At 67.5% G+C, this 56,592-nt stretch carries 53 protein-coding genes and 17 pseudogenes (1 of these 70 only partly in view); 56 read left to right on the top strand and 14 right to left on the bottom strand.

The genetic code is table 11. The features are described from left to right. Positions 1–62: 62 nt before the first annotated feature. The 10 genes and pseudogenes from ruvA to GNX96_RS36930 form a co-directional block, all read left to right on the top strand. Positions 63–341: pseudogene (gene ruvA / locus GNX96_RS65805) on the top strand (Holliday junction branch migration protein RuvA); the annotation flags it as partial. A gap of 217 nt (positions 342–558) precedes the next feature. After that, a pseudogene (gene ruvB / locus GNX96_RS36900) lies at positions 559–1,546 on the top strand (Holliday junction branch migration DNA helicase RuvB). 173 nt (positions 1,547–1,719) lie between these two features. After that, positions 1,720–2,214, top strand: a complete 495-nt coding sequence (yajC, locus tag GNX96_RS36905; protein ID WP_163572431.1) for a preprotein translocase subunit YajC — start codon at positions 1,720–1,722, stop codon at positions 2,212–2,214. Between the two features lie 386 nt (positions 2,215–2,600). Further along, on the top strand, positions 2,601–3,308 hold the full coding sequence (locus GNX96_RS65810; protein ID WP_390624239.1) for a hypothetical protein: 708 nt from the start codon (positions 2,601–2,603) through the stop codon (positions 3,306–3,308). Further along, positions 3,229–3,654, top strand: a pseudogene (locus GNX96_RS65815) (SecDF P1 head subdomain-containing protein); the annotation flags it as partial. The gene GNX96_RS65810 and the pseudogene GNX96_RS65815, both read left to right, overlap by 80 nt. 127 nt (positions 3,655–3,781) lie before the next feature. Continuing rightward, a complete protein-coding gene (locus tag GNX96_RS36915; protein ID WP_390624238.1) occupies positions 3,782–4,309 on the top strand; it encodes an MMPL family transporter in 528 nt (175 codons plus the stop codon). A gap of 1 nt (position 4,310) precedes the next feature. Beyond that, positions 4,311–4,829, top strand: a pseudogene (locus tag GNX96_RS58020) (protein translocase subunit SecF); the annotation flags it as partial. 233 nt (positions 4,830–5,062) lie between these two features. Next, a pseudogene (locus GNX96_RS65820) lies at positions 5,063–5,185 on the top strand (protein translocase subunit SecF); the annotation flags it as partial. A 396-nt stretch (positions 5,186–5,581) separates the two neighbouring features. Continuing rightward, a pseudogene (locus GNX96_RS36925) lies at positions 5,582–6,113 on the top strand (adenine phosphoribosyltransferase). Between the two features lie 238 nt (positions 6,114–6,351). After that, a pseudogene (locus GNX96_RS36930) lies at positions 6,352–8,661 on the top strand (RelA/SpoT family protein). A 526-nt stretch (positions 8,662–9,187) separates the two neighbouring features. On the opposite strand, the gene GNX96_RS36935 reads toward GNX96_RS36930, so the two are convergent. From GNX96_RS36935 to GNX96_RS36945, 3 genes are all read right to left on the bottom strand, one after another. After that, positions 9,188–9,823 carry a hypothetical protein gene (locus tag GNX96_RS36935; protein ID WP_279582441.1) on the bottom strand — a complete coding sequence of 212 codons (636 nt, stop codon included), beginning with the start codon at positions 9,821–9,823 and terminating at the stop codon, positions 9,188–9,190. Positions 9,824–9,889: 66 nt separating this feature from the next. Continuing rightward, positions 9,890–10,489 carry a peptidylprolyl isomerase gene (locus GNX96_RS36940; protein ID WP_279582442.1) on the bottom strand — a complete coding sequence of 200 codons (600 nt, stop codon included), beginning with the start codon at positions 10,487–10,489 and terminating at the stop codon, positions 9,890–9,892. Continuing rightward, on the bottom strand, positions 10,390–10,860 hold the full coding sequence (locus GNX96_RS36945; RefSeq protein WP_163572435.1) for a hypothetical protein: 471 nt from the start codon (positions 10,858–10,860) through the stop codon (positions 10,390–10,392). The genes GNX96_RS36940 and GNX96_RS36945 overlap by 100 nt, the downstream gene beginning before the upstream one ends. A gap of 16 nt (positions 10,861–10,876) precedes the next feature. On the opposite strand from GNX96_RS36945, the gene GNX96_RS36950 reads away from it, so the two are divergent. From GNX96_RS36950 to GNX96_RS36965, 4 genes are all read left to right on the top strand, one after another. Further along, complete coding sequence (locus GNX96_RS36950; RefSeq protein ID WP_163572436.1) at positions 10,877–11,578, top strand: MBL fold metallo-hydrolase; 702 nt, start codon at positions 10,877–10,879, stop codon at positions 11,576–11,578. A gap of 52 nt (positions 11,579–11,630) precedes the next feature. Continuing rightward, on the top strand, positions 11,631–12,974 hold the full coding sequence (gene hisS, locus GNX96_RS36955; protein WP_163572437.1) for a histidine--tRNA ligase: 1,344 nt from the start codon (positions 11,631–11,633) through the stop codon (positions 12,972–12,974). Between the two features lie 130 nt (positions 12,975–13,104). Further along, positions 13,105–13,662 (top strand): SigE family RNA polymerase sigma factor, encoded by a 558-nt coding sequence (locus GNX96_RS36960; protein WP_163572438.1) that lies wholly within the window; start codon positions 13,105–13,107, stop codon positions 13,660–13,662. Beyond that, positions 13,655–14,497, top strand: a complete 843-nt coding sequence (locus GNX96_RS36965) for a hypothetical protein (protein WP_163572439.1) — start codon at positions 13,655–13,657, stop codon at positions 14,495–14,497. The genes GNX96_RS36960 and GNX96_RS36965 overlap by 8 nt, the downstream gene beginning before the upstream one ends. A 6-nt stretch (positions 14,498–14,503) precedes the next feature. On the opposite strand, the gene GNX96_RS36970 is transcribed toward GNX96_RS36965, so the two are convergent. Next, positions 14,504–14,983, bottom strand: a complete 480-nt coding sequence (locus tag GNX96_RS36970; RefSeq protein ID WP_163572440.1) for a hypothetical protein — start codon at positions 14,981–14,983, stop codon at positions 14,504–14,506. A gap of 45 nt (positions 14,984–15,028) precedes the next feature. On the opposite strand from GNX96_RS36970, the gene GNX96_RS36975 reads away from it, so the two are divergent. The 14 genes and pseudogenes from GNX96_RS36975 (at position 15,029) to GNX96_RS58030 (ending at position 24,930) form a co-directional block, all read left to right on the top strand. Continuing rightward, complete coding sequence (locus GNX96_RS36975) at positions 15,029–15,427, top strand: sigma factor-like helix-turn-helix DNA-binding protein (RefSeq protein ID WP_163572441.1); 399 nt, start codon at positions 15,029–15,031, stop codon at positions 15,425–15,427. Beyond that, the gene (locus tag GNX96_RS36980) at positions 15,424–15,636 is read left to right on the top strand and encodes a hypothetical protein (protein ID WP_163572442.1); all 213 of its coding nucleotides are present in this window, start codon (positions 15,424–15,426) and stop codon (positions 15,634–15,636) included. The genes GNX96_RS36975 and GNX96_RS36980 overlap by 4 nt, the downstream gene beginning before the upstream one ends. A gap of 40 nt (positions 15,637–15,676) precedes the next feature. Beyond that, a complete protein-coding gene (locus GNX96_RS36985; RefSeq protein WP_163572443.1) occupies positions 15,677–16,648 on the top strand; it encodes a sialidase family protein in 972 nt (323 codons plus the stop codon). A gap of 242 nt (positions 16,649–16,890) precedes the next feature. Continuing rightward, the gene (locus GNX96_RS36990; RefSeq protein WP_163572444.1) at positions 16,891–17,361 is read left to right on the top strand and encodes a sigma-70 family RNA polymerase sigma factor; all 471 of its coding nucleotides are present in this window, start codon (positions 16,891–16,893) and stop codon (positions 17,359–17,361) included. 180 nt (positions 17,362–17,541) lie between these two features. Further along, positions 17,542–18,144 (top strand): RNA polymerase sigma factor, encoded by a 603-nt coding sequence (locus GNX96_RS36995; protein ID WP_163572445.1) that lies wholly within the window; start codon positions 17,542–17,544, stop codon positions 18,142–18,144. Next, positions 18,141–18,500 (top strand): hypothetical protein, encoded by a 360-nt coding sequence (locus GNX96_RS37000; RefSeq protein ID WP_163572446.1) that lies wholly within the window; start codon positions 18,141–18,143, stop codon positions 18,498–18,500. The genes GNX96_RS36995 and GNX96_RS37000 overlap by 4 nt, the downstream gene beginning before the upstream one ends. Continuing rightward, the gene (locus GNX96_RS37005; RefSeq protein WP_163572447.1) at positions 18,497–19,024 is read left to right on the top strand and encodes a hypothetical protein; all 528 of its coding nucleotides are present in this window, start codon (positions 18,497–18,499) and stop codon (positions 19,022–19,024) included. Before GNX96_RS37000 ends, GNX96_RS37005 begins: the two co-directional genes overlap by 4 nt. Continuing rightward, the gene (locus GNX96_RS37010) at positions 19,008–19,355 is read left to right on the top strand and encodes a hypothetical protein (protein WP_163572448.1); all 348 of its coding nucleotides are present in this window, start codon (positions 19,008–19,010) and stop codon (positions 19,353–19,355) included. Before GNX96_RS37005 ends, GNX96_RS37010 begins: the two co-directional genes overlap by 17 nt. 103 nt (positions 19,356–19,458) lie before the next feature. Continuing rightward, the gene (locus GNX96_RS37015) at positions 19,459–20,025 is read left to right on the top strand and encodes an RNA polymerase sigma factor (RefSeq protein WP_279582443.1); all 567 of its coding nucleotides are present in this window, start codon (positions 19,459–19,461) and stop codon (positions 20,023–20,025) included. After that, a complete protein-coding gene (locus tag GNX96_RS37020) occupies positions 20,022–20,537 on the top strand; it encodes a hypothetical protein (protein WP_163572450.1) in 516 nt (171 codons plus the stop codon). Before GNX96_RS37015 ends, GNX96_RS37020 begins: the two co-directional genes overlap by 4 nt. Then, positions 20,501–21,397 (top strand): sialidase family protein, encoded by an 897-nt coding sequence (locus GNX96_RS37025; RefSeq protein WP_163572451.1) that lies wholly within the window; start codon positions 20,501–20,503, stop codon positions 21,395–21,397. The genes GNX96_RS37020 and GNX96_RS37025 overlap by 37 nt, the downstream gene beginning before the upstream one ends. Positions 21,398–21,543: 146 nt before the next feature. Continuing rightward, positions 21,544–23,318: pseudogene (gene aspS, locus GNX96_RS37030) on the top strand (aspartate--tRNA ligase). A gap of 131 nt (positions 23,319–23,449) precedes the next feature. Further along, on the top strand, positions 23,450–24,442 hold the full coding sequence (locus GNX96_RS37035; RefSeq protein ID WP_279582444.1) for an ABC transporter substrate-binding protein: 993 nt from the start codon (positions 23,450–23,452) through the stop codon (positions 24,440–24,442). Positions 24,443–24,576: 134 nt separating this feature from the next. Beyond that, positions 24,577–24,930: a hypothetical protein gene (locus GNX96_RS58030; RefSeq protein ID WP_279582445.1), complete on the top strand. Its 354-nt coding sequence runs from the start codon at positions 24,577–24,579 to the stop codon at positions 24,928–24,930. A 176-nt stretch (positions 24,931–25,106) separates the two neighbouring features. Here the strand turns inward: GNX96_RS58030 and GNX96_RS58035 are convergent, their stop codons facing one another. Next, positions 25,107–25,391: a hypothetical protein gene (locus tag GNX96_RS58035; protein ID WP_279582446.1), complete on the bottom strand. Its 285-nt coding sequence runs from the start codon at positions 25,389–25,391 to the stop codon at positions 25,107–25,109. A 74-nt stretch (positions 25,392–25,465) separates the two neighbouring features. Here GNX96_RS58035 and GNX96_RS58040 point away from each other — a divergent pair, with 74 nt between their 5' ends. The 11 genes and pseudogenes from GNX96_RS58040 to GNX96_RS37085 all read left to right on the top strand — a co-directional run bounded on the left by GNX96_RS58040 (position 25,466) and on the right by GNX96_RS37085 (position 36,164). Beyond that, complete coding sequence (locus GNX96_RS58040; protein WP_279582447.1) at positions 25,466–26,530, top strand: N-acetylmuramoyl-L-alanine amidase; 1,065 nt, start codon at positions 25,466–25,468, stop codon at positions 26,528–26,530. A 1,004-nt stretch (positions 26,531–27,534) separates the two neighbouring features. Next, entirely contained in the window at positions 27,535–27,735 is a 201-nt protein-coding gene (locus tag GNX96_RS58045; RefSeq protein WP_279582448.1) for a VOC family protein, read from the top strand. Next, the gene (locus GNX96_RS58050) at positions 27,704–27,919 is read left to right on the top strand and encodes a VOC family protein (RefSeq protein WP_279582459.1); all 216 of its coding nucleotides are present in this window, start codon (positions 27,704–27,706) and stop codon (positions 27,917–27,919) included. Before GNX96_RS58045 ends, GNX96_RS58050 begins: the two co-directional genes overlap by 32 nt. A gap of 9 nt (positions 27,920–27,928) precedes the next feature. Beyond that, positions 27,929–29,268: pseudogene (locus GNX96_RS37050) on the top strand (replication-associated recombination protein A). Between the two features lie 123 nt (positions 29,269–29,391). Next, positions 29,392–29,850, top strand: coding sequence for a DUF948 domain-containing protein (locus GNX96_RS37055; protein ID WP_279582449.1), 459 nt, complete (start codon positions 29,392–29,394; stop codon positions 29,848–29,850). Between the two features lie 35 nt (positions 29,851–29,885). Next, positions 29,886–30,164, top strand: a complete 279-nt coding sequence (locus GNX96_RS37060) for a hypothetical protein (RefSeq protein ID WP_163572453.1) — start codon at positions 29,886–29,888, stop codon at positions 30,162–30,164. Next, positions 30,164–32,840, top strand: a pseudogene (alaS, locus tag GNX96_RS65825) (alanine--tRNA ligase). Before GNX96_RS37060 ends, alaS begins: the two are co-directional and overlap by 1 nt. A gap of 40 nt (positions 32,841–32,880) precedes the next feature. Continuing rightward, positions 32,881–33,390: a Holliday junction resolvase RuvX gene (gene ruvX, locus GNX96_RS37070; RefSeq protein ID WP_279582450.1), complete on the top strand. Its 510-nt coding sequence runs from the start codon at positions 32,881–32,883 to the stop codon at positions 33,388–33,390. Continuing rightward, complete coding sequence (mltG, locus tag GNX96_RS37075) at positions 33,387–34,556, top strand: endolytic transglycosylase MltG (protein ID WP_163572454.1); 1,170 nt, start codon at positions 33,387–33,389, stop codon at positions 34,554–34,556. The genes ruvX and mltG overlap by 4 nt, the downstream gene beginning before the upstream one ends. Then, positions 34,557–35,363 carry a shikimate dehydrogenase gene (locus GNX96_RS37080; protein WP_163572455.1) on the top strand — a complete coding sequence of 269 codons (807 nt, stop codon included), beginning with the start codon at positions 34,557–34,559 and terminating at the stop codon, positions 35,361–35,363. A 186-nt stretch (positions 35,364–35,549) separates the two neighbouring features. Beyond that, entirely contained in the window at positions 35,550–36,164 is a 615-nt protein-coding gene (locus GNX96_RS37085) for a prepilin peptidase (protein ID WP_163572456.1), read from the top strand. Between the two features lie 544 nt (positions 36,165–36,708). Here GNX96_RS37085 and GNX96_RS37090 read toward each other — a convergent pair. The 5 genes and pseudogenes from GNX96_RS37090 to GNX96_RS37105 form a co-directional block, all read right to left on the bottom strand. Beyond that, entirely contained in the window at positions 36,709–38,136 is a 1,428-nt protein-coding gene (locus GNX96_RS37090; protein WP_163572457.1) for a type I glutamate--ammonia ligase, read from the bottom strand. A gap of 16 nt (positions 38,137–38,152) precedes the next feature. Continuing rightward, on the bottom strand, positions 38,153–38,635 hold the full coding sequence (locus tag GNX96_RS58055) for a peptidase dimerization domain-containing protein (protein WP_279582451.1): 483 nt from the start codon (positions 38,633–38,635) through the stop codon (positions 38,153–38,155). 124 nt (positions 38,636–38,759) lie between these two features. Further along, positions 38,760–39,326: pseudogene (locus tag GNX96_RS65830) on the bottom strand (M20/M25/M40 family metallo-hydrolase); the annotation flags it as partial. Then, positions 39,323–39,973 carry an amidohydrolase family protein gene (locus GNX96_RS58065; protein WP_279582453.1) on the bottom strand — a complete coding sequence of 217 codons (651 nt, stop codon included), beginning with the start codon at positions 39,971–39,973 and terminating at the stop codon, positions 39,323–39,325. The pseudogene GNX96_RS65830 and the gene GNX96_RS58065, both read right to left, overlap by 4 nt. Positions 39,974–40,581: 608 nt before the next feature. Beyond that, positions 40,582–41,420: pseudogene (locus GNX96_RS37105) on the bottom strand (phosphoribosylaminoimidazolesuccinocarboxamide synthase). A gap of 80 nt (positions 41,421–41,500) precedes the next feature. On the opposite strand from GNX96_RS37105, the pseudogene aroC reads away from it, so the two are divergent. The 6 genes and pseudogenes from aroC to GNX96_RS37125 all read left to right on the top strand — a co-directional run bounded on the left by aroC (position 41,501) and on the right by GNX96_RS37125 (position 46,602). Continuing rightward, positions 41,501–42,680, top strand: a pseudogene (gene aroC / locus GNX96_RS37110) (chorismate synthase). 29 nt (positions 42,681–42,709) lie between these two features. Further along, positions 42,710–43,108: pseudogene (locus GNX96_RS58070) on the top strand (shikimate kinase); the annotation flags it as partial. A 54-nt stretch (positions 43,109–43,162) separates the two neighbouring features. Continuing rightward, a pseudogene (gene aroB, locus GNX96_RS37115) lies at positions 43,163–44,249 on the top strand (3-dehydroquinate synthase). A 77-nt stretch (positions 44,250–44,326) separates the two neighbouring features. Continuing rightward, positions 44,327–45,049, top strand: coding sequence for a proline iminopeptidase-family hydrolase (locus tag GNX96_RS37120; RefSeq protein ID WP_279582454.1), 723 nt, complete (start codon positions 44,327–44,329; stop codon positions 45,047–45,049). Further along, complete coding sequence (locus tag GNX96_RS58075) at positions 45,034–45,216, top strand: alpha/beta fold hydrolase (RefSeq protein ID WP_279582455.1); 183 nt, start codon at positions 45,034–45,036, stop codon at positions 45,214–45,216. The genes GNX96_RS37120 and GNX96_RS58075 overlap by 16 nt, the downstream gene beginning before the upstream one ends. 297 nt (positions 45,217–45,513) lie before the next feature. After that, positions 45,514–46,602, top strand: coding sequence for an APC family permease (locus GNX96_RS37125; RefSeq protein WP_279582456.1), 1,089 nt, complete (start codon positions 45,514–45,516; stop codon positions 46,600–46,602). Here GNX96_RS37125 and GNX96_RS37130 read toward each other — a convergent pair. Next, a complete protein-coding gene (locus tag GNX96_RS37130) occupies positions 46,599–47,147 on the bottom strand; it encodes a hypothetical protein (protein ID WP_163572458.1) in 549 nt (182 codons plus the stop codon). The two genes, GNX96_RS37125 and GNX96_RS37130, sit on opposite strands and share 4 nt — an antisense overlap. A gap of 230 nt (positions 47,148–47,377) precedes the next feature. On the opposite strand from GNX96_RS37130, the pseudogene GNX96_RS65835 reads away from it, so the two are divergent. Next, a pseudogene (locus GNX96_RS65835) lies at positions 47,378–48,017 on the top strand (class I SAM-dependent methyltransferase). Positions 48,018–48,019: 2 nt separating this feature from the next. Here the strand turns inward: GNX96_RS65835 and GNX96_RS37140 are convergent. Then, entirely contained in the window at positions 48,020–48,847 is an 828-nt protein-coding gene (locus GNX96_RS37140) for an oxygenase MpaB family protein (RefSeq protein WP_163572459.1), read from the bottom strand. Between the two features lie 159 nt (positions 48,848–49,006). On the opposite strand from GNX96_RS37140, the gene GNX96_RS37145 reads away from it, so the two are divergent. From GNX96_RS37145 to GNX96_RS37160, 4 genes are read left to right on the top strand one after another with little or no spacing between them, the layout of a single operon-like run. Next, positions 49,007–49,543, top strand: coding sequence for a TetR/AcrR family transcriptional regulator (locus GNX96_RS37145; protein WP_279582461.1), 537 nt, complete (start codon positions 49,007–49,009; stop codon positions 49,541–49,543). A gap of 4 nt (positions 49,544–49,547) precedes the next feature. Next, entirely contained in the window at positions 49,548–49,979 is a 432-nt protein-coding gene (gene aroQ, locus GNX96_RS37150; protein WP_163572460.1) for a type II 3-dehydroquinate dehydratase, read from the top strand. After that, positions 49,976–50,485 carry a GNAT family N-acetyltransferase gene (locus GNX96_RS37155; RefSeq protein ID WP_163572461.1) on the top strand — a complete coding sequence of 170 codons (510 nt, stop codon included), beginning with the start codon at positions 49,976–49,978 and terminating at the stop codon, positions 50,483–50,485. Before aroQ ends, GNX96_RS37155 begins: the two co-directional genes overlap by 4 nt. Continuing rightward, positions 50,486–50,995 (top strand): GNAT family N-acetyltransferase, encoded by a 510-nt coding sequence (locus GNX96_RS37160; protein ID WP_163572462.1) that lies wholly within the window; start codon positions 50,486–50,488, stop codon positions 50,993–50,995. A 75-nt stretch (positions 50,996–51,070) separates the two neighbouring features. On the opposite strand, the gene GNX96_RS65840 is transcribed toward GNX96_RS37160, so the two are convergent. Further along, the gene (locus GNX96_RS65840) at positions 51,071–51,637 is read right to left on the bottom strand and encodes a CGNR zinc finger domain-containing protein (protein WP_452124499.1); all 567 of its coding nucleotides are present in this window, start codon (positions 51,635–51,637) and stop codon (positions 51,071–51,073) included. Between the two features lie 174 nt (positions 51,638–51,811). On the opposite strand from GNX96_RS65840, the gene GNX96_RS37170 reads away from it, so the two are divergent. The 3 genes from GNX96_RS37170 (at position 51,812) to nusB (ending at position 53,703) form a co-directional block, all read left to right on the top strand. Next, positions 51,812–52,549 carry a pyridoxamine 5'-phosphate oxidase family protein gene (locus GNX96_RS37170; RefSeq protein ID WP_279582457.1) on the top strand — a complete coding sequence of 246 codons (738 nt, stop codon included), beginning with the start codon at positions 51,812–51,814 and terminating at the stop codon, positions 52,547–52,549. Positions 52,550–52,691: 142 nt separating this feature from the next. Further along, on the top strand, positions 52,692–53,255 hold the full coding sequence (efp, locus tag GNX96_RS37175; RefSeq protein WP_163572464.1) for an elongation factor P: 564 nt from the start codon (positions 52,692–52,694) through the stop codon (positions 53,253–53,255). 40 nt (positions 53,256–53,295) lie between these two features. Next, positions 53,296–53,703 (top strand): transcription antitermination factor NusB, encoded by a 408-nt coding sequence (gene nusB / locus GNX96_RS37180; protein ID WP_163572473.1) that lies wholly within the window; start codon positions 53,296–53,298, stop codon positions 53,701–53,703. 79 nt (positions 53,704–53,782) lie between these two features. On the opposite strand, the gene bldD is transcribed toward nusB, so the two are convergent. Next, positions 53,783–54,265 (bottom strand): transcriptional regulator BldD, encoded by a 483-nt coding sequence (bldD, locus tag GNX96_RS37185; RefSeq protein WP_163572465.1) that lies wholly within the window; start codon positions 54,263–54,265, stop codon positions 53,783–53,785. Positions 54,266–54,681: 416 nt separating this feature from the next. On the opposite strand from bldD, the gene pyrR reads away from it, so the two are divergent. The 3 genes and pseudogenes from pyrR to GNX96_RS37200 form a co-directional block, all read left to right on the top strand. After that, a complete protein-coding gene (gene pyrR, locus GNX96_RS37190; RefSeq protein ID WP_163572466.1) occupies positions 54,682–55,245 on the top strand; it encodes a bifunctional pyr operon transcriptional regulator/uracil phosphoribosyltransferase PyrR in 564 nt (187 codons plus the stop codon). Continuing rightward, positions 55,242–56,156: an aspartate carbamoyltransferase catalytic subunit gene (locus GNX96_RS37195; protein WP_163572467.1), complete on the top strand. Its 915-nt coding sequence runs from the start codon at positions 55,242–55,244 to the stop codon at positions 56,154–56,156. The genes pyrR and GNX96_RS37195 overlap by 4 nt, the downstream gene beginning before the upstream one ends. After that, positions 56,153–56,592, top strand: a pseudogene (locus GNX96_RS37200) (dihydroorotase); it runs 834 nt beyond the window's last position. Before GNX96_RS37195 ends, GNX96_RS37200 begins: the two are co-directional and overlap by 4 nt.

The following is a 56,592-nucleotide window of genomic DNA, read 5'->3' on the forward strand; positions in this document are numbered from 1 at the left end:
GGCGGATGCGCTCGCGCTGGCGATCTGCCACTGGCTGGCGAACACCCATCATGCAGACCAAGATGCAGGAGCAATCGCGCTGGCCCAGCCGCCCAGGTAGTGAAGCGATTATCACGTCGGTGTCCGGGACGGTGGCCCGGATAGGGGTCGACCACGCGGTGGTCGAGGTGGGCGGAGTGGGCCTCGCGGTCCTGTGTACGCCACACGCGCTGGCCAACCTCCGGACCGGCAGCCCCGGCCGGCTCGCTACCAGCCTGATCGTCCGCGAGGACTCGCTGACGTTGTACGGCTTCGCGGACGACGAGGAGCGTGACCTCTTCGAGCTGCTGCAGACCGCGAACGGCGTCGGACCGAAGGTCGCCCGCGCGATCCTCGCCGTGCTCAGCCCCGACGAGATCCGCCCGCGCGGTGTCCACCGGCGACCACAAGACCCTCACCCGAGCGCCTGGACTGGGACCCAAGGGCGCCGAAAAACTCGTCGTCGAGCTGCGCGACCGGATCTTGGGCGCAAATGACGGATCCCTTCGACGGCGAGGAGCCGCAGCCCGCCGAGCGGAGATGGAAGCGAGCCTGCGGCCGCGGCAGCTCACCGAGTTCATCGGCCAGCCGCGGGTGCGCGAACAGCTGGACCTGCTGCTGAAGTCCGCTCAGCTGCGGCAGAAACCGCCGGATCACATCCTGCTGTCCGGGCCGCCCGGGCTGGGCAAGACCTCGCTGGCGATGATCGTGGCCGCCGAGCTCGGCGTGTCGATCCGGATCACCAGCGGCCCGGCGATCGAGCGGTCCGGTGACCTCGCGGCCATCCTGACCGGCCTGGAGCGGGGGGAGGTGCTCTTCGTCGACGAGATCCACCGGATCGCCCGGCCGGCGGAGGAACTGCTCTACTCGGCGATGGAGGACTTCCGGGTCGATGTGATTGTCGGCAAAGGGCCCCGGCGCGACCGCGATCCCGCTGGACGTCGAACCGTTCACGCTGGTTGGTGCCACCACCCGGTCCGGCCTGCTGACCTCACCGCTGCGCGACCGCTTCGGGTTCGTCGGGCACATGGACTTCTACGACCCGGATGAGCTGGAGATAGTGCTGCACCGCTCGGCCGGCATTCTGGGCGTACGGCTGCATGACGACGGCGCCGCCGAGATCGCCGGCCGGTCCCGCGGCACCCCGCGGATCGCCAACCGGCTGTTGCGTCGGGTGCGTGACTACGCCGAAGTGCGGGCGGCCGGCAGCATCGACCGCACGGTCGCCCGGGCAGCGTTGCGGGTGTACGAGGTCGACGAGCTGGGGCTGGACCGGCTGGACCGGGCGGTGCTGCACGCGTTGGTGCTGTCTTTCCACGGCGGCCCGGTCGGCCTGTCCACGCTCGCGGTCGCTGTCGGTGAGCAGCCGGAGACGGTGGAGGAGGTCGCTGAGCCGTTTCTGGTGCGTGCCGGCCTGCTGACGCGTACTCCCCGTGGCCGAGTTGCGACTCCGGCCGCCTGGCATCACCTCGGCCGGGTACCCTCGGCAGGAGACGGCACGCTCGATCTGTTTGGCGGGCGGCCGTAACTCAGCAACACCTGCGGTTGATCAGAGTTATATAAGGCCCGTCGTCCGGCGGGCTGCAATACACGGCGTGACCGAGTGAGTCCGTTTGCGGCTAACGGCGGTCCGCTGATTTCCGTCTCGCGCGGCTGACTAGACTTCGCGCGATCAGGGCGGAATTCGACGAAAGGTTCCACGTGGTTATCGCGGCCGCTAGCACGTCCTCTTCAGCGAGCACCTTGTTCCCACTGCTTATCGTGGTGGCTTTGTTCGCCTTGATGTATTTCTTCATGATTCGTCCGCAGTCCAAGCGCCGCAAAGAGATGCAGCAGATGCAGCACACGCTCGGCATCGGCTCGGACGTGGTCACCATCGGCGGCCTGTACGGCACGGTGGTCGATTCCGACGACGAGTCGGTCACCCTGGAGATCGACGAGGGCGTGACCGCGCGGTATACCCGACAGGCGGTCGCCCGGATCCTCACCCCGGGCGACGCCGAGGCCGTCGACGACGCCGCGGATGAAGACGCTGCGGACGACGACGTGGCGACCAGCGCGGACGCGGCTGGCGAGGTGCCCGAGGCCGAGCGCATCCAGCTCGACACCGATCTCAGCAAGGAAGACCCCAAGGCCGACGTGCTGTCGGCGGCCGGCGACGGCACCCAGGCCCCGAAGCTGTCCAAAGACAGCTAGAGGCCCCAGACCCGGACCCGTTCCGGTAACCGAGCCGGCCTCACGGCGTTCCCCGCCGCGGGCCGGCTCGCTGCCGGACAGCAACCGACCGAGGAGACAGGACTGTCGTGGCACCAACTGGCCAGCTTCGCGTGGGGCGGTACTTCATCGCGTTGGTCGTCATCGTGGCGGCTCTTTACGCGGGAGTGTTCTTCCTTCCGGGCGCAGACTCCAAGCATCGCCCGCAGCCGTTCCCGCAGCTCGGTCTCGACCTGGTCGGTGGGACGACCGAGACGCTGACCGCCACCACGCAGGACGGGAAGGCGCCGTCCCAGGAGAGCCTCGCGCTGGCCCGGAGCATCATCGACCAGCGGGTGAACGCGCTCGGCGTGGCCGAGCCCGACGTGGTGACCGAGGGCGACCGCAACATCGTGGTCACCGTCGCCGGCGTCGGTGCCGACCAGTTGGCCAGCGTTGGGCAGACCGCCCAGCTGCGGTTCCGCCAGGTGATCAGCACAGTCGCCGACATCCCGGCGGTGACGCCCAAGCCGTCCACGAGCGCGTCCCCGAAGCCGTCCGGCAGCGCGTCTCCCAAGCCCGGCGCTTCGCCGTCGGCCAAGACGTCCGGCGCCGCCGTGAACCCCGGCCCGACCAAGAAGCCGGCGTCTTCGACCGGCAAGGCAGAAATCGTGCCGGCCGTCGGCACTGGTTCGGCTGGTAAGGCCGCGGTTGTGCCAGCGGCGAACCCGACGCCCACGCCGAGCACCAGCGCGACCCGAAGCCATCCGGTTCGGTTCGCCGTCGCCGGCAGCGCCCGCGCCGGCCGGCGGCTCCGGCGCGCCAGCCGCGGACAAGCTGCCCAGCCTGGCCAGCGTGATCCAGGCGCTCGGCGGCCAGGCGTACTACCAGCAGATACTGACCGGCTTGCAGCAGGTCGACCTGTCCGACCCGACGCAGGCTCAGTCCACCATGCAGCAGTTGGCCGGCACCTCGTTCCTGGACCCGTTCAAGAAACTCACGCCGGCCCAGATCGCCGTGCTGCCGACCGACCTGCAGTTGAAGATCCCGCAAATCTCCTGCGCCAAGCTGGGCCTCCGGCCGCCGGGCTCGATTGACAACGTCAATGCCCAGCAGGTCGCCTGCGACGCCGGGAACAAGTATCTGATGGACAAGGCGACGGTGGTCGGCACCGACGTGTCCAGCGCCGACTTCGACTACAACACCGGCAGCAGCACCGGCTCCACGCCGGGCTGGCGGGTGGTGGTCAACTTCAAGGCCGCCGGCCAGGACAAGTGGACCAAGCTGACCCAGGCCGCGCTGAACAAGCAGGTCGCGATCGTGCTGGACACCACCGTGGTGTCCGCGCCGACGATCCAGGGCGTGATCGCCGGCCAGGCCGAGATCACCGGCGGCGGCTTCACCAGGGACAGCTCGCAGGCACTGGCCAGCCAGCTCAAGTACGGCGCCCTGCCGCTCACCTTCTCAAGGCAGAACTTGAGCAGTGTCAGCGCGACGTTGGGTCTGCAGCAGCTGGAAGCCGGCCTGATCGCCGGAGGTATCGGCTCTCGCGCTGGTGGTCGTCTGGGTGATGTTCTACTACCGGCTGCTCGGACTGGTTACCGTCGCCAGCCTGGTGCTGTCCGGCGGGATCATCTACGGCACTCTGGTGCTGCTCGGTCGCCCGTGGGCTCTGGGATTCACGTTGAGCCTCGCCGGTATAGCCGGCTTCATCGTGTCCATCGGTATCACCGCGGACTCGTTCGTCATCTTCTTCGAACGACTAAAGGACGAGATCCGGGAGGGCAAGACAGCGCGAAGTGCGGTGCCCCGCGCTTGGGTGCGAGCCCGGCGCACGATCATCTCCGGTGACACGGTGTCGTTCCTGGCCGCCGCGGTGCTCTACATCCTCGCCTCCGGCGCGGTGAAGGGTTTCGCGTTCACGCTGGGAATGTCCACGGTGGTCGACTTGCTGGTCGTCTTCGTGTTCACCCATCCGCTGGTCGCGCTGCTGTCCAGGTCCAAGACCTTTATGTCCGCGCGGATCAGTGGCCTCGGCCGCGCGGCGCGGCAGCCTTCCGACGACGCGCCCGCGTCCGCCGCCATCAAGGGAGCCTGAGATGCCGTCCATCGCCCAGCGCCTTTATCGCGGTGAGGCCGGCATCGACTTCATCGGCCGGCGCAAGACCTGGTATTTGATCAGCCTCGCGATCCTGGTGATCGCGCTTCTGAGCTTCCTCATCCGCGGCTTCCACTTCGGGATCGACTTCCAGGGTGGCGTGTCGTTCGAGATTCCCGCGTCTGCCGCGTCCAGCAGCGCGGTCGCTGAGGCGGCTGTGACGAGCGCGAAGACGAGCACCGGCCTCAGGGCGCACGTGGTCAGCACTCAGACCCTCAGCAGCGCGACCGGTCAGAAAAGCTACCTGGTCCGGATCGACCCGATGGGCGAAGATCAAGCCAACGAGATCGCAACGCAGGTCGCCAACACCCTCAAGACGCCTCAGAAGAACATCAGTGAGAACCAGGTCAGCGCTTCCTGGGGTGGTCAGGTCACCTCTCAGGCGCTCATCGCACTGGCGGTCTTCCTCGCGCTCCTGATCGTCTACCTCGCCTTCCGGTACGAGTGGAAGATGGCTGTCGGTGCGATCGTCGCGCTCGCGCACGACTTGTTGATCGCGGCCGGCATCTACTCGCTGGTCGGTTTTCGAGGTCACCCCGAACACCGTGATCGGCCTGCTCACCATCCTGGGTTTCTCGCTGTATGACACGGTCGTGGTGTTCGACAAAGGTCGCGGAGAATACCAAGGGCATCCTCGGCGGCAGCCGTTACTCGTACTCCGAGGCCGCCAACCTCGCCATCAACCAGACCCTGATGCGGTCGATCAACACCTCGATCATCGCGTTGCTGCCGGTCGCCGGCCTGCTGTTCATCGGTGCCGGGCTGCTGGGCGCGGGCACCCTGAAGGACCTGGGTCTGGTGCTCTTCATCGGCATGATGGCCGGCGCGTATTCGTCGATCTTCCTGGCCGCGCCGATCACCGCCGAGCTGAAGGAGCGCGAGCCGCGCTACAAGGCACTGGCCAAGCGGGTTGCGGCCCGCCGGGCCGCCGCGACTGGCGCTCCCAAGCCGGCCGCCACCTCGAAGTCGACGGTCACGGTGACCAAGGGCGGATCCGTGGATGCGGACGTCGATGGTGACGACGACGGCGAGACCGTGGGCGCCGGTGCGTCGAAGGCTTCCGGCGCGTCCTCGACCACGAGTAGGCCGGCGCAGCGTAAGCGGCCGGGGCGGCCGGCCGGGCCGACCGTCGGGCAGCAAGCGCCGCCGGTGACCGTGTCGTCCGGGGCCGGCGCCGGTCTCGGTGCTGGTCTTGGGGCTGGTCCTGGGCCTATGGAGGTGGCCGATCTGATCGCCGCCCACGTGGTCGATGTGCCGGACTTCCCGAAGCCCGGGGTGCTCTTCAAGGACCTGACACCGCTGTTCGGTGACGGTCCGACGCTGCGGGCCTGCGCGGACGCGATCGTCGCGGCCGCCGGGCCGTTTGACCTGGTGGCCGGGATCGAGGCGCGCGGGTTCATCGTGGCAGCCGCGGTCGCGTACGCCACCGGCACCGGTGTCATACCGGTCCGCAAGGCCGGCAAGCTGCCAGGTCCGACCACCACGATCACGTACGAGCTGGAGTACGGCACCGCGACCCTGGAGATTCCGGAGCGGGCCGGGCTCGCGGACCGCCGGGTGCTGTTGGTCGATGACGTGCTGGCGACCGGCGGTACGGTGGTGGCTTGCTTCGGAGCTGCTGTGGCGCGGTGGCGGCCGGGTGGTCGGCGTGTCAGTCGTACTGGAGTTGGCCGCGCTCGGTGGCCGATCCCGGATCGCCAATACGCATAGTAATCTTCCGATACACGCATTGTTATCAGTCTGATTTCTCGGGTAGTAGCTGGTCAGAGGCCTTGTCGAAACGACTCGTACTGGCCAATGCGCCTGCCGCCATACGTGGCCACATGGCGCGGGATACGATGGTGATCTGTGGTGCCACTTGATCGAAGCAGTTGATCACTGGCACTGTGGATGGATATCCACCCGCCAAGATCGACTGGGTTGTGTCAAGGAGCAGTGCCGTGGCCACCGATGCGGTAGGAGACCTGGACCAGAGCGCTGCTCTGCTGTCCGGGGACGACGACGCCGCGCTCGATGTGCCCCAGCAGGGGGGCCATACCGGCCGCCGGGTTCGCGCCGCGCTCGCTCGTTTCGGCAGTAATCCCAGCTCAGCACCCGTGCAGGCGGTTCTGGAGCCGCTCGCGGCGACGCACAAAGCGGCGCACCCCAAGGCCAACGTCCGGCTGCTGCAGCGCGCGTACGACACGGCGGACGAGTTCCACCGCGGCCAGATGCGCCGCAGCGGCGACCCGTACATCACCCATCCGCTCGCGGTGGCGACGATTCTCGCCGAGCTGGGGATGGACACCACGACGCTGGTCGCGGCGCTGCTGCACGACACCGTCGAGGACACCGGCTACACCCTGGAGCAGCTGTCCGCCGACTTCGGCGGCGAGGTCGCGCACCTCGTCGACGGCGTGACCAAGCTGGACAAGGTCAAGTTCGGCGACGCGGCCGAGGCCGAGACGATCCGCAAGATGATCGTCGCGATGGCCCGCGACCCGCGCGTGCTGGTCATCAAGCTGGCCGACCGGCTGCACAACATGCGGACTCTGCGGTTCCTGCCGCGCGCCAAGCAGGAGCGCAAAGCCAAGGAAACGCTGGAGGTGCTGGCTCCGCTGGCCACCGGCTCGGCATGAACACGGTCAAGTGGGAGCTGGAGGATCTGGCCTTCGCGGCCCTGTATCCCAAGCGCTACCAGGAGATCGCCCGGCTGGTCGCGGAGAAGGCGCCGGCCCGGGACGCGGTGCTGGAGTCGGTCACCGAGCGGGTGTCAGCCGAGCTGAAGACGTCCAAGATCAAGGCGACTGTCAGCGGCCGGCCGAAGCACCTCTATTCCGTCTACCAGAAGATGATTGTCCGCGGCCGCGACTTCGCCGACATCTACGATCTGCTGGGCGTACGGGTGCTGGTCGACTCGCTGCGAGACTGTTACGCGGCGCTGGGGGTCATCCACGCGACCTGGCAACCGGTGCCCGGGCGGTTCAAGGACTACATCGCGCGGCCCAAGTTCAACATGTATCAGTCGCTGCACACGACCGTGATCGGTCCGGAAGGCAAGCCGGTCGAGCTGCAGATCCGGACCTGGGCGATGCACCGTACGGCTGAGTACGGCATCGCGGCGCACTGGAAATACAAGGACGCGAAGGGCTCCGAGGTGGCCGGCCCGCCGGCCGACAGCGACGAGCTGACCTGGCTGCGGCAGCTGCTGGACTGGCAGAAAGAGGCCGTCGACCCGGGCGAGTTCCTGGAGTCGCTGCGCTTTGACCTGCGCGGCCAGGAGGTCTACGTCTTCACCCCGAAGGGTGACGTGATCGCGCTGCCCACTGGGTCGACGCCGGTCGATTTCGCGTACAGCGTGCACACCGAGGTCGGGCACCGCTGCATCGGCGCCCGAGTGAACGGCAAGCTGGTGCCGCTGGAGAGCCGGCTCGCCAACGGCGACACCGTGGACGTGTTCACCTCCAAGAGCGAGCACGCCGGCCCCAGCCAGGACTGGCTGAGCTTCGTCGCGAGCCCCCGCGCCCGTACGAAGATCAAGCAGCACTTCGCCAAGGAGCGCCGCGACGACGCCATCGAGGCTGGCAAGGACGCGATCACCCGGGCGATGCGCAAGCAGGGCCCTGCCGCTGCAGCGGGTGCTGAGCGGTGACGCGCTGCTGAATGTCGTACGCGATCTGCGGTTGACCGACGTGTCGGCGCTCTACGCGGCGGTCGGCGAGAACCAGATGTCCGCTCAGTCCGTCGTCCAGCGGCTGATGGCGCTGCTCGGCGGTCTGGAAGGCGCCACCGAGGACTTCGCTGAGGCGGCCAGCCCAGTCAAGGAGCGGCGGCGCACTCAGGCGATCAACGACCCGGGCGTGGTCGTCAAAGGCGCTAGCGACGTGTGGGTGAAGCTCGCCAAGTGCTGCACCCCAGTCCCCGGCGACGACATCCTCGGCTTCGTCACCCGCGGCGGCGGCGTCAGCGTGCACCGCGCCGACTGCACGAACGCGGAAGACCTGCGGGCCCAGCCGGAACGGCTGATGGAGGTCTCGTGGGTCCCGTCGGCCGGCTCGATGTTCCTGGTCGCGATCCAGGTCGAGGCGCTGGACCGGCACCGGCTGCTGTCGGACGTGACCAGGCTGCGTCCGACGAGAAGGTCAACATCCTGTCCGCGACGGTGACGACGACCCGGGACCGGGTAGCGGTCAGCCGATTCACCTTTGAGATGGCCGACCCGAAGCACCTCGGGCACCTGATGCGAAACGTACGCAAGGTCGAGGGGTGTTTATGACGCGTACCGAGTCACGTCCGGTGGGGCGTCTGAATAGGGCCGTCAAGGTCCAAAGCGGCGGCTGCCTCTGAGGAGAGGGAATTCCCGGGCTGCTCATTTGCTGGGTGGGGCTGGATTTTCGTCGAGTGTGGGACTTTATCCCGCACTCGACGTTGAGTGCGGGGTTTTGTCCCGCACTCGGCAACGGACCTGTTGTCGGTGGGGCTGATGTGACTGTTGAGGTATTGCTGTCCCGGATGTTGGGATGGAGTTGTTGATCTTGGTTAGTTGGCCGGTGCGAAAAGGACATTCCGGACCGATGTCCGTTATGTACGGGCCAACTAACCAAGATCAACAACGCCAACTTCGACAGTGACCGCTGGGCGGGAGTCTCGACACGCAGAGTCGCGACGATCAGGGACCGCACAACTATCGGCTATGAGGGCGCCCAGCGGAGAGAACGAGTGCCAGAGACCACCAACAAACTAGACGGCCCCCGTTGCTCTTTCCCATCTCCAGAGGTAGAAGGTCCTAATCCCTAAAACCGGGCATCCCACAAAACCGCAAGGATCGGAGAAGCAACGTTAGTCGGGGAGTTGGCGCAGGCCTCGGGCGGTGGGCAGGAGTTCGCCGGCGCCGAAGCGGGTCAGGTCGAGGTTGACGGTGGGGGCGATGCCGGGTTGGTCGAGCCAGACGATCCGGTCACCGCTGCGAAAGCCCGGTTTACCGTGTACGCGAATGGGAATGGGACGCCAGGGCTGGTCGTCGCCCTTGGTGTATTCCCGCCAGAAGGAATTGACGTTGGCGGCGCTGGAAAGTCGCGGGCCGCGCAGAATGGCGATGCTGAGATCGACTTGCCAGCCCTGTTGGTCGTTGCCGGATTCCCAGACCTGGCTGTGAAAGTCGACGTCTCCCCAGTCGTACGCGAATGCCGTTGGAGTGGCGGAAATCTGTTGCGGGAGATAGGTGATCGCGTATCCGTCAACGGTGATGGGATCGGCGCTCGCCGGTGTCGGCAGGGCGGCTATTCCAAGGAACGCGAGGAAAAACAGCGAGAACAGTGATCGCATGGATTTCTCCTGGGGTGAGGCGGAAAACGGGCGCCTCGCCGGGCCGGGTGCCTTCCCGTCACCGGCCCGGCGGGGACGGGATCCATCCTCGCCGCCAGCGCCGGCTCGTACGCCCGCCGACCTCGGATCTGTGGATAACTTCCGGACCAACTCGCCTGTGGACAAAAGAAACCGCGAGGGCGACGTTCGCAAACGTCACCCCCGCGGTCGTCGGCTTTAGGAGGCCGGGGGAGTCACCGTGATCGACGTGATTTGTACGTTGATCTTGGGGGCGTCCGGCTCGGAGCCGGCCGCTGCGTTCGGGCCGAGCTTCACCCCGCCAGCGGCGATCTTGTTGACGACGTCCAGACCCTTGGTGACGTGTCCGAAGACGGAGTAGTTCGGGCCGTCGAAGCTGCTGTCCTTGTTGACGATGAAGAACTGGCTGCCGTTGCTGTTCGGGTCAGAGCCCTTGGCCATCGCGACGGTGCCCGCCGGATAGGGCGGATTGGCGCCGGTGGGCAGATTCTCGGTGCCGAACTCGTAGCCGGGCGTGCCGGTGCCGGTGCCGCTCGGGTCGCCGCACTGCAGCGCGAACGAGCCGGTGACCAGCAGCCGGTGGCAGGGCGTGCCGTCGTAATATTTCTTGCCGGCCAGGAAGGTGAAACTGTGCACCGTGCACGGTGCCTTCGCGGTTTCCAGGGTGAACTCGATGACGCCCTGGTTGGTCGTCATGGTCACCGTCTGGGTGCCGGTGTGTGGCACGTTCGTGGTGGTCGGTACGCCGACGCTGCGGGCGCCCTTGGGTGGCGGGTTGGTGGTGTCCTTCGCGTACACACAGGACCCGGGCGCCGGGGAGGCGGACACGCTGGCAGATGGGGGGTGGCGGCGGCGTTGGCGTTGGTCTTGTTGCCGCCGCCGAACTTGCTGATCAGGAACCAGCCGCCGGCGATCACGATCACCACCGCGATGATGGCGCCGATGCCTGCCTGCATCTGTCGACGCTTGCGGGCCGCGGCGGCGCGCCGGGCCATCTGGCGTTCGAGCTTGGCACGGGCGAGGGCGCGCTGGCGGTCGCGGCCGGATTTGCCGGGCACTCGTGGCTCCTTATCCTGCGGTGTCTTGGCTGGCCGGGTCGGGCCAACAGCCGCGGTCGGTGCTCGTCGGGAGATGATCGCTATCCGCGGCGAGTCTACGAGTTGGCTCACCCGGTAGGCTCATGAGGTGCTGGTTGTGTCCTTTCCCGCTGCCGCGTTCGCGACGAACTGCTATGTCGTCGCACCCGAGGCGGGTGGTCCGTGCCTGGTCGTCGACCCCGGCATCGGCATCGGGGTGGTCGAGCAGCTCGGCCAGGTGCTCGCGAAGCACCGGCTGGAGCCGCAGGCGGTGCTGCTGACACACGGCCACGGAGACCACACCTGGTCGGTGACCCCGGTTTGCGACGCCAGCGGGATTCCGGCGCTCATCCACACCGACGACGAATACCGGCTGCGTGACCCGCTCGGCGACCTCGGGCCGGACCTGGTGCGGATGCTGGAGCAGCAGTTCGGACAGTCCGCGAAATGGGCCGAGCCCAGCGACGCTCGTACGTTCGCGGACGGCGACTCGCTGACCTTCGCCGGTCTCACCCTGACCGTCGACCACGCGCCTGGCCACACCGAGGGCTCGGTGTTGTTCCGGCTGCCCCAGCCGGACGGACCGGAGTTGTGCTTCGCAGGTGACGTGCTGTTCGCCGGTTCCATCGGGCGTACGGACCTGTCCGGCGGCGACCACGACGCGATGCAGCGCAGTCTGGCCGAGCGGATCCTGCCGCTGGCTGACGAGACCGTCGTGCTGCCCGGCCATGGCCCGGCCACCACGATCGGGCGGGAGCGGGCGTCCAACCCGTTCCTGGTGGGGCTGGTCGAGGGGCATATCGGCGGCTGAGCGCCGCAAACCACGCAGCCACCGCCCGCAAACCACGTTCAGGAGCACCGTTATGCCCACCTCACCCCGACCACTGTCCGGCTTCCCCGAATGGCTGCCGGCGCAGCGCATCGTCGAGCAGCAGGTCGTCGACACCCTCCGTCGTACGTTCGAGCTGCACGGCTTCTCCTCCGTCGAGACTCGCTCGGTCGAGCCGCTGGAAACCATGCAACGCAAAGGTGAGATCGACAAAGAGGTTTATGTCGTACGGCGGCTGCACGCCGAAGGCAACGAAGACCTGGACCCGGCCAAGACGCTGGCGCTGCACTTCGATATGACCGTGCCGTTTTCCCGGTATGTGCTGGAAAACGCCGGCAAGCTGGAGTTCCCGTTCCGTCGCTACCAGATCCAGAAGGCGTGGCGGGGTGAGCGGCCGCAGGAGGGTCGCTATCGGGAGTTCCTGCAGGCCGACATCGACGTGATCGACCGGGACACGCTGCCCGCGCACGTGGATATCGAGCTGCCGCTGGTGGTGATCGCGGACGCGGTCTCCACGCTGCCGTTGCCACCTCTGAAGATGAGCGTCAACAACCGAAAACTCGCTGAGGGCTTCTATCGCGGGGTTGGTGTCCAGGACACTCTCGGGGTGTTGCAGCGGATCGACAAGCTGGACAAGATCGGGCCCGCGCTCGTACGAAAGCTGCTTGTCGAGGAAATGTCGTTGTCCGACAAGCAGGCCGACTTGTGCTTGTCGTTGGCGGAGATCCGTACGACCGATCTGTCCTTTGTGGACCGCGTAAGGGCACTCGGGGTTTCCGGTGAGCTACTGGAAACCGGGCTCCAGGAGCTGGCCGCGGTGGTGGCCGCCGGCATCGAGTACGCGCCGGGTTTCCTGATCGCTGACCTGAAAATCGCCCGCGGCCTGGACTACTACACCGGCACGGTCTACGAAACCGTGATGGAAGGCCACGAGGAGCTCGGCAGCGTCTGCTCCGGCGGCCGGTACGACTCACTCGCGACCGACGGCAAAACGACGTACCCAGGAAACGGCCTGTCGATCGGGGTGTCCCGGATCCTGGCCCGGCTGCTCGGCCGCGAGCTGCTGACCGCGACCCGGTCGGTGCCGACCTGCGTGCTGGTCGCGTTGCCGTCCGAGGACGACCGGCCGGCTGGCCGACGGATCGCGGCCGCGCTGCGTGGCCGCGGGATCGCCGTCGAGATCTCGCCGACCGCGGCGAAGTTCGGCAAGCAGATCCGTTACGCCGAGCGGCGCGGCATCCCGTACGTGTGGTTCCCGGGCCGGGACGGCGGCGCCGACCAGGTCAAGGACATCCGCTCCGGCGACCAGGTCGACGCGACCGCCGCCGACTGGGCTCCTCCTGCCGAAGACCTGCGCCCCCGCATCGTCCGACCCTAGAACGGACAAAACGCCGCCAGATCGCTAGATTCGGCGAGTGGTGCATCCGGGCTCACGTCCTGTGGGTCCTTCCTCTGACATGCCAAATGACATGGCAAGCCAGCGTGGGGAGGACCGGGTGGATGCTGCTATGGCAGTAGTGAAACCTGACATATTAAGGGACGGCGGTGGCGCCGCCGGCCTGACGGACGTGGCCGCGATCGAGGAGCTTTATCGCGGCTGCGCCCGCCGAATGGTGGTCGCCGCATACGGGTTGACGGGGAATCTGGCCGAAGCGCAGGACGCTGTCCAGGAGGCCTTCGTACGGGCCGTCGCCGCGCCACAGAAGGTGTTGCGGGCCGAGAACCCGGAGGCCTGGCTGCGGACGGTGGCGCTGAACGTGGCCCGCAGCCGATTCCGTCGGCGGCAGCATCTCGACATGCTGATGCGCCGCAAGCCGCCGCTTCCGGAAACCCTGCCGGGCATGTCGGCGGCGGACCGGATCGCCCTCCTGCACGCGATGCGGCAACTGTCGGTCCGTGAGCGGGAGGCAATCGCCCTGCACCACCTCGCCGATCTTGAGGTGACCCAGGTGGCCGAGATTCTCGGTGCGCCGGTCGGGACCGTGAAGTCCTGGCTGAAGCGCGGCCGTACCAAACTCGCCGGACTGCTCGGTGACGATCTTGGGGACGACGATGACAATGCTTGATTTCGAAGGTACGAAAGAAGAACTCGCCGACCAGGTGGTCATCCCGGAATTCGCCCAGATCCAGGGCGACGGCAAGCGTCGGCGCAATCGTCGGCGGGTCGGCGCAGTGGCCGCGGCGGTCGCGGTAGTGGCGCTGGCCGCCGCTGTAGTGCCGCTGGCCCAAGGTCGACTGGCCGGTGTCCAGAGCGCCGATCCGCTCGCGGGTGCGGTCGCCGGTCCGGTTGCTGGCGCCGAGGTCTTGTTGACCGGAGCACCGGTGACTCTTTCCTGGTACGGCGAGCTGGACACCCGCGAGGCGCTTGCCGTGACGCTGAGCGAGGGGAAGGCGCCGTCCATGGCGCGTACGGTCGACGGCGGCCACACCTGGAAGGCCTGGCGGCTGCCGCCGGGAATCGGTGTCACCACGGGCGATCAGCTCATTCAGACCGGTTCGACGCTGAATGTGGTGTATCCGCAGGTCATCAGCCGGACGGTGGTCCAGATCGGCAACTATCTCAGCCGCGATGCCGGGCAGACCTGGACGAAGACCGCCGGAACAGCCGTCAACGGCGTCATGATGAACCATGGCGAAGGGAATTTCTACACGGCGGTGATCGCCGCGCCCGTGCCGTCAGCGCCCACCGGCTGGCCCGTACGCGCCTTCTGTGTAGACAACAACAAGGCGGGGATCCCCGCGACTTGCGGCATGTACGCCATCGATCCGGTCGAGGGCGGCTGGCATCCGTTCGCGAAGCAGCCGTCGACGACGTGGGGTGACGCCGAGGGTGCGGTGGATGCCAGCGGGCGCCTCTGGTTCAGCCACTCCGCGGAGTCGAAAGTGCATCCTCAGCAGTAGCGTGGATCATGGTGCCACCTGGACGACCCTGTCCATCGACAAGGCGGACGGGTGCGCTGGCGTTCCGATGTCCGGCACCGACGGAACGGCGTACGCGACACTGTCTGGTCTGCTGGCCAGCATTCCCCCGAGTGTGCTGGTGTCACATGACGGTTGGAAGACGTGGCAGAAGACCCAGCTGGGGACGCCGCCGGTGGACCTGATCGCGGTGTTGCCGGACGGCGCTCTACTCGCCGCACCGCGCCACGTCACCTCGCCTGGAAAGCCTGCGACGTCCGCGGCGCCCGGGTTCTTGCTGAGCCGGGATGGCGGAAAGACGTTCCAGCAGATCGCTGGCACCGCCGGGTTCTCCAGCCTGAAGACCACTGCGGTCGGGTCGTACATCGGCTCTTCCAACAGCGGTGAGCCAGGGAAGCAGTCGATTTCCGACGACGGCGAACACTGGTCGAAGGCGCCGCAGGTGCCGGGCCAGAAGTACCTTCGCACACGTACGGCCGTCATGCCCCATGGGGGGTGTGGCGGCAGGACGCGGTGCAGGAGGCGTTCGTACGAGCGGTGGCCCGACCGTACAAAGTGCTGGCCGCGGACAGCTCGGAGGCCTGGTTGCGGACGGTGTCACTGAACATCGCGCGGACCAGGTTTCGCCGCCGGCACCGGCGAGACGTGCTGATGCGGCGGATCCCGCCGCGGCCGGAGGCAATCCCAGGCGCCGGCCCGGAGTGGCTCGCCACCATGGCGGCGATCCGGAACCTGCCGGCGCCGCAGGCCGAGGCGATCGCGCTGCACTATCTGGCGGACCTGCCGATCGACGAGATCGCCCGTACGCTCGGCGCCCCGGTCGGCACGATCAAGGCCCGGCTGTCCCGGGCCTGGGTCGCACTGAACGCGATTCTGACTGAGCAGAACGAAAAAGACGAGGAGCGGTCGTGAACAGCGAAGATTTCGAAACCGGCCGTACGGCTGTACGCGAGCGCATCAAGACTCCTGATTTCAGCACGGTCATCTCGGCTGGCGACCGCCGCCGGCACCGCGACCGGGCGGCGATGGTCGCTGGGGTGGTGGTCGTGGTCGCGGTGACGGCAGTCGTTGCCGCCCCGCTCTCTTTTTGCGCCGCGCGAAGTCGGTCCTGCTCGCGGTGATGACCTTCTGGGTGCCAACAAGCTCTGCGCGGAGCGCCCAGTGAGCAGTCAGGTCAGCTATCTCGCCCTGCGCACGGGCAGCTGCGCCCGCGGCCCATTGGTGCTCGCTCGTACGTCCGACGGCGGCCGAACGTGGCACGCCCATTCGGTGCCAGACGCCACGGCGAGCGGCGCGGTGAACCAGGGCAGCCCGATTCTCCCGCTGGACGAGAACACCTTGGTAGCAAACGGATTCATCAGCCACGACGGTGGCGAAACCTGGCAGCCGCAGAAGCTTGACGGCTCGGTGCAGGCCGCTCCAGTTGGCTGGATCGTGCTGCCAGCGGACTCCTTTTCGCACCAGATCAAACCAAAAGACCCACACGCCCTGGCTGCTCTTGATCCGACTACCGGACAGGCACATTTTCTCGCGAATCAACCCGCGGATCATGGGGATGGAGAAAGCGAAGGGGTGACCCAGGCGACGGACGGCTCGCTGTGGACTGTTCCGGGCTACCAGGGCACTGGGGTCGCGGTCAGTCACGACCGCGGCCGGACCTGGTCCACCTTCGCCCCGCCGGACCGGAAGGGCTCCTCCTGGGTGTCATCCACGAGCGTTGACGGGCGCATCGGGTATGCGATTTTCGGCACCGACAGTGCGGCTGGCAAGCCCGCGGCCATTTACCGTACGGACGATGGCGGGATCAACTGGCGCTCGTGGACTACCGCCGCGCCGTCCCTGGTTTCGTTCCACCTGCTGGCCAACGGTGACTTGATGGGGGTCGACCGCACCTATGAGATCGGTGGACCTTTGGTGGTGAGTAAAGACCAAGGCCACACATTTGTCGCGCGAAGCCCGGCCACCGAGGTGTTCTCACTGATCGAGAAAAGGGTAACGGGAGTGTATTTCGCCGAGGGCTTCCGGGGCAGACCTCCCAATAACTGGACGGAAATCTACGACCCGGTGTCATCGGACGGCGAGACGTACCAATCGATGACCTACCCGTCCGGAGTCAGCTGGGACCTGAACTGACCCGCACCCCCCCACCGCCCCGACTGGCGAATCGCCAGTCGGGGCGGTGGGGTCTATGGGTCGAAGAAAAGTCGATGCAACCGATGCGGTCCTCGCGTGCGTCTAGTGGCGTCAGTTCGGAGGCGGGGACATGGAGGAGCGATGGTGGCAGCGGAAATACCGGAGGTGTCGGCCCGTCCGGCGGCGCGACCGGCGGCCGAGGCGAGCCTCGAGCCGCTCTACCGCGGGGCGTACAGCGTCTGGTGCTGTCCGCGTACGCGCTCACTGGCGATGCCGCCGAGGCCCAGGACGCGGTGCAGGAGGCGTTCGTACGAGCGCTGGCCCGGCCGGGTCCGGTGCTCGCGGCGGACAGTCCGGAGGCGTGGCTGCGCAAGGTGGCGCTGAACATCGCGCGCAGCCGGTTCCGTCGCCGGCACCGCCTGGACGTGCTGTTACGCCGGGAGCCGCCGCCTGCGCAGAACATCCCGGGTGTCACGCCGGACCGGTTGGCGGTGCTGGCCGCGATCCGCCGGTTGCCGCGGAGTCAGGCCGAGGCGATCGCGCTCTACCACCTCGCCGACCTTTCGGTCGATGAGGTGGCAAGGACGCTGGGCGTACCTACCGGCACGGTCAAGGCCCGGCTGTCCCGCCGCCGAGCCGCGCTGGCCACCCTGCTGGCCGACCTGACCCCGATCGACGCTTCTTCTTCGACCACCAAGGAGTCCACGCGATGAACGACCTTGAGTTCACCGATGTCCGGACGGCCCTGAGCGACCACGTCCGCCAGCCCGGTTTCGATTCCCCTCATCACCGCCGCACCGCAAAAGATTTTTCGGTCCGGTGCGTAACCTGGGCCGGGGTCGTGGGAGTCATTGATGCGGATGGCAGGTCCGGGACCGGACGGGGGTTCATGCGTGGGTGAACACGGTGCTGCCGGGCCGGACCGGCCGTCGTCGGCCGCCGAGGCAGTGGTGGAGCGGCTCTATCGGGAGTCGTCCCGGCAGCTCCTGGTGGCCGCGTACGCGCTGACCGGTGACCTGGCCGAGGCCGAGGACGCCGTCCAGGAAGCGTTCGTACGAGCCTTCGCCCGCCCGTCCGCGGTGGCCCGGGCCGACAACCCGGTGGCCTGGATGCGGATCGTCACGCTGAACATCGCCCGCAGCCGCTTCCGCCGCCGCCAGCGACTGAATGTGCTGCTCCGACGGCTGCCGCCGGCGCCGGTCGAGGTGCCGGCGGCGGAGCCGGATCGGCTGTTCCTCACCCAGGTGGTCCGGGGCCTGCCGCGCCCGCAACGAGAGGTCATCACGCTGTTCTACCTCGCCGACCTGTCCCTCGAGGATGTCGCGCAGACGCTGAAGGTCTCGGTGAACGTGGTCAAGTCGCGGCTGCATCGCGGCCGCCGGGCGCTGGCGAAGACGCTGCGCGAGCACGGCATCGATCTGGAGCCGCACCTCGCCGAACCGGTCGAGCTGCCGGTGCCGGCGGTGGCGGGGGCCGCGAAGGGGATCGGCCGATGACCAGACTCGACTTGTACGACGGGTTCGGCGAGACCCGCGCCGACGTGATCGAGCGAGGCCGGTTGCCCGGCGTTCCGGCGATCCGCGAGCTGGGTCGTCGGCGCCGACGCCGACAGCGCTGGCAGCTCGGCGCGGTCGCGCTGGCGGTGGTGCTGGTGGCCGGCCTGTCCGGCTTGTTCGTGATGCCGCGCTCGGCGACGACCCCGCCGTCCTCCTCGGACGATCGAGTCACCGCCGCCCCGGTCACTCTCAACAAGCAGTTCGAGATGGTCCAGGTCGCGCCGGTCAGCACCGCGATCACGTACGCGCTGGCGGTCTCGGCCGGCGATCGGTCGACCTGGGGGCGCTCGCGGTGACCGGTGACGGCGGCCAGCGGTGGCGGGGCTACCGGATTCCGTTGGAGGCCCAGCATGACCTGCGGATGACGGTCCTCACGGCGGCGGTCGTACGGGTCGGCGAACAGGGCGGCGGGACCGAGGTGATCACCCATGACAGCGGCCGCACCTGGAATTCGCCGCGACTGGACACCGGTCCCTCCATCGATCGGCTGCCGGCCGGTTGGTTCGCCGGGCCTGGGTCGGCCGGGGTGACCATGCTCGACCCGAAGACCGGTGTAGAGCATGTCTTCGATGCGCGGCACCAGACCGTCCAACAGGACGGGCTTTATCAGGCGCTGGTGGCCACCGACGGCTCGCTGTGGGGTTTCGGCCCGTTCGGCGCGAAGCCGGCCGGCAACCCCACCACGGCCTGGGTGAGCCGGGACCGCGGCCAGAGCTGGCGCGACTTCGTGCCTCGCCCGGACGTGCCGCAACGCGGCGGTGGGCTGACCACGATCGATCGACGGCACGGTCGGCTACCTGGCGGTGGCCGCGACCGATGATCCGGCGGACGGTTCGAAGGTCTACGTCACGCGTGACCATGGCCAGCACTGGACCTACACCGGCTCGGTCGGCTTCCTGCTCGCGGGCCTGCAGCTGCTCGCCGACAACCGGACCCTGATCGCGCTCGCCGACGAAGCGGCGGCCAGCGACCTCTACCTGAGCGGCGACGGCGGGCGTACGTTCGCCACCAAGGTGACCAGCGTGCCGGGCAGCGCCGAGCTGACCCGCTCGGTGACCGGTGGGTTCGTTCTCACCAGCAAGATCACCGCCCGCTTCGCGGCGAACGGCCAGGACTGGGCGCCCGTACGCCTGCCCCCGATCACCGTGTGATCGTGGGTCGTGATCTTGGTTGGTTGGTCAGTGAAAAAATTGGATGGAACCGCTTCGGCCCTGGCGTGCATCGGTGAGATGACAGGATTGAGTCACTGGTGACATGGGGGTACGGATGCGGACGGACCAGCAGGTTCCGACCAGCCCTACCGCGGTTGTGGAGCAGCTGTACCGGGACACCGGGCATCAGCTGGTTCTCGCCGCGTACGCACTGACCGGGAACCTCGGCGACGCCCAGGACGCCGTGCAGGAGGCTTTCATCAGGGCCTTCCAGCACCCGTCCCGGGTGGTCAACGCCGACAATCCGGTGGCGTGGATGCGTACGGTCACCCTGAATGTCGCGCGCGGCCGCTATCGGCGGCATCGCCGGCTCGGGGTGTTGCTCAGGCAGGTTCGGCCACCGGACGAGACGGTTCCCGGTCTGGCGCCGGACCGGGTCGCCGTGCTGACGGCCATCCAGCAGCTGCCGGACGGTCAACGCGAGGCGATCGCGTTGCACTACTTCGCCGACATGACGGTCGAGGAGATCTCCAGCGTTCTGAAGACGCCCAGCGGGACGATCAAGTCCCGGCTGATGCGGGCCCGGCAGGCGCTGGCCCAGCTGCTCAGTGACGACGATCCGGTCACCCGCCCCGCCAAGAAGACCGTTTCCACCGGGAGTGAGAAATGAGCCCGACCGAGGTTTCAGAAGAACAGATCGCAGATATTCGTCACCAGGTTCTGAGCGCGCAGCTGCCATCGGTGCAGCACCTGCGGGCGGCCGCCGGCCGTCGGAAGGCCCGCAATCGGGTCGGCATGGTGGCCGGTCTCGCGGCGGTCACCGCCGCCGTGGTGGTCGGCTCGTACGGCCTGCATGGCGGCCAGTCGAAGCCACGGCCGGTCGCTCCGGCGGCCGGGACGTACAAGACAGACGCAGTGCCGTTGACCGGTGCGCTGAAGATCCAGTCGCTCAAGCCCGCGAGCGCCACCCACATTTACTCCGTTGTCGAGCTCAAGCCGAAGCAGTACGCGTTGGCCCGCAGCATCGATGGTGGCAAGACTTGGGCGAGCCGGCTGCTGCCCGACCCGCTGCAGAACGGCGCGTGGACGCAGCGCGCGGCCGCTGAGCGATGGGGCGATACAGCCCCCAGCCCGCTCAGGTCGTGGTGCTGGCCGCGGACACTGTGGTTATCGGCTCGATGATCACCCACGATGGCGGGACGACCTGGACCCCCGCCGGGCAGGGCGGCAAGGTGGCGCCAGTCGACAACGCCCCGTACGGCGACCAGGTCCTGGCCGTAGGGAGCCCGGTGCGAACTGTGCCGAAGAACTGGCCGATGCGGATCCGGTACGTCGCGGGCGCCAAGCTCCCGAGCCTGGACGCGGTCGACCCGAACACCGACGTGGACCACCCACTCACGACCCAGCCGACAACCCAGCCGTACAACGTCAAACGGGCCGCTGACGGCTCGCTGTGGGTGATCGGCAGCCGTTCGCAGGGCGTCACCGATATGCAGGTCAGCCACGACAGCGGAGCGAGCTGGACGAACGCCTCGGTGGACGACGGGATGACGAACGGCTACCAGGAATTCGCCACCCGCGACGGGCAGACCGCGTACCTGCTAGGCGCGCCGGACAGCCCGCGCGCTAACAGCAATCAGCAGGTCCCGATTGGGCTGCGGGTCAGCCACGATGGCGGCAAGACCTGGGGAGCGCGTACCCCGATTGGTAGTGGCGTCTCCGAGATGCAGAACCTGGTCGTCCTCGCGGACGGCAGCCTGGTCGGTGCCGGCTCGGTCGTCAACGGGCAGTCGGCCCAGTGGCAGATGCTCCGGTCGACCGACGGCGGGCGCACCTTCAGCAAGATAGCTACCTTGCCGGCTGACCCGAGCACCACCGGGGTCGGCGCGCAACTGCCAACGGGCGGGCCGGTCACCGCGCTCCCGAACGGTGGCTATGTCTTCCGTACGAACGGCGACGCGGCCAAGGGCGCGGTCCCGGCGACGATGGTCTCCGCTGACGGCCTCACCTGGAAGGCCGTGCGGCAGCCGCCGATCAAGTAGCGGCAAACCTGTTCGTGGCGGCTGTGGGCCGGTCCGTACGATGGGACCGGTCCACAGCTTGTGCCCAGGGGGAGTCGTGCGTAGGCGAGATACCGGTCGGTGATCTTCGCTCGTTCATCGGCCAAGCCATATTCCAGGAGTTTCTCGTGATTCGTACGCATGAAGCCGGCACGTTGCGCCTGTCGCACGCCGGCCAGACCGTGACCCTCGCCGGCTGGGTGGCCCGCCGCCGCGACCACGGTGGGGTGGCCTTCCTCGACCTGCGGGACGCTTCCGGGGTCGCCCAGGTCGTCGTACGCGACGAGGACGTCGCCCGCAACCTCCGCAACGAATACTGCATCAAGGTCGTCGGGACGGTCTCCCAGCGCCCGGACGGCAACGCCAACGACGGCATCGCGACGGGTGCCGTCGAGGTCATTGTCGAGCAGCTGGAAGTGCTGTCCGGGCGCGGCCGCGCTGCCGTTCCAGATCGACGACCACATCGAGGTCGGTGAGGACGTACGGCTCAAATACCGCTATCTGGACCTGCGCCGGTCCGGTCCTGGCAAGGCCATCCGGCTGCTGCGCAGCGAGGTCAGCCGGGCGGCCCGCAATGTCTTGCATGACAACGTTTTTCATCGAGATCGAGACGCCCACGCTGACCCGTTCCACGCCCGAAGGCGCCCGCGACTTCCTGGTCCCGGCCCGGCTGCGACCCGGTTCCTGGTATGCGTTGCCGCAGTCGCCACAGCTTTTCAAGCAGCTGCTGATGGTCGGCGGCATGGAGCGGTATTACCAGATCGCCCGCTGCTACCGGGACGAGGACTTCCGGGCCGACCGGCAGCCGGAGTTCACCCAGCTCGACGTCGAGATGTCCTTTGTGGAGCAGGACGACGTCATCGCGGTCGCGGAACAGATCCTGGTCTCGCTCTGGAAGCTCATCGGACACGAGATTTCGTTGCCAGTGCCGCGAATGACGTATGCGGACGCGATGAGCAAGTACGGCAGCGACAAGCCGGACCTGCGGTTCGGGCTGGAGCTCACCGAGCTGACTTCGTATTTCGCGCAGACCCCGTTCCGGGTTTTCCAGGCGCCGTATGTGGGTTCCGTGGTGATGGCCGGCGGCGCCTCGCTGCCGCGCCGGCAGTTCGACGCCTGGCAGGACTGGGCGAAGCAGCGCGGCGCCCGCGGCCTCGCGTACGTGACGTTCCTGGCGGACGGCACGCTCGGCGGTCCGGTCGCGAAGAACCTCTCCGAAACCGAGCGGGACGGCCTGGCCGCGGCCACTGGCGCCTCGGTAGGCGACGCGGGTTTTCTTTGCCGCTGGCGACATCTCCAGCGCCCGCGCGCTGCTCGGCGCGGCCCGGGTGGAGATCGGCCACCGCCTCGGCCTGATCGACGAGAGCGTCTGGTCCTTCGTGTGGGTCGTCGACGCGCCGCTTTTCGAGTCCGCCGAGGCCGCGGTGTCGGCCGGTGACGTGGCCGTTGGCGGCGGCAAATGGACCGCCGTCCACCACGCTTTCACCTCACCCAAGCCGGAATGGATCGATTCGTTCGACAAGGACCCCGGCAGCGCGCTGGCGTACGCGTACGACATTGTCTGCAACGGCAACGAAATCGGCGGAGGCTCGATCCGTATTCACAGTCGGGACGTGCAGAAGCGGGTCTTCGAGATCATGGGCCTCGGCGAGGATGAGGCGCAGGAGAAGTTCGGCTTCCTGCTGGACGCCTTTGCCTTCGGTCCGCCGCCGCCGCACGGCGGCATCGCGTTCGGCTGGGATCGGATCACCGCGCTGCTGACCGGCTCGGAGTCCATCCGCGACGTGATCGCCTTCCCGAAGACCGGCGGCGGATTCGACCCGCTGACCTCGGCGCCGCCCCGATCATCACACAGCAGCAGCGCCGCGAAGCCGGCGTCGACGCCAAACCCAAGGAGTCCTGACCCACCCCATCCCCTGACCACATCGACGCGATGCGTGCGCCTGACGCACGCATCGCGTCGATGCGGTCAGGGGATCGCCGCACCCGTGACGCGTCTATTAAGGTAAGCCTTGCCTAAATAGGGGAGTGGTTATGGCGGTGAGCAGGCGGGCGGTCCTGGCGGGTTTGGCGGGGGCCGGCTTGGTCGGGGTGAGCGCGTGCGCCGGCGGCACGGCGGCGACCGACAGTGCTGGCGGTGGGGTGACGCTGAAGCACAAGTTCGGCACGAGTGTGGTGGCCAAGCGGCCGCTGCGAGTGGTGTCGATGGGGACGACCGATCACGACGTGGCGTTGGCGCTCGGAGTGGTGCCGGTGGCCCTGTCGAACTTCGTTGGTACGCCGACGGGTGTGGGTCCGTGGGCGACGAGGCAGCTGGGCAAAGCCAAGCCGCAGTTGTTCGTTGGCGGCGGCGAGATCAGCGTGGAGACGGTGGCCAAGCTGGCGCCGGACCTGATTCTGGCGGTGCAGAGCAACCTCACCAAGGATCGGTACGACAAGCTCAGCCAGCTCGCGCCGGTGGTGGCGCCGCCGGCCGGCTACATCGACTGGGGTGTGCCGTGGCAGCAGCAGGCGCGGTCGATCGGCGCCGCGCTCTGGCAACGGCAGGCTGCTGAAAAGCTGCTGGTCACCGCCGCGGAAGCCCAGTTCGCGGCGGCCCGGAAAGCGCATCCCGCGTTCAACGGCAAGACCGTGGTCGTCGCGTCCGTCTTTTCCGGCGCGGCCGGTACGTACAACGCGTACACCAGGCAGGACGCGCGCATGCAGTTTATGGCCGGGCTCGGGCTGAAGCCGGCGCCGAAGGTCGACGCGCTCGGCGTGAGCAAGTTCACCGTGCCGATCAGCCGGGAGAAGGTCGACCTGCTGGAGTCGGATCTGGTGGTGATCGTCGCGTTCGATGACGCGGCTGGCAAGGCGGTGGACGCCGACCAACTCTTCAACGGCCTGAATGTGGCCAGGCGCAAGGCGGTGATCCGGCTGAGCCTGAAGGACGAAGGCCTCGCGCTTTCCTGCGACACGATTCTGAGCATCCCGTACGGCCTCACCGCCATCCTGCCGAAGATGGCCGGCGTGCTGCGTACCGTCTAGGCAAAAGCCGCGCGAAAGCGCTGACGGATTAATTGTCGTCAATGAAAGTCAGCTTGTTTTTAATGTCCGCACACTAGAGACAACAGGGGGTCCCAGACGCTAGCGTTCCCTCAGTTTGGAGAGGGGAGTCTTTCGTGTCCAACGGACGTGTTCGGGTACGCATCGTCGCCGGAGCGGCGACAGCGTGCCTGTTGGGGGCCGGGTTGGCGGCGAGCGCCGTCAGTTCGGCCAGTGCCGCACCGCCGGCCGGGGTGTCGCAGGCTGACTTCGCGGCCGCCTCGACGGCCACCGGAGTGCCGGCGTCGGTGCTGCTTTCGGTGTCGTATTTAGCGTCTCAGTGGGACAGCCACGCGGGCGGGCCGAGCACGGCCGGCGGGTACGGGCCGATGAATCTCACCGACATGTCCGCGCTGCGGGCCGCGTGGGGCAAGACCCACGCCGACGACTCCACGGGGGTGACGCGCGCGGCGACGCGTCCCGGCCGTTGACGATCGCCCCGGCGGCCACCCCGAAGGCGGCCGCGGTGCCGACCGCGGCGAAAGACGACACGCTGCACGCGCGCGGGGGGGCTGCTCGGCGTACCAGCGAGCACGCTTCGGTCGAACCCGGCGCAGAACGTGCGCGGCGGCGCCGTACTGCTGGCCGCGCAGGCCCGCCAGCTCGGTCACGGCGCGCTGCCGACCACCGTCGCCGGCTGGTATCCGGCCGTCAAAGCCCTCACCGGCAGCGACGAGTACGCGGCGGACACCTTCGACGTGATCCGTACGGGGGCCACCCGAACCACCGCCGAGGGCCAGTCGATCACGCTGCCCGCCGACCAGTCGGTGCCGGCCAGCCTGGCGACCTCGACCGCGACCAACCAGGCCGGCACCGAGTGCCCGCCTCGGCTCGGCTGCGACTTCGTACCGGCCGCGTACGCGCTCGACGGCGACGGCACGGACAAGGGCAACTACGGCAACTACGATCTGGCCAACCGCCCGAAGGACGAGCGGATCAACACGATCGTCATCCACGACACCGAAAGTGACGTACGCGAAGACGCTGTCGCTGTTCCAGGACCCTGCGCATTACGCCGCCTCGAACTACGTCATCCGGTCCGCGGACGGGCACGTCACACAGGCGGTCGCGACCAAGAACGTGGTCTGGCACGCCGGCAACTGGTACGTCAACAGCCACTCGCTGGGCATCGAGCACGAAGGCTTCGCCGACGCCGGCGGGACCTGGTACACGGAGGAGATGTACCGGTCGTCGGCGCGGCTGGTCCGCTACCTCGCCGCCCGGTTCAACGTCCCGCTGGACCGCCAGCACATCTACGGCCACGACAACGTGCCTGGCCTGACCGCCGGTGGCGTCTCGGGCATGCACTGGGACCCGGCCGCGTACTGGAACTGGCAGCACTACTTCGAGCTGCTCGGCGCGCCGCTGCACGGCTTGGGTTACGGCCGCTCGTCCGTGGTCATGATCCTGCCGTCGGCGCGGCGGACCGAGCCGCTGATGTCCTGTCCTGACCCGACCCAGGGCCCGAGCGTGCCGATCCCGGGCACCGGTACGTCGATGGTTCAGCTGCACACGGCGCCGTCGGCCACCGCACCGCTGATCTCCGACCCAGCTCTGCACCCGGATGGCAGCGCGGGCACGACCAGGAACTGCGACTGGGGCGACAAAGCCGCCGCCGGCCAGATCTATTCGGTCGCTGACCGTCAAGGTGACTGGACGGCGATCTGGTACGACGGCCTCGAAGGCTGGTTCCAGGACAGCCGCCAGGCGCCGGCCGCCGTACAGACGCACGCCGTGCTCGTGACGCCGAAGCAAGGCCTCGCCTCGGTGCCGGTTTATGGCGGCGCGTACCCGAACGCGGACGAGTATCCGAGCGCGATCCCGGCGCACACTGTCGCTCCGCTGCAGTACACGCTGAAGGCCGGGCAGGAGTATGCCTTCGGCGGCGTCGCACCAACGGAGTACTACTACGCGCAGACAATCGACAATTCGCTGCCGATGGACCACACCGTCGTACGCGGAAGACGGTGTTCTACCAGATCCAGCTGGGGCACCGAGTCGCCTTCGTCAAGGCCTCCGACGTACGACTGACCGCCGCGTAGGGGTTGGTTTGGTAGGTTGTTTTAGCTGGTCAGGGCCCTCTGTCGAGTTCGGCAGGGGGCCCTGGTATGTGCTGAGCCTGTTTTGAGTGAAGGTCAAAGGCTGAAGGTCAAAAGCGGCGGTTGCCTCTGAGGAGAGGGAATTCCCGGGTTGCTCGTTTGGTGAGTGGTGCTTGGTTTTTCGTACGGGGTGCGGAGGGTCCGTTCTCCCCGTCGTCGCCGCAAGGGCTAGCACGTTTCCTGGCCCGGCGGCGGAGCTTGGGTAGTGTGCCCCGGCCTTCGTACGCCGCCGCCAGCCAGGAAACGTGCGAGGGCTTCGCCCGCCGACGAGGAGAACGGACGCTCCGCCGTGTGCGTGATTCGTTGGCTGGTTCGGTGCCCTTTTTGTCCGGTTTGGTGGGGTGGGTAGGGCTGGATTTTCGGCAACGGACCCGTTGCCGGTGGGGCTGATGTGACTGTTGAGGGTGTCGCTGTCCCGGATGTTGGGATGGAGTTGTTGATCTTGGTTAGTTGGCCCGTACGAAAAGGACATTCCGGACTGATGTCCGTTATGTACGGGCCAACTAACCAAGACCAACAACACAAACTGCGGACGGTGACCGCTGGGTGGCAGTCTCGACACGCAGAGTCGCGACGACCAGGGACCGCACAACTATCGGCTATGAGGGCGCCTAGCGCAGAGCTCTGGTTCTCGTTCTCTCCGTCGGCGGGCGTAGCCCTCGCGCGTTGGCGTGGCCGGCGGCGGCGAAACACCACTCGGGCACGGCACGCAAGCCCGCCGCCGGCCACGCCAACGTGCTAGCCCTTGCGGCGCCGACGGAGAGAACGAGTGCCAGAGACCACGAACAAAACTAGACAGCCCCCGTTGCTCTATCCCATCTCCAGAGGTAGAAGGTCTTAATCCCTGAAACCGGGCACCCACAAAACCGCAACAGCAGGGGAAGTCGACCGAGACAACAGGAGATAATCCACAACATGGCGTCAAGAATTGGCGAGATGGTTGTCGAGTGCGAGGACCCGGAAGCCTCGGCGGCGTTCTGGTCAGCGGCGCTCAACTACCGCATCACCGACCGCGACGAAACGGGAGTGGCCATTGCGGGTCATCCGACGGCACCAACGATCCTGCTAATCGCCAATAGAGAAGCCAAAAAACAAGCCTCCGAGGATCCACTTCGACCTCAACCCGACAGATCGTGACCAGGCCGCCGAGGTCGAGCGGCTGATCGGGTTGGGGGCGACGAGAGTGGATATCGGGCAGGGGGACGTTTCGTGGGTGGTGATGGCGGATCCGGGGGGCACCATGTTCTGCGTGATGCGGGGCGTTGTGCCGCCGGAGCCGGCGGCGTTCCACTCGGCGGACGGTGCGGGCGGGACCACGTAGGCTCGGGGAGTGGAACCCGAAAGTTTGTTCGACTCGGCGGCCGCGGACGCGCGGGCCGCGGTGGCGCCGTTGGCCGTACGAATGCGGCCGCGCACGCTAGATGAGCTGGTGGGGCAGCGGCACCTGCTGCATCCGGGCTCGCCGCTGCGGCGGTTGGTGGAGGGCGACGCGCCGCTGTCGGTGATCCTGTGGGGACCGCCGGGCAGTGGGAAGACGACGATCGCACGGGGTGTGTGTCGGCGCGCCACCAGTCGGCGGTTCGAGGCGCTGTCGGCGTTGACGGCGGGCGTCAAGGAAGTGCGGGCGGTGATCGAGACCGCCAACCGGGAGCTCGGTTTCCACAACCGTCAGACGGTGTTGTTCATCGACGAGGTGCACCGGTTTTCCAAGACCCAGCAGGATTCGCTGCTCGGCGCGGTCGAGGATCGTACGGTCACCCTGATGGCCGCCACCACCGAGAACCCGTCGTTCTCAGTGGTGTCGCCACTGTTGTCGAGGTCTCTGCTGCTAACCCTGCAAGCGCTCACCGACGACGACATAAAAAAGCCGTCATCGACCGCGCGATCACTGATGACCGAGGTCTGCGGGGTGCGGTCACGATCAGCGACCAGGCCCGCGACCATCTCGTACGACTGGCCGGCGGTGACGCGCGCAGGGCGCTGACGACGTTGGAAGCGGCCGCTGGTTCGGCGCAGGCGCTGAAAAAGACCGAGATCGACCTGGAGGTCGCGGAGAAGGCGGTCGACACCGCGGCGGTCAAGTACGACCGGGATGGCGACCAGCACTACGACGTCATTTCCGCGTTCATCAAGAGCATGCGAGGGTCCGATGTGGACGCTTCCCTGCACTGGCTGGCCCGGATGTTGGTGGCGGGGGAGGATCCACGATTCATCGCCCGGCGGCTGATGATTTTCGCCAGCGAGGACATCGGGATGGCCGATCCGACCGCGCTGCAGACCGCGGTGGCGGTCGCCCAGACCGTACAACTGGTGGGCCTTCCCGAAGCGCAGCTCAACCTGGCGCACGGAGTCGTGCATTGCGCGACGACCGCCCCGAAATCCAACGCCGTCACGATGGCGATCGGTGCGGCGACCTCGGACGTACGAGCCGGAAAGACCGGCGCGGTGCCGCCAGCGCTGCGGGACGCCCACTATGCCGGCGCCAAACGACACGGCCACGGTGACGGATATGTGTATCCCCACAACGAAACCGCCGGGGTGGCCGAGCAGCAGTACGCGCCCGACGACCTGGTTGGCACTGACTATTACCAGCCCACCGAGCGGGGCGCCGAGCGGGCGATCGCCGAACGCCTGCCCAAACTCCGCCGGGTCATCCGCGGTGAAGACTGATTCTTTGGCAACTGTTTGATGATCCGCGGCGAAGTGTCAGGGAGATGCCGCAGAGACTGGGTGTTACCGGGCGCGATAGGGTCGCCCAGGTCAGCCGAGGTCGGAGAAAGGGTGTGACGACCCGTGCAGATCACGTTCGGTGAAGTCGCTGGGCTCATCGCGGCGATCGCCTTTTTGCTGTTGGTCGGCGTTCTCGCCGTGCCGTTGCTCAAGCTGGGTCGTACGGTCGACCAGGCCACCCGGGCGATGACCCAGGTCGCCGATGGCCTGGGCCCCACGCTCGCCAACATCAACACCACGATCGACGGTGTCAATGAGACCCTGGTGGGGGTGAACGGCCAGCTCATCAAGGTGGACGTGATGACCACCAACGTCCAACAGGTGACCACCACCAACGCGGCCGCGATGACGACCCTGTTCGCGTCGACGGTCGGTGGCCCGCTGGTACGGGTCGCGGCCGTCACGTACGGCGTCCGGCACGCCATCGTGGCCCGCCGCGAGGGAGAATTGCAGCGGGAGGCGACGGCCCGGATCAAGTCCGAGCGCAAAGCCGCCCGGCGCTCCCGGCGTGGCCGGAAGTAACAAGGGTTTCAGAGGCAGAAGAGAGAAGGACGGCAATGCGGCGGCTGCTGTGGTTGGGGATCGGTCTGGTGGTGGGCGCTCTGGTGGTGCGCAAGCTGACCAAGACCGCGGAGTCGTACACCCCGAAGGGACTCGCCGACGGTGCTCGCGAGTCGGTGACCGGCATGCTGGACAGCGTCCGCGAGTTCGTGGAGGAGGTCCGCGAGGGGATGGCCGAGCGCGAGGACGAGCTGCTCGCCGCGCTGGCCGGCGAGGCGGACCTGGACGATGTGCTCGCTGACGAAGGTCATGCGCAGTACGGTGGCCGCCGCTGATGCGCACCGCCGAAATCCGCCGCCGGTTCCTGGACCATTTCGTCCAGCGCGGCCACACCGAGGTGGCGTCCGCCAGCCTGATCCTGGACGATCCGAACCTGCTCTTCGTGAACGCCGGGATGGTGCCGTTCAAGCCGTATTTCCTCGGTCAGCAGACTCCGCCCTACCCGCGCGCGACCAGCGTGCAGAAGTGCATTCGTACGGGCGACATCGAAGAGGTCGGCAAGACCACTCGGCATGGCACGTTTTTCCAGATGAACGGCAACTTCTCGTTCGGTGACTACTTCAAGGAAGGCGCGATCCAACGCCTGGGAGCTGATCACCGGCAGCCCGGACGCCGGCGGCCTCGGCTTTGACCCGGCCAGGATCTGGGTGACCGTCTATCACGACGATGACGAAGCTTCCCAGCTCTGGCAGAAGATCGCCGGGCTGCCCGAGCAGCGGATCCAGCGCCGCGGTATGGCCGACAACTTCTGGTCGATGGGCGTTCCCGGCCCGTGCGGCCCATGCTCGGAGATCTACATCGACCGCGGCGCCGAGTTCGGCCCGGACGGTGGCCCGGTGGTGGACGAGGACCGGTTCCTGGAGATCTGGAACCTGGTCTTCATGCAGTACGAGCGCGGCGACGGTACGAGCAAGGACGACTACCCGATCCTGGGCGAACTGCCGGCGAAGAACATCGACACCGGCATGGGCCTGGAGCGCGTCGCGTATTTGCTGCAGGGCGTCGACAACCTGTACGAGATCGACGAGATCTACCCGGTCCTGGAGCGGGCGGCCGAGCTCGCTGGCTGCCAGTACGGCAAAAAACCACACCAACGACGTGCACCTGCGGGTCATCTCCGACCACGTCCGCTCCAGCCTGATGCTGATCGGCGACGGCGTGACGCCCGGCAACGAAGGCCGCGGCTACGTGCTGCGCCGGCTGCTGCGCCGCGCGGTGCGTGCGATGCGCCTGCTCGGGTACGAAGACCCGTCGCTGCCTGAGCTGCTGCCGATCTCCCGCGACCTGATGAAGGCGTCCTACCCGGAGCTGGGCACCGGCTTCGACCGGATCTCCCAGATCGCGTATGCCGAGGAAGAGGCGTTCCGCCGCACCTTGTCGGCCGGTACGACGATCCTGGATGTCGCGGTCGAGGCGACCAAGAAAGCGGGCGGCCAGCAGCTGTCCGGCGGCGACGCCTTCAAGCTGCACGACACGTACGGCTTCCCGATCGACCTGACCCTGGAGATGGCGTCCGAGCAGGGGCTCAAGGTCGACGAGGACGGCTTCCGCAAGCTGATGACCGAGCAGCGTGAGCGGGCTCTCGGGCGGACGCGCGGGCGAAGAAGACCGGCCACGCCGACACCTCGCTTTTCCGCGCCGCGCTGGACGAACACGGCGAGACGGACTGGCTGGCTTACAGCACCTTGGAGACCGATTCCAAGGTGCTGGCGCTGATCAACGGCACGGCTGCGGTGCCGGCGCGCGCACGCCGGCGAGATCGTCCAGGTGATCCTGGACCGGACCCCGTTCTATGCCGAGTCCGGCGGTCAGAACGCCGACGCCGGCGTCATCGAATTCGATGGCGGCTCGGCCGAGGTGCTGGATGTGCAGCGCCCGCTCAAGGGCCTGGTCGTGCACCAGATCCGGGTCGTCGACGGCGAGTTGACGCTGGATGCGGACGTACGCGCGAAGGTCGATCCGGAGTGGCGCCTCGGCGCTCGCCAGGCGCATTCCGGCACCCACGTCGTGCACGCGGCCCTTCGCCAGGTCCTGGGCCCGACCGCGTTGCAGTCCGGCTCGTACAACCGGCCCGGCTACCTGCGCCTGGACTTCGCCTGGAAGGGCGGGCTGAGCCAGCAGGAGCGGCACGACATCGAGGACGTGTCCAACCTGGCCGTGCGCCGTGATCTGCCGGTGACCGCGACCTACATGCCGCTGCCGGAGGCCCGTGCGGCCGGCGCGATCGCGCTGTTCGGCGAGACGTACAACCCGGAGAAGGTCCGGGTCGTGCGGATCGGACCCGGGCAGTGGTCGATCGAGCTCTGTGGTGGCACCCACGTGGAGTCCAGCTCGCAGATCGGGCCGCTGGTGGTGACCGGCGAGTCGTCGGTCGGCTCCTCGTCCGCCGGGTCGAGGCGGTGACCGGCATCGAGGCCTTCCACTACCTGGCGAAGGAACGTGACCTGGTCAGCCAGCTGACCGAGATCCTCAAGACGCCACGGGACACCGTCGCCGACCGGATCTCGTCGATGGTGACGCGGCTGCGGGACGCCGAGAAGGAGCTGGCCAAGATGCGGGCGGACGCGGTGCTTTCCAGCGCCGGTGCGCTCGCTGCCAACGCCGAGGACCTGTCCGGAGTCGCGTACGTCGGCACCGAGGTGCCCGAGGGCACCGGTGGCGGGGACGTACGCAAGCTGGCCCAGGAGGTCCGTGGCCGGCTCGCGGCCGACCACCCGGGCGTGGTGGCGGTCGCTGGCGCGGCCGGCGACAAGGCTTCGCTGGTCGTCGCGGTGACCAAGGCCGGCGTGCGCAGCGGTCTGTCCGCAGCTGAGCTCGTACGGTCCGCGCTGGGCGGTAAGGGCGGCGGCAACGCGGACATGGCCCAGGGCGGCGGCGTGCCGGCCGACCAGGTGCGGCCGGTTCTGGACAGCCTGCGCAAGCTGGTGGGCGAGGCCGGAGGCAAGGCGTGAGCCGGGCCGTGGCGGGGAGAGCGGCCTGAGGGTGCCGGAGGTGACCGGCGGATCGCGCCGCAAACCCAGGCGCAAGGCCGTGGCGGTGCCGGCCGGTGGGGTTCGCCTTGGCGTTGACGGGGGATCCGTACGGGTTGGCGTGGCGCTCAGTGACCGCGATGGTCTGTTGGCCACTCCGCTGGTCACTCTCAGCCGCGCCGACGATGGCACGGACCTGCGCCAACTGACCGCGCTGGTGGCCGAGCACGAGGCCGTCCAGGTGATCGTCGGGCTGCCTCGCAGCCTGTCCGGCGAGGAGGGGCCGGCGGCCGCGGCGGCACGCTCGTACGCGGCCGAACTGGCGAGTCTGGTGGCGCCCGTTAATGTCGACTTGGTGGATGAAAGGCTGTCGACCGTGTCTGCTACCCGTACGCTGTCTTCTCGTGGCGTACGGGGACAGCGACAGCGTGCAGTCATCGACCAGGCGGCGGCGGTGATCATCCTGCAGACATGGCTGGATACTCGCCGCGCCGAGGCAGCGCGCGCGAACGGGGAGCCGGGAGATGAGTGAGGATCTCGTCGGCCTGCCCTTCGGTGGCCAGGACAGCGTGCCGGACTACGACGCGCCACGACCGCGCGGGCCGGCAGTCCAAGCACCGTCGGCCGCCTGGCCGGCACCGCAACCTGATCACCGCGCTGGTGGTCGTCAGTGTCCTGGTGGTCCTCGGCGGGGGATTGGTCTATGCCGGCAGTTTGGTGAACACGCTGATCCACGGCGCGGACTACGACGGCGGCGGCACCGGCCAGGTGACCATCCAGATCGCGCAGGGCCAGACGCTGCGCCAGGTCGGCGACACGCTGGTCGCCAAGGGCGTCGTCAAGAGCACCCGCGCGTTCACCAACGCGGCCGAGGCGGACACCCGGTCGACGTCGCTGCAGCCGGGCACGTACCAGCTGAAGTCGCACATGAGCGCCGCGCTCGCGCTGGCGCTGCTGCTCGACCCGTCCAGTCGCGTCCAGCTCACCTTCACCGTGACGCCGGGCATGACGGCGAAGCAGGCGTTCGCGTCGGTCGCGAAGACCACCAGGATCACCGTCGACCAGTTGACCGCGGCCGCCAACAACGCTTCGGCGATTGGGCTCCCGGACTGGGCGAAGGGCAAGGTGGAGGGCTTCCTCTACCCCGACACGTACACGCTGCAGCCCAAGGACGACGCGACCGCCGCGTTGAAGATGATGATCACCCAGAGCCTCAAGAAGATGAATGGCAACGGGTTCATCACGAAGGCTCAGGCGATGGGCAAGAATCCGTACGACGCCTTGATCGTCGCGTCCCTGGTGGTGGGCGAGGGCATCCCGAGCGACTACGGGAAGATCGCCCGGGTTTTCTACAACCGGCTGAACCCGGCCGCCGGCACCAACGGCCTGCTGCAGTCCGATGCCACCACCATCTACAGCCGGGAGATTCGCGGAGTGCCGCGTAACGCCGAACTGACCACGGCCGAGTTGAAGGACGCCAACGACCCGTACAGCACGTACGCGCACAAGGGGTTGCCGCCGACGCCGATCGGCAACCCGGACCTGGACGCGCTGAACGCGGCGGTGAACCCGACGCCGGGCACCTGGATTTTCTTTGTCAAGATCGATAAGGATAAGGCCGGGCACTCCGGGTTCGCGACGACGAACGCCGAGCACGAGCGCAACAAGCAGCTCGCCAGGCAGAACGGCGTTCTGTAAGTGTCGTGGCGCTGTGCCGTTTTTGGTTCGCCCGTAAGGCATTCCCTGTCGCCGGTGCTGCACAACGCGGCTTACCAGGCGCTCGGGTTGGCCGGCTGGCACTACGACCGGGTCGAGTGCGACGAGGCCGGCCTCGCGCCGCTGCTGGCGGGCCTGGGTCCGGAGTGGGCCGGGCTGTCGCTGACGATGCCGCTCAAGCGCGAGGGGCTGCGGCTCGCGACGGCGGTGTCGGAGCGGGCCGCCGCGGTCGGGGCCGCGAACACGCTGGTGCCGCGCGACGGCGGCTGGTACGCCGACAACACCGACGTGGCCGGCATCATTGACGCCGTACGAGAAGTAGCCGACCGGCCGTTCGCGTCGGCCGCCGTGTTGGGCGCCGGTGGTACCGCCCAGGCCGCGGTCGCCGCGCTGCCGGCGGCGCTGGGGTGCACTTCGGTCGGCGTGTACGTACGCGACCTCGCGCGGGCGATGGACGTGACGCGTACCGCCGAGCGGGTCGGGGTGATGCTGGACGTACGCCCGTGGGCGTCGCTCCCGGACGGGCTGGCCGCCGACCTGGTCGTCTGCACCGTGCCCAAGTCCGCCGCCCCAGCGCTCGCCGAGGTGGCCGTCGCGCCCGGCGGCGTGGTGATGGACGTGCTGTACGAGCCGTGGCCCACACCTTTCGCACTGGCCGCTCAGAAAACCGGCAGCGTCGTGCTGTCCGGCCTCGACCTCCTGCTGCACCAGGCCGTCCACCAGGTCACCCTGATGACCGGCCACCCCGGCCCCCTCGCCGCCATGCGGGCCGCCCTCCAGTCCCGCTGATTCCTGTCCGCATTTCTGTCGCCCCCACCCGGAAGACTCGTTTTCGGGGGCAGCTCTCATCCGATTCGGACAAACCACCCCATTAGCCACTCGGCGGCCACTAGTACTGCAGGGCTACTCATGCGGATGAGAGGCTTGGGCTCGGCTATCGCCGCTTGAGTAGCCCTGTAGTACTAGGCTGTCCCGATGCTCGTGTCTGTCCTCTGTGGACTGTGCGGTCTGGTGGCCGGCTGGCTGGGTCGATTCGCCATCGTGCGTACGGCCGACATGCCAGAGTGGCTGCTGCGGTGGCGGCTGCCGGAGTTGTCGACGGCGGTGCTGTTCGGCCTCGCCGGTTGGCGGCTCGGCCTGAGCGTCGAGCTTTTGTTGGCCTGCTTCGTGATCGCAGTCGGGGTCGCTTTGTCCATTGTGGACCTGGCTGTCCGCCGGCTGCCGAATATGCTCACCCTCCCGGCGTACGCGGTGGTCGGGCTCGGCTTGGTCGTCGCGGAGATTTTCCGTCAGGACTGGGGGTCGCTGGCCCGCGCGTTCGTCGGGGCTGGCATTTTCCTTGCTGTTTATGGACTTCTCTGGCTCGTCGGCGGGATGGGCCTCGGCGACGTGAAGCTGTCCGGAGTCCTCGGCCTCGCGCTGGGCTGGCTCGGCTGGCCACCGGTGCTGGCCGGCCTGGTCCTCGGATTCGTCTATGGCGGGCTGATCAGCGGCATCCTGCTGGTCGCCGGCCGGGCCGGCCGCAAGACCCGCATCCCCTTCGGCCCCTTCATGATCGCCGGCACGGTCACCGCTTTCCTCGTCTCTTAGTGGTCTGGGCCGTTAGTTCGCGAGTGCGTCACGCCCTGTACGTCACGCCCTGTTAGCGTCGACCTGCCCTATACCTGCCAGGGGTATGTCCGATTGTGACATTGTTGGCCGTTGGGGGCGGTCGAATGGACAACGTCACGATCGGACATAGCCGTCCGGGTATATACTCAAAATCCGGTGACCGGGCGCGAGAATCAGTCACCTCAGCCACTCCAGTAACCATGGAATGCACCTGACCAGATCCGAGTCCACGGAGTGGGAATCACTGCCGACTCAAGATGCCTGTTGTCTCATATTCCGGGAAGCCCTGTGTTGATCTTGGTTAGTTGGTCTACCCAAAACAGACATTCATTCGATATGTCCGCTTCGGGTAGACCAACTAACCAAGATCAACAACGGAAACAGCGGACAGTGACCGCCGGGCCGCAATCTCCACACGTACAGTCGCGACGGCCACAATCAGAGACATCAGCTCTTACCGAAACCCACACACGTCACACCAGCCACTCCAGCCCCAAAAACAGGCACCCCCGAAACTGAGCGTTCACGACAGCACCGACAAAACGGTGCCTGGTTCGTTCTCCCCGTCGGCGGGCACAGCCCTTGCACATGGCCGGGGCCGGTGGCGGCGTACGAACGCCAGTACACCTAGTAGCTCCAGCGCAGGGCGCGGATGCGGTCGGCGACGGGTTGGCCGCCGTACGTCTCGTGTTCGTAGCGACGGACGGCGACGAACGAGCCGAGCAGGTCGGGGGAGAGGGTTTCGCTGAAGAAGCTGGAAAACTGGAGGGCGTCCAGGGCGGTTGCCGAGGTCGGCGGGGAGCCGTCGGATGCCGCGTTGGGTGCGTTCGGCGTCGGACAGGGACGCGGGGTCGGCCGTCACCGGCTCCGGCAGCGGGGTTTTCTGGGCGAGGCCGCGCTCGGCGAGGGCGATCACCGCGGCGGCGGCCAAGTACGGGTTGGCGGCACCGTCGACGACCTTGACCTCGGCGTTGGCCGAATTCGGGCGGGCGGTTTTGGTGCCCTGGACCAATCGCACGGCCGATTCGCGGTTTTCCAGACCCCAGGTGGCCCACGGCGCGGCCCACCGGCTCGGCAACAGCCGCTCATAGCTGAGCGCGCCGGAGGCGAGCAGGGCGATCGCCTCGGCCAGCCCTTCCACCACCCCGGCGATCAGGTGCTCGCCGTCGACGGTCAGGCCATGCTGGCCGGTGCCGCCGCCGAACAGGTTCTTTCCGTCCCGCCACGGGGAAAAATGCAGGTGGGCGCCGTTGCCGACGGAGTCCGGGACGGTCAGCGGTGCGTACGACACGGTGAGCCCGTGCTCCTGTGCGACGCGACGAATGACCAGCCGGGTCAGCACATAGCGGTCCACCGCGGCGATCGGCGCGGCCGGTGCGACGGAGAGTTCCAGCTGGCCGGGGCCGTATTCCGGGTGGATCTGGTCGACCGCGACGCCGACCCGGTCCAGCGCCTCGACGATGTCGACGCACAGCTCGTCCAACTCGAAAAGCGGCACCGCGCCGTACGCCGGGCCGTGGTGCGCGACCACCCCGCCGTCAAAAACGGTGAACTCGATCTCGAAGGCCATCTGGTAGTCGGCGGTCGCCGCCTGCGCTACCCGGCGAAGAGCGGACCGGGAGCAGCACGACATCGGCTCCAGTTCCTGCGAGAGCTGGTCCACCGGTGCCCACCCGAGGCCGGTCACCGGGTCGAGCACGACGGCCGCGTCCCAGTCCGGGAAGAGCCGCATGTCGCCCACCGGCCCGCCGTAGCCGCCGCCGGACGTGATGCCGCCGTCGACCGCCATCACGGCCATCACCGGCGACATCCCGACACCGTTGGCCGCGAGGCTTTCCAGCCGCCCGGCGGGCACGGCCTTGGTCCGCACGACCCCGGCGTTGCAGACGAAAGTGGTCGCCAACAGCCGCAGGCCCTGGTCCCGCAGCCGCTTGATCGCCGCCTCACTCATGCGCAGTCCTCCGTGACTAGTCAATCACCAACGAGCAGGCGCCCAGAAATCCGGCCAGCATCGCCCTCGCGACCCGCTCGACGGCGTCGTCGCCGGGCAGGAAAAGCGCGGAGTGCAGGCTCGGCTGCTGCTCGAAGCTGCCGGCCGTACGCACCCCGACGAACATCATCAGAGCTGGGAAAAGCGCACTGTAAAACGAAAAGTCGTCCGACCCGCAGGACCGCAGGGGAGCCGACAGGGTCAGTCCCTGGGGGCTGAGTTGAGCCCACACCGCCTCGGTTAGTGCCGGGTCGTTGTCCAGTACGGGCTCGCCGAGCGACGCCTCGGTAACGGCCGTGCAGCCGTACGCGAGCGCGGTGTGGGCCGCGATCGTCCCGATCAGGTCCAGTAGGCGGACCCGCTCCGCCTCGCTGTAGGTCCGCAGCGACGCGAGCAGCGACGCCGTCTCCGGGATGACGTTCGACGCCTGGCCGGCGTGGATCGCGCCGATGGTGAGCACCGTCGGGGCCAGCGGATCGGTACGTCGGGAGACGACTTGCTGGAGCGCCAGCACGATCGATCGCGGCGGCGGCCACGATCGGGTCGCGAGCGTCCTGCGGGTAAGCGGCATGGCCGCCGCGGCCGGACACCGTGATGGCCACGTCGTCGAAGGAAGCGTTCACCGGGCCGGGCGTCGCGGCTACCTCGCCGACCGGAATCCGAGGCTGTACGTGTGCGCCGATGACGGCTCTTACGTCATGCCGGGCCAGCTCCGCGGACTCGACGAAATCCTTGGCGCCGAGAGGAAAACTCTCCTCCCGCGGTTGCAGCAGGGCCAGCATGGCGACCGGCAGGTCCAGGGTTCGGGCAGATCGGGCGAGCGCGGTCAGGGCAGCCAGATGTACGTCGTGGCCGCACGCGTGCATCGCGCCATTCGCCGATGCCCACGGCACCCCGGTCCGCTCGACAATCGGCAAAGCGTCCAACTCGGCTCGTACGGCGATGGCCGGACCGTCCGCCGGCCCGATTCGGATGATCCGGCCCTCGGCCACCGCCGGCGCGTCCGGTTGCCCGATCGCCGCCGCGACCAGCGCCGCCGTCGGTTGCTCGTACCCGCCGGTGCGCGGCTCCGCGTGCACCTTCCGACGCAGGTCCTGCGCGTACGGCAACTCGGCGAGCAGCGCGGTCGTCCAGTCGGCGGCCAGACTCACAGGCCGTACACGCGCTCGGCGTTGCCATGCGCGATGAGCTCGGCATAGCGGAGCGCGTCAGAAGAAGAGATCGCGTCCGCGGCCACCCACTCGTTCAGGACCGCGGCGGTGCCACGCCGCCACAACAGTGCGCCGCACGCGTACAGCTCCGGCAGCCCGAAGGCGTCGGATGAGAAGAGCAGCTTGGAGAACGGGGTCATCTCCATCGACTCGCGGATGACCGCGGTCGCGCCCGGGCCGGTGTAGTTCACGCCGAGCCCGTTGTCGACGTACACATGCGGATAGATCTGCGCCAGGCAACCGGCCTCGCGCAAGTAGGGGTAGCAATGCAGCAGGAGGATCGGTACGCCGGTTTCCCTGGTCGCCTGAAGAAAGCCGGTGAGCAGGCTCGGGTTGCTGCGGTGCAGCACGGCATCGGAATCGCCGTGGCCGGTGTGCAGCTGGATCGGCTTGCCGGCGTCTATCGCGGTCCACAGCAGGTGCCGGATCAGCACCGGATGGTCCAGCCGGCGGGCCTGCGGCCGCAACCACTCCGAGGCGGCCCGGGCCACCTCGACGTGCGTCGGCCGGGCCGGGTCCAGGTCGAGGCCGACGCGGTACGCGGCGATGCTCTTCGCGCCGACGGCGGTCTCCAGCTGGCGGGTCACCCTCGGCGGCGACCTCGTCGCCGTAGAGGCCGGCGGTGACCCCGGTCGCGGCCACCTGCTCTCCGACACTTTCCAGCCGTACCACCGCCTCCGACCGGGCGCCGGCCGCCGCGGCCAGCTGGTCCGGACCCAGGATCTCGTCGGCGCGGTAGCCGGTTTCCACCAGATAAGTGGAAATACCGGTGTGTTTGAGCAGTCGGGAAGTGACTTCCTGCGCGCCGAGTTCGGCCCTGCGGGCGAGGTAGTCCGGCGCGCTCGCGTGCCGGGACAGATCGAGCAGCGGCGCGCACTCGGCTCGTACGGTGATGCCGAACGGGCTGTCGAAAACCGAGGTGCCGGCCGGCGCCGGCCAGTCCGACTCGGTGGCCAGCAGTTCGAAGGCCTCCCGGTCGAGTTCGCCGGTGGTCACCCCGTGACAGTGGTGGTCGATGAGCGGCATGCCCATGACCTGCTCAGTCAGCTCGTTCGTGGTCACGCTCACATCTTGCCCCGCCGCCCCCTGTGCACGTGCAAGAAGCCCCGAGAGAGCTTTCGTCGAGTGCGGGACTTTATCCCGCACTCGGCATCGAGTGTGGGGTTTTGTCCTGCACTCGACGTCGGGCCTGTTGCTAAGACCAGCGGCGGCCGGTCAGTTTTTCGTACGCTTCTACGTAGCGGGCGCGGGTCTGGGCGACCACGTCGGCGGGGATCTCGGGGCCCGGGTACGTGCGGTCCCAGTCGGTGAGCGTGGACGACCAGTCGCGGACGAACTGCTTGTCCAACGCTTCCTGCTGGCCGCCTGGCTGCCAGCGATCGGCGTACCAGAACCTCGACGAGTCTGGCGTCAGCACCTCGTCCGCGAGGATCAGCTGGCCCTCCTTGTCGAGCCCGAACTCGATCTTGGTGTCGGCGATGATGATGCCTTTTTGCAGCGCCACCTCCGCGCCGCGCCGGTAGATCTCCAGCGTCTTGTCCCGCAGCTGCTCGCTCAGCTCCGCGCCGAGCTGACTGACCACGTCGTCGTACGTGATGAACTCGTCGTGGCCCACGTCCGCCTTGGTGGTCGGCGTGAAGATCGGCTCCGGCAGCCGGGAAGCCTCACTGAGGCCGGGCGGCAGCGCCAGCCCGGACACGGTGCCGTCCTTCTCGTACTCCTTCAGCCCGAGCCCGGTCAGGTAGCCGCGGGCGATGCACTCGACTCGTACCATCTCCAGCTGCTGGCAGCGGACCGCCCGGCCAGTCCACTCCGGCGGCACGTCGGTGGCCGACAGGACGTGGTTCGGGAGGACCCCGGCGAGCTGGTCGAACCACCACAGGGACAGCTGGGTGAGCAGCTTGCCCTTGTCCGGGATGGAGGTCGGCAGCACCACGTCGTAGACACTGACCTTGTCGCTCGCGACCAGCAGCAGGTCGCCGCCGTGTGGTCCTCGTACAGATCGCGGATCTTGCCGCTGTAGAGATGCTTCAACAGATGTCCCCAGGTCGATGTGCACCTGATCGTATGAGGTCAGCACGTGCGGGCTGAACGGCAGGTGACAGACTTGTGACATGCTTCGATGGCTGACCGCAGGGGAATCGCACGGCCGCGCGCTGGTGGCGGTGCTGGAGGGCCTGCCGGCCGGCGTCCGGGTGACCACCGAGGACATCCAGCTCCAGCTGGCCCGCCGGCGGCTCGGGTACGGCCGCGGTGCCCGGATGGCGTTCGAAAAGGACCAGGTCACCGTCATCGGCGGGTTCCGGCACGGCCTGAGCATCGGCAGCCCGGTCGCGATCGAGGTCGGCAACACCGAGTGGCCCAAGTGGGAGCAGGTGATGGCCACCGACCCGGTCTCGCCGGAGATCCTGGAGGGCCTCGCCCGCAACGCGCCGCTGACCCAGCCGCGGCCCGGCCACGCCGACCTCGCTGGCCTGCAGAAGTACGGGTTCGACGAGGTCCGGCCGGTGCTGGAGCGGGCGAGCGCCCGGGAAACCGCGGCCCGGGTCGCGCTCGGCACGGTGGCGCAGGCGTTCCTGCGCCCAGACCACCGGCATCGAGATCGTCAGCCATGTGGTGCAGATGGGGTCGGTGCGGGTGCCCGACGGCATCCGGCCCAAGCCGGCGGACCGCGACCGGATCGACGCCGATCCCGTCCGGTGCGCCGACCCGGAGACCTCCGCCGCGATCGTCGTCGAGGTCGAGGCCACCAAGAAGGCCGGTGACACCCTCGGCGGGGTCGTCGAGGTGCTGGCCTGGAGCGTGCCGCCGGGCCTCGGAAGTCACGTGCACTGGGATCGCCGGCTGGATTCCCGGTTGGCGGCCGCGATCATGGGCATTCAGGCGGTCAAGGGCGTCGAGATCGGGGACGCTTTCCACCAGGCGTCGGTGCGTGGTTCTGAGGCGCACGACGAGATCGTCAACACCGAAGAGGGCGTAAGACGGGTCACCGATCGGGCCGGTGGCACCGAAGGCGGCATCACCACGGGTGAGGTTTTGCGCGTACGAGCCGCCATGAAGCCGATCTCGACGGTGCCCAAGCGGCTGCGGACCATCGACGTGCGCACCGGCGAGGCGGCGCAGGCCATCAACCAGCGCAGCGACGTGACGGCCGTGCCGGCCTGCGCGGTGGTCGCCGAGTCGATGGTGGCGCTGGTGCTCGCGGACGCGGTGACGGAGAAATTCGGCGGCGACTCGGTCGCCGAGACCACCCGCAACGTCCAGTCGTACCTGGACACGCTGGCGGTTCGATAATGGCTCCGCGGGTGGTGCTGGTCGGGCCGATGGGCTCTGGAAAGAGCACGGTCGGACCGCTGCTGGCCCGTCGGTACGGGGTGAGTTTCCGGGACATCGACGCGGATATCGTTGCCAGCGCTGGAAAGCCGATCTCGGACATCTTCGTCGACGATGGCGAGGAAGCCTTTCGCAAGAGGGAGACGCAAGCGCTGCTGACCGCGCTTGCCGAGCACGACGGCGTGCTGGCGCTCGGCGGCGGATCGGTGCTGGCGGAGGAAAACCGCGCCGCGCTGGCCGGTCACAAGGTCTCTATCTCTCAAGGTTTCCCTGGGCGATGCCGTGAAAAGAGTCGGGCTCGGGGGGTGTCCCGGCCGATGCTGTTGGGCAATCCGCGTGGCCGGCTGCGGGTGCTGATGCAAGAGCGGGAGCCGCTCTACACCGGGGTCGCGTCGTCCACTGTGGACACCAGCGGCAGCTATCCGGTCGAGGTCGTCGACGCGATCGCCGGTGCGCTGCCGCCAGTCCGGATCGGCGTGCGCGGCGAGCGGCCGTACGAGGTCGTCATCGGCCGTGGCGTGCTCTCCGAGCTGCCCGGTTTTCTCAGCAAGGCGGCCAAAGTCGCCGTGCTGCATCCGCCGACGCTGGCCCGCCAGGTGGGTACGGTGGTGGAGTCGCTGACGGCCGCTGGGCTTGTGGTCGTACCGATCGAGGTGCCGGACGGCGAGGCCGCCAAGACCGTCGCGACGGCTGGCGAATGCTGGGACACGCTGGGAAAAACACGCCTTCACGCGTACCGACGCGGTGGTTGGTTTCGGTGGCGGCGCGGTCACCGACCTGGCCGGTTTCGTGGCCGCCAGTTGGTTGCGAGGCGTCCCGGTCGTGCACGTACCGACGACGTTGCTCGGCATGGTCGACGCGGCCGTCGGTGGGAAAACGGGCGTGAACATCGACGCTGGAAAGAACCTGGTTGGCGCTTTCTATCCGCCCCGCGCGGTGCTGTGCGATCTGCGGATGCTTTACACGCTGCCGCGCGAAGAACTCGTGCCGGGCATGGCGGAGATCGTCAAAGCCGGGTTCATCGCCGATCCGGAGATCCTGCGGCTGATCGAGACCGATGTGGCCGCCGCGATCGACCCGGGCGGCGAGGTGCTGGCCGAGCTGATCCGCCGATCAATTCAGATGAAGGCCGACGTGGTTTCCGCTGACCTGCGCGAATCCGGTCTTCGGGAGATCCTGAACTACGGCCACACGCTCGCGCACGCGATCGAGAAACGCGAGCACTATCGCTGGCGGCACGGTGCGGCGGTCAGCGTTGGGCTGGTGTATGCGGCCGAGCTGGGCCGGCTCGCCGGCCGCCTCGACGAGGCCACCGCCGCGCGGCACACCTGTGTGCTGCGACAGCTCGGGCTGCCCACCTCGTACCCGGCGCAGGCCTGGCCGGACCTGCTCGCCGCCATGCGCGTCGACAAGAAGGCGCGCGGCTCGGTGTTGCGGTTCATCGTGCTCGACGGCCTCGCCCAACCCGGCGTGCTGGCCGACCCGCCGCGCGAGATGCTCAGCGAGGCGTACGCCGCCATCTGCGAGTAGTGGCGGTCCGTCGCCAACCGTTTTACCGTGATGCCGATCTCTTCGAAATTCGAACGAAACAGGAAGAGGCTTACGGTATGCCGGTGGCTGAGGGAATCATGGAATGGGACGGGTACGCCACCTGGTATCGGGTGACGGGCGACATCAACAGTGCGCTTGCGCCGCTGGTCGTGCTGCATGGCGGCCCAGGGTGCACGCACGACTACGTGGACTCGATCGCCGATATCGCGCAGAGCGGCCGCGCGGTCATCCACTACGACCAGATCGGCAACGGAAAGTCGACGCATCTGCCCGAGGTCGGCGCCGGGTTCTGGACCGTCGACCTGTTCCTGCGCGAGCTGGACCAGCTGCTCGGTTTTCTCAAGATCTCGGACAGTTATCACGTCCTCGGGCAGTCGTGGGGCGGGATGCTGGCCGCCGAACATGCGGTACGCCGGCCGGCCGGACTGAAATCGCTGATCATCGCGAACTCGCCGGCGTCGATGCAGCTGTGGCTGGCGGCCGCCAACGGCCTGCGCGCCGAGTTGCCAGCGGACGTACAGAAAACGCTGACCTCTCACGAAGAGGCTGGCACGACCGACTCAGCTGAATACGAAGCCGCGACTCGCGTTTTCTATGACCGGCATGTCTGCCGGGTCCCGTGGCCGGACTACGTGGCGCGGACTTTCGCTGCCATCGAAGACGATCCGACCGTCTACCACACCATGAACGGCGACCGACCGAGTTCCACGTCGTCGGCACGCTCAAGGGGTGGTCCATTGTGGACAGACTCGACCAGGTTTCGGTGCCCACCCAGCTGATCTCCGGCCGCTACGACGAGGCGACTCCAGCCGCGGTGCAGCCGTACGCGGACCGGATCCCGGACGTAAGCTGGAAGATTTTCGAAAACTCCAGCCACATGCCACACGTCGAGGAACGAGAGCCGTACATGGAGCTGGTGGCCGCCTTCCTGGCCGAGAACGACTGACCGCGATGACCACCTCGGACGGCGAGCGGGCACTCGAGGAATTCGGTTATCACCAGGAGTTGAAGCGCTCACTCCGGCTGCGCGACCTGGTGATCTACGGCCTGGTCTTCATGGTGCCGATCGCGCCCTTCTCGATTTTCGGGGTGGTTTTCAACGGCTCCAAGGGAATGGTGCCGCTGACGTACCTGATCGGCATGGTCGCGATGATCTTCACCGCGTTCAGCTACCGGGAGATGTCACGAGCGTTCCCGGTCGCCGGCTCGGTTTTATTCGTACGTGTCGCGCGGGCTGCATCCGGTGGTCGGGTTTTTCGCTGGCTGGGCGATCCTGCTCGACTACATCCTGGTGCCGACGCTGTTGTACGTGATCGGCGCCGCGGCTCTGGGGCCGTTGGTGCGGGTGCCGCAGTGGGTGTGGATCGTCGTTTTTGTCGTCTTCAACACTGTGGTGAACTATCTGGGCATTGAGTCGACCGCACGACTGAACCGGATCTTCCTGGTCGCCGAGTTGATCGTGCTGGCCATCTTCGTGGTCGTCGGGATCATCGCGATCTCGCGAGGGACGAATGGCGCGCACTTCTCGCTCCAGCCGTTCCTGCGGCCGGAGTTCGTCACGCCCGGGGTGATTTTTGGGGCGCTGTCGATCGCGGTGCTGAGTTTCCTCGGCTTCGACGCGATTTCGACCCTGTCCGAGGAGGTCCGCGACGGGGACCGCCGAGTGGTCGGCCGGGCGACGGTCGTCTCGTTGATCGCGGTCGCGGTGCTTTTCATCGTGCAGACGTATGTGGCCAGTCTGCTCGTACCAACGCTTACCTCTTTTCCTGACGGAGACAAGACAAACACGGCGTTTTACGACGTGGCAAGGATCGCCGGCGGCGCCTGGCTGATGGTCACCGTCGCGGTGGCGTCGGCGTTGGCATCAGCGGTGGCCAACTCCTTGGTGGCGCAGGCGGCCACCTCGCGGCTGCTCTTCAGCATGGCCCGGGACGGTCGACTTTTCCGCTTTCTGGCGCACGTGAATCCTCGCCGCAAGGTCCCGGAGCGGGCTGTGCTGCTGGTCGGCGGGATCTCGCTGGTTCTTGGGCTGGTCGCGGTCAGCCAGGTGGCGCTGCTGACGTCGCTGGTCAACTTCGGTGCGCTGTTTTCGTTTCTGCTGCTGAACGTATCGGTCGCGTACCACTTTCTGGTACGTCAGCGCAGCCGGAACTGGTGGCTGCATCTGGTGATGCCGTTGCTGGGTTTCGTGATCGTCGGCTACGTGCTCATCAACGCGGACCTGAATGCCAAACTCGGCGGCCTGGCGTGGATGGTGGTCGGGGTGGTGATCGCCGTCGTCCAATGGCTCCGCGGCCGTACGCCGGAGCTGACCCTGGAGGATTCTCCCTAACCCCTCGGTTGGCAGAAGACGGCTAGCTGGTCAGGTCGAGGGTGACCTTGTCCAGGCCGGCGGAGTAGCCGCTTGACGCGGTTTTTTTTAGAGCCGACATAAAGGGAAAGTGTCGTTGCGCTCCCGCTGGGAAAGATCACCACGTTGGTGAACTCGACGGTCTTGACGGCGACTTTGGCGGAGTACGCGTCGAAATAGTTGCCGCCGTGGCCGCCGAACTGCAGCTCGACGACGCCGTAGTTCGGCCCGGTCGTGAGCAGCGCAGTGACATGGTACGAGGCTGCCTGGTCCGAGGGCAGGGCCACGGTGTTGGACACCATGCCCTGGGTCTGGCCGGAAGTCACCTTCATCAGCAGCTGTTTGTCGCCGGACCAGGTAGCGCCGCTCTGCACTTGGGCGGTGGCCTGGAACAGAGTGGCACCAGCGACCAGGGTCTCGCCCTCGGTGCTGGTGCCGGTGGCCGCCGAGGCCGGGGATGGGCCGGCGGCGAGTGCGGCGAAAGCGAGCAGGGCTGCGCCGGCCAGGCGGACGGGGGAGCTGAACATGGGAGTCCCTTCTTAGCGCTAAAACAAATCGGTCGCGAGGTGCCGGGAATCGATTTCCGGGTTGGCCGCACGCTAACTGGATGGGCCCAGTTTCGTCAATGCTTCGACCAGTGAAGCGCCAAGAACGGTCAAGCGGGCGAGGACTTGCCAAACCAGCAACAATACTTGCGGTCTCGTAGCGGTGGTGTGCATAGTGTGCGCGCCGTACCAATGACCACAGGAGACGAATCATGACCGACACAGTTCCAGCCGCTTCCGAGAGCGAGTTCTGGGAGGCGTTCTACCAGGAAAAGGAACAAGTCTGGAGTGGGAAACCAAATCCGCTGCTGGTCCGCGAGGTCGAGTCGCTGTCGGCTGGCCGGGCGCTGGATCTGGGCTGCGCGGAAGGCGCCGACGCGATCTGGCTCGCCCAGCGCGGCTGGCAGGTGACCGCTGTCGACATCTCCGAGACTGCCTTGAAGCGCGCGGTCGTACGAGCGGCGGACGCCGGCGTGCCGGGCATCACCTGGGAACGCTGGGATCTTTCCCAGTCTTTTCCGGAAGGTTTGTTCGACCTGGTGTCCGCGCAGTTCTTCCACTCGCCGGTCGGGCTCGACCAGAATCGGGTGAAGACGCTGCGCCGGGCCGCCGAAGCGGTCGCGCCCGGTGGTGTGCTGTTGATTGTCGGGCACGCGGGATTCCCGGCATGGGTGGAAAATCCGCCGCCGGTGCGGCTGCCCAGCACGGCTGAGCTGATGGAATCATTGGGTTTTGACCCGAACAGCTGGAAAGTGGAGCTCGAGGATGTGGTCGGGCATGACATGCCAGGGCCGGACGGGCCAGCCGGGTACGCGCGAGGACAACGTGTTGCGGATGCGCCGGTTGCGCTGACCTCAGACCAGCGGCTGGCCGGTCCGGATGCGCCGTCGTACGTCCCACATGTACGTGTTGAAAGGAAACTTGCGGATCGGCGTCGGCAGACTGCGGGCAATGGCCGCGATGGCGCGCACCGCCCTGTCGAACCGGCGCTGATCGCGCGTACTCCACGACATCCGCATTTCGGTGCGGAACTGCGGAGGCAGGAAGCCGATGGTGAAGAATTTGTTCACTGGCCCCAAAGGTGCGCTGATCATTCGTGGCAGGAACCGCAGCATCACCACGTCGTACAGATAGCCCCGGACCCTGTCGTCGATCGAGATCCGCTCCATCCCGGCTTTCCAGTAGTCCTCGAAGGCCGCGCGGTCGGCCGGCCAGCGCTGCGGCGGGACCTGCAGCGTGGTGCCCAGTGTCGCCGCCTCCTGGTAGAGGTGCTCCCACTCCTCATCGGTGAGCGGCCGCTTGCCGAAGAAGTGGTACGCGTCCTCGAAGCCACGCCACAGGCAGGCGGCGACCCACAGTTGCAGGTCGGGATCGAAGGCGTTGTACGCGACGGGGCTGTTCGCGTCCGAGCGGACCTTCGCGTGCGACCGGTTGACGGCCCGGGTGAAGGCCTTCTTTTCTGCTGGGGTTCCGAGCAGTGCGACCGAAAGATACGTGTTCGTGGTCCTGGACCGCTTGATCGGGTGGCGGAAGAGCTGACCGCTCTCGACCTTGCTCTCGGACACGCCGTGGCCGACCGGAGGCAGTGCCAGCTGCATGATCACGTTCGCGCCGCCGCCGATCAGGCCGGCGCCGATCAGCAGGTCGTCGAGCCGGACCCTGGGCTTGATGGCCGTGGTCATCGGTGGGCCTCCCAATCTGCGCACACACGTACTCAGATATGCAACGCTGGCCAAGACGATCTGTCAAGATGTCCTTATGAGCACGCTGCGTACCTACGGGGGAGTCAAAGGCGACCACCGCCGGGGGACGAGCGCCGCGGCCTGCTGATCGAGGCCGGGTTGGACCTGCTCGGCGACCCGGAGGAACCGACGCTCAGCGTGCGGGGCGTCTGCCAGCGGTCCGGGCTTGTCAGCCGTTACTTCTACGAGAGCTTCGCCGATCGGGACGCGTTGGCCGAGGCCGTCTATGACCACGTCGTCAAGGAGCTGGCAGACACCACGCTGCGAGCGGTCAACGCCGCGCCGGCCACGGCGGAGGCGAAGGTACGGGCCGGAATCGAGAACATCGTGCGTACCGTCGCGGACGACCCGCGACGCGGCCGGCTCTTGTTCGGCACTCCGCTGGCCAGCCGGCCACTGGCCCAGCGCCGGCTGCGGTCCGCCCGGCTGTTCGCGTCGCTGCTCACCGCGCAGGCGCGGGAGTTCTACGGCCTGGCCTCGGATGAACAGGTCGAGGTGGCCGCCCAGTTCCTGGTCGGAGGCCTGGCGCAGACCCTGACCGCGTGGTTGGCCGGCGATCTGCCGCTCGATCAGGCCCAGGTGATCGACTCGTGCGCCGACATCTTTCTGGCTCTCGCCGCCCGCCGGATAACCTGACCGGATGACTGTCCTCGTTCTCAGCGGCGCGAACCTCGGCAGACTCGGCAGCCGGGAGCCGGACAAGTACGGCTCGACCACGTACGCCGACCTCGTGTCGCTGCTAGAGACCACCGCCAAAGAGCTCGGTCTGACTGTCGACGTACGGCAGACCGACGCCGAGTCGGAGCTGATCGGCTGGCTGCATGAGGCCGCCGACGCCGGCCATCCGGTGGTGCTCAACCCGGCTGGCTGGAGCCACACCAGCGTGGTCCTCCGGGACGCCTGCGCGCAGCTGACCGCGCCGCTGGTCGAGGTGCACATCAGCAACATCCACCAGCGCGAGGAGTTCCGGCACCACAGCTACATCTCCGGTGTCGCCACCGGCGTGATCGCGGGCCTGGGCGTGCGGGGTTACGTGCTGGCCCTGCACTGGCTGGCGTTGGACCGTCCATGACCGTCGCCACCCTAGAGACCGAACGCCTGCTGATGCGCGCGCTCCGCATCGACGACGCCGAACCGCTGTTCCCGATGTACGAGTCGCCGGAGTTCGGTCGCTATCTCTCGATGGTGCCGACGACAGTGGAGGCGATGCGGGAGACCGTTCAGGCTCGGCTCGCCGAGCCGAAGCCGCCGGGGATGGGCAACTGGGTCTGGCTGGACCGGGCCACCGGCGGGTACGTCGGCCGCGGCGGGATCTGGCCGAGCATCGTGATCGATCGGCAGCCGATCGAGATGGGGTGGTTCCTCGCGGTGGACCGGTGGGGAAGGGGCCTGGCCACCGAGGCCGTACGGGCGCAGCTCGACCACACCTTCCACGACCTGGAGGTGCCGGCGGTGTGGGCAACCATCCACATCGACAACGGGCCTTCGCTGCGGCTCGCCGAGCGGATGGGTTTCGTACTCAAGGGCGGGACCACGCTGGCCAGCGGCCCGCACCACACCTTGGTTCTGGAGCGCTGAGTGCTCGTTCCCACGCTCGCGACCGAGCGGCTGGTGCTGCGCCAGTTCCGCGAGTCCGACGCCGCCGGACTGTGCCGGCTGGCCCTGCATCCGGAGATCACCCGCTTCCTGGCGAACCGCTCAGTGGACCTGCGCGCGCACGCGGCCGCCGTACGCACGATGCTCACTGACGAGGTCTATCCGGACGGGCTCGGCAGCTGGGTCGTCACCGAGCCGGATGGACTGATTGTCGGCCGCGGACACCTGCGTCCGAGCAGCCAGCTGCCCGGACTGCCGGCTGAGATCGGTTGGTTCCTGAGCCCCGATCGGTGGGGCCGCGGCCTCGCCCGAGAGGCCACCGAGGCGCTGATCCGGCACGGCTTTGACACCGTCCGCCTACCGGCGATCTGGGCGCTCGTACACGAGGACAACATCCCGTCGCTGGGCCTGGCCAAACGCCTCGGTTTCCAGGACTCCGGCAGCGGCGAGCATTACGGCGCCACCCACCGTCGCCTCGTTCTTCTTCGCTAGTTGCTTTATTCGGTGATCCAGACGGTGATCTGAGTGCGCCGGAGGATCGCCAGGCTTGTGCCGCGACCGCGGCGATCATGGGCCAGTTCCCGGTTTTAGTGGTGGCGGTCGTAGTGGCGGGCGACGCGGGCGCGGTTGCCGCAGGAGGCGGAGCACCATTCGCGGCGGGGGGTGCTGGCGTACGAAGAAGAGGACGCAGCCGGGAGCGAGGCAGGCCCGCAATCGCGAACGATGGTCGCCGGAGAAGAGTGACACTGCCTGCTCGGCGATCTTGGAGATCGCTTGCTCTGTCGTCGTACGAGCGCAAATCCGGACCACCGAGCCGTCGGTGTTCAGCGAGGACCAGCTCGGTGCGAGCGCGCAGGCGCGATTGACGACGGCCAGGGCGTCGACATTGGACGTACGCGGGCGCGGATCGTCGGTCGCGTCCGCGGCCAACTGCCGCAGAGCGTCGCGGAGTTCGCGCAGCTGGAGAGCGAGGTCGGCAGGGGCCTGGGTAACGTCGTGACCGGTCGCCTGGAGCCATCCAGTGGTCTCCGCGGGCGTGCTCAGGGCGTCATAGCCACCGTTGCGGTCGGCCCAGATCGTGTTCATCAGCTCGACCGGCAACGGCTCACCCAGCAGTGGCGCGTTCGTACCCATGCCGGCAGGCTAACACTCTCTAATGGCTAGGCAGGCTGCTAGCCGTTTGACACCGTGCGGCAACGCTTCTAACGTCAAGACATGCGGGCAGACATTAGGTCGGGGTTTCACGAGGGTGAGCTGGCGGTTCAGCGGCGAGCGGGCGTCCAGGCGCAGGCGGCGAGGTTGTCGCGGATGGTGGCACCCGCTTCGCTGGCCGGCGGCGCGGCCCGGTTCCTGGCGGAGCGTACGTTCGCGGCCCTCACCGCTCGGGACAGCAGGGGCACCCTCTGGACCTCGCCGGTGATCGGTCCGAAGGGCTTCCTCGACGGGACCGACACGACGCTGCGAGTCCACGCGCTCCCGGCTGGCCCGCTGCAGGTGCTCCCGGCCGGCCAGCCCGCCGGCATGATCGCGATCGACTTCGCGACCCGGTGTCGTCTTCGGGTCAACGGCGACCTGACCGCGGTCGGACCCGACGGTTTCGAGATCGATGTCGAGCAGGCGTACGGAAACTGCCCGCAGTACATCCACCACCACGATCTCGAATCGCTGGCCGCGACCGAGCGGGAGCTGGAGCGCGGCGACCGGCTCAGCCCGGACGACATCGCCCTGATCCAGCAATCGGACACGTTTTTCCTTGGTACCACTCATCAGAGAGCGCGCGGCGTCGACACCTCGCACCGCGGCGGCGAACCCGGATTCGTACGAGTCGAGGAATCGCACGTGTGGTGGCCGGACTACCCGGGCAACAACCTGTTCAACAGCCTGGGAAATCTCGCCGTCGACGACACCGCGTCACTGCTTTTCCTCGATTTCGGGACAGGTCTGACGCTGCATCTGTCCGGCACCGCCGCGATCGACTGGGCCACTGGCCGTACGGTCCACTTCACCCCCAGCGCCATCGCCAGGTGGCACCCTCCGCGACCTTGACGTTGTCGCTGAGGCAGGCCACCGCGGCCATCGAAAGGTCAAGGTCGCGAAGGGGGGCAGGGGAGGAGGTGAGGGGTCCAGATATACTTGACCTTTGCCAAGAGTAGATGTTTGTCAACTTGATCAGGAGACGTAAGCGCGCATGGCTTCCACGAATGACCTGAAGAACGGCTTGGTGCTCAACCTGGATGGCCAGCTCTGGTCCGTGGTGGAGTTCCAGCACGTCAAGCCCGGAAAGGGCGGCGCTTTCGTCCGGACCAAGTTGAAGAACGTGCTGTCCGGCAAGGTCGTCGACAAGACCTTCAATGCCGGCACCAAGGTCGAGACGGCCAGCGTCGACAAGCGTGGGATGACCTATTCGTACGCCGAGGGCGACGACTTCGTGTTCCTTGACTCGGAGACGTTTGACCTGGTGACAGTGCCTGGCTCCACGGTTGGCGACGCGAAGAACTACCTGCTGGACAACGCCGAGGTCACCGTCGCGCTGCACGAGGGCACGCCGCTCTACCTGGAACTGCCGGTGAGCATCGAGATCGTGATCAGCCAGACCGACCCGGGCCTGCAGGGCGACCGCTCGACCGGCGGCACCAAGCCGGCGACGCTGGAGACCGGCGCGGAGATCCAGGTGCCGCTGTTCGTCTCGTCCGGCGAGAAGATCAAGGTCGACACCCGGGACGGCCGTTATCTCGGCCGCGTCTCGAGCTGAAGTGCCGGAAAAAGACAGTTGGAGCAGCGGCACGGCCAACATGACGGCCCGCCGCAAGGCCCGGAAACGGGCGCTGGACGTTTTGTACGAAGCCGATCTGCGCGAGCTGAACGCGGTCACCCTGCTGGCCGATCGGCTGGCGCAGGCCGATCCACCGGTGCCGGAATACGCGGTGGACCTGGTGGAGGGCGTGGACGAGCACCGGGCCCGGATCGACGAGCTGCTGGAGACGTACGCCGAGGGCTGGACGCTGGACCGGATGCCGCCGGTCGACCGCAATCTGCTCCGGGTGGCGATTTACGAGCTGCTCTGGTGCGACGACGTGCCGGACGCGGTGGCGATCGACGAGGCCGTCGAGCTGGCTCGGACGCTTTCGACCGACGACTCGCCGCGTTTCGTCAACGGCGTGCTGGGCAAGATCCAGCTGGTCAAGAGCGAATTAGCCTGAGCCCCCGCTCAGTGGGCCGTTGGGCCGCCGTACGCCGCTGAGGCTGCTACGGCGGCCACCCCTGGCCGGTGGGTTGTTCCTACTGGGGCTGGCGGGCGTCGCCGCCGATGAGCACACCCCACTCGCTGAGCCGGTCGGTCAGACCGGACGGCGAGGTGTCGTAGATGATCGCGAGCGCGCGCAGGTCGTCGGCGCGGATGGACAGCACCCGGCCGTTGTAGTCGCCGCGCTGCTGCTGGATGCTGCGCGCGTACCGCAGCAGGGCCCCAGCCTCGTCGGTCGGCAGGTGCAGGAGGCGCTCCAGGTCCAGGACGACCCGGCCGCTCTCCTCATGCCGGCTCGGCGTGGGGTCGGGCAGCAGCTCGGACATCGGCACGCGGTAGAAGTCCGCGAGCTCGGACAGCCGAGCCACCGTGACGGCGCGGTCGCCGCGCTCGTACGAGCCGACCACCACCGCCTTCCAGCGACCGGATGACTTCTCTTCGACGCCCTGCAGCGAGAGTCCCTGCTGCTGGCGGATGGCGCGCAGCCGGGCGCCAAGGGCACGTGCGTAGTCAGACATTAATGCTCCGTACGGGTGTGGCCAGGTTGTCGGTTACCATCCGTAATGATACTACGGAGAGTGACGACTTTGGGGTCTTCGCCGAGATCCGCCCACATTTTTTCGGATGGTCCATCTGGTCTTCAGGGGGCCTAGCCGGATCTGTGTGTAACGGTTCTCGTGTTTGATCTATCGCACGGTGACCACCCATACGTTACGCGTCAGGGACAGATTACCACCAGTTACTTAGTTGTGACATTCCGCAGCGGGTTCCGGACTCACCGTTTTGGTTGCCGACGGTGGCCGCTGATGCCCGGTGTGACCGTCGGCACGAGCCGGCGCGGCGGCTGATGACCAGCGTATCGGCGCTGGTAGCGTGCCCGTTAGACCCGCAATCCTTTAACGAGCCGTCCAGTGAGGCGGAGAAGGAGGGGCAGATGGTTTCTGCCAAAAACGATCTCGCGGAGAAGACGATCCTGGACGCCGAGGCGATGGCCCGGACCTTGGACCGGATCGCTCACCAGATCCTGGAGAAGACCGAAGGCGGCGCCGAGACGGTGCTGTTGGGCATCCCGACCCGCGGTGCGCCGCTGGCCCGCCGGCTGGCCGACCGGGTGAGTACGTTCGCCGGCGTCCAGGTCCCGGTCGGCACGCTCGACATCACGCTCTACCGCGACGACCTCCGGCTGCGGGGCGTAAGGGCGCTGGAGCACACCGACGTACCAGCCACCGGCGTCGACGACCAGCGGGTGATCCTGGTCGACGACGTGCTGTTCTCCGGCCGGACCGTAAGGGCCGCGCTGGACGCCCTGAAAGACCTTGGCCGGCCGTCCGCCGTGCAGCTGGCCGTGCTGGTCGACCGCGGCCACCGCCAGCTCCCGATCCGCGCCGACTACGTCGGCAAGAACATCCCGACCTCGCTGGTCGAGAGCGTGCATGTCCGACTGTCCGAAGTGGATGGTGCGGACGCCGTGGTGCTCACTCCGGGAGGCGAACGATGATCGAGCATCTGCTGTCCTCGTCCGATCTGGACCTGGAGACCGCGACGCTGGTGCTGGACACCGCCGCGGAAATGGCCGCGGTTTCCGGGCGTGAGGTCAAAAAACTGCCGACCCTGCGCGGTCGTACGGTCGTCAACCTGTTCTACGAGGACTCGACCCGCACCAGGATTTCCTTTGAGGCGGCCGCCAAACGGCTGTCCGCGGACGTGATCAACTTCGCCGCCAAGGGGTCCAGCGTCTCGAAAGGCGAAAGCCTCAAGGACACCGCGCTGACGCTGCAGGCAATGGGTGCCGACGCGGTCGTCATCCGGCATCCGGCTTCTGGCGCTCCGCATCGGTTGGCGGGCTGGATCGACGGAAGTGTCGTCAATGCCGGCGACGGTACGCACGAGCATCCCACTCAGGCTTTGCTGGACGCGTACACCATGCGCTCTCGGCTCGGTCGCCTCGAAGGCCTGCGGGTCGCGCTCGTCGGCGATGTGCTGCATTCCCGGGTGGCCCGGTCGAATGTGTGGCTGCTGCGCACCCTCGGCGCCGAGGTCACGCTGGTCGCGCCACCGACACTGCTGCCGGTGGGAGTGGACAGCTGGCCGGTCCAGGTCTCGTACGACCTGGACAGCGTGCTGCCCAAACTTGACGTGGTGATGATGCTGCGGGTCCAGCGAGAGCGGATGAACGCGTCGTTTTTCCCGTCTGTACGCGAATATTCGCGTCGGTACGGGCTGGATGCGGCACGGATGGGCGCATTGCCCGAGCACGCGATCGTGATGCACCCCGGCCCGATGATCCGCGGCATGGAGATCAGCCCGGAGGTCGCCGACTCGACCCGCTCCACGATTGTCGAGCAGGTGGCCAACGGCGTGAGCGTACGAATGGCGGTTCTCTATCTGATGTTGGGCGGGATGGCGTGAACAACTGGATCATTTCCGGCGCTTCGGTGCTGGGTGGCGAGCCGGCCGACATTTTCGTACGAGACGGGGTCATCGCCGACTCCGCGCCGGACAGTGCGCAACGGCTGGACGCGACCGGCCTGATCGCCCTGCCGGGTTTGGTTGACCTGCATACACATCTGCGTGAGCCGGGCCGGGAAGACGCCGAGACGGTCGAAACCGGCAGCCGAGCGGCGGCTTTGGGTGGCTACACAGCGGTTTGTGCGATGGCGAACACCGATCCGGTCGCGGACACCGCTGGCGTGGTCGAGCAGGTGTGGCGGCTCGGCAAGGACGCTGGTTTGGTCGACGTACAGCCGATTGGCGCGGTGACGGTTGGTCTGGCTGGCGAAAGACTTGCTGAGCTGGGCGCGATGGCCACTTCCGCTGCGCGGGTGCGCGTCTTTTCCGACGACGG

This window comes from Fodinicola feengrottensis (assembly GCF_010993775.1).
Taxonomy (GTDB): domain Bacteria; phylum Actinomycetota; class Actinomycetes; order Mycobacteriales; family HKI-0501; genus Fodinicola; species Fodinicola feengrottensis.

What these genes read in the sequence shown, in the direction of transcription:
- GNX96_RS36915 (WP_390624238.1), top strand. Translation starts at nt 3,782, where the DNA reads ATGTTCTACTACCGGCTGCTCGGACTGGTTACCGTCGCCAGCCTGGTG.
- hisS (WP_163572437.1), top strand. Translation starts at nt 11,631, where the DNA reads ATGCCCACCTCACCCCGACCACTGTCCGGCTTCCCCGAATGGCTGCCG.
- GNX96_RS36960 (WP_163572438.1), top strand. Translation starts at nt 13,105, where the DNA reads ATGGCAGTAGTGAAACCTGACATATTAAGGGACGGCGGTGGCGCCGCC.
- GNX96_RS36965 (WP_163572439.1), top strand. Translation starts at nt 13,655, where the DNA reads ATGCTTGATTTCGAAGGTACGAAAGAAGAACTCGCCGACCAGGTGGTC.
- GNX96_RS37000 (WP_163572446.1), top strand. Translation starts at nt 18,141, where the DNA reads ATGACCAGACTCGACTTGTACGACGGGTTCGGCGAGACCCGCGCCGAC.
- GNX96_RS37015 (WP_279582443.1), top strand. Translation starts at nt 19,459, where the DNA reads ATGGGGGTACGGATGCGGACGGACCAGCAGGTTCCGACCAGCCCTACC.
- GNX96_RS37020 (WP_163572450.1), top strand. Translation starts at nt 20,022, where the DNA reads ATGAGCCCGACCGAGGTTTCAGAAGAACAGATCGCAGATATTCGTCAC.
- GNX96_RS37035 (WP_279582444.1), top strand. Translation starts at nt 23,450, where the DNA reads ATGGCGGTGAGCAGGCGGGCGGTCCTGGCGGGTTTGGCGGGGGCCGGC.
- GNX96_RS58045 (WP_279582448.1), top strand. Translation starts at nt 27,535, where the DNA reads ATGGTTGTCGAGTGCGAGGACCCGGAAGCCTCGGCGGCGTTCTGGTCA.
- GNX96_RS37060 (WP_163572453.1), top strand. Translation starts at nt 29,886, where the DNA reads ATGCGGCGGCTGCTGTGGTTGGGGATCGGTCTGGTGGTGGGCGCTCTG.
- GNX96_RS37085 (WP_163572456.1), top strand. Translation starts at nt 35,550, where the DNA reads ATGCTCGTGTCTGTCCTCTGTGGACTGTGCGGTCTGGTGGCCGGCTGG.
- GNX96_RS37090 (WP_163572457.1), bottom strand. Translation starts at nt 38,136, where the DNA reads ATGAGTGAGGCGGCGATCAAGCGGCTGCGGGACCAGGGCCTGCGGCTG.
- GNX96_RS37120 (WP_279582454.1), top strand. Translation starts at nt 44,327, where the DNA reads ATGCCGGTGGCTGAGGGAATCATGGAATGGGACGGGTACGCCACCTGG.
- GNX96_RS37130 (WP_163572458.1), bottom strand. Translation starts at nt 47,147, where the DNA reads ATGTTCAGCTCCCCCGTCCGCCTGGCCGGCGCAGCCCTGCTCGCTTTC.
- GNX96_RS37140 (WP_163572459.1), bottom strand. Translation starts at nt 48,847, where the DNA reads ATGACCACGGCCATCAAGCCCAGGGTCCGGCTCGACGACCTGCTGATC.
- aroQ (WP_163572460.1), top strand. Translation starts at nt 49,548, where the DNA reads ATGACTGTCCTCGTTCTCAGCGGCGCGAACCTCGGCAGACTCGGCAGC.
- GNX96_RS37155 (WP_163572461.1), top strand. Translation starts at nt 49,976, where the DNA reads ATGACCGTCGCCACCCTAGAGACCGAACGCCTGCTGATGCGCGCGCTC.
- GNX96_RS65840 (WP_452124499.1), bottom strand. Translation starts at nt 51,637, where the DNA reads ATGGGTACGAACGCGCCACTGCTGGGTGAGCCGTTGCCGGTCGAGCTG.
- GNX96_RS37170 (WP_279582457.1), top strand. Translation starts at nt 51,812, where the DNA reads ATGGTGGCACCCGCTTCGCTGGCCGGCGGCGCGGCCCGGTTCCTGGCG.
- efp (WP_163572464.1), top strand. Translation starts at nt 52,692, where the DNA reads ATGGCTTCCACGAATGACCTGAAGAACGGCTTGGTGCTCAACCTGGAT.
- nusB (WP_163572473.1), top strand. Translation starts at nt 53,296, where the DNA reads ATGACGGCCCGCCGCAAGGCCCGGAAACGGGCGCTGGACGTTTTGTAC.
- bldD (WP_163572465.1), bottom strand. Translation starts at nt 54,265, where the DNA reads ATGTCTGACTACGCACGTGCCCTTGGCGCCCGGCTGCGCGCCATCCGC.
- pyrR (WP_163572466.1), top strand. Translation starts at nt 54,682, where the DNA reads ATGGTTTCTGCCAAAAACGATCTCGCGGAGAAGACGATCCTGGACGCC.
- GNX96_RS37195 (WP_163572467.1), top strand. Translation starts at nt 55,242, where the DNA reads ATGATCGAGCATCTGCTGTCCTCGTCCGATCTGGACCTGGAGACCGCG.